Raw genomic sequence first — 57671 nt, 5'->3', positions numbered from 1 at the left:
TGAGTCAGGATAGTCTACAGCTTATACAGAACAAATTTATGGCGAATGCGGTGGACGTGTTCTTTGCCGACACAGACCTTGTCATGAGTTTTGGAGAGTTCGGATATATGCAGGATCTTGATAAGGTACTGACTGATGAACTGAAAGAAAAGTATAAAGATTCGTTTGTGTATGCAACGGTTATTGAAACGGGTGAGAAGATACCTGTCGGAATAAAGATCGGTGATAATTCCTGGGTGAAGGATACCGGCTGGTATGAAATGGATGCTGCAGTGGGATTTGGCGAGAATGCCAAGAATATGGATCTTGCACTTGAATTTCTTGAATACATAAGCAGAGAGTGATACCCATAAATAAAACGAGGAGACTATAGATACATATGAGCATAAGATATGATGAGGCAAACAGAATATTTGAACTTGATACGAGAAACACGAGTTATCGTATCGGAATCGCCGATGAAGAGGGGTTTGTCGGACATATATATTATGGACAGAAGATCCGTCCGCAGAAATGTGATCAGTTTTTGAGAACGTGTGAGGCTCCTTTTGTTCCGTCCAAGAATAACAGGGAGAGATGTTCATTTATGGACACATTTCCGACAGAGTATTCCGGAAATGGAATAGGAGACTACAGGGAGAGTTGTATTGCAGTAAAGACCGCAAATGGCAGCAGAACCGTTGATCTGAAATTTGTGGATTACGATATTGTAAATGGAAAGCCGGGGATTAGTGGCCTTCCGGCATCATTTGCGGGAGAAGAGGAGGTTCAGACTCTCGTTGTCCATATGATGGATGGGGGATGTGGCATTGATGTTGACCTGATATATTCTGTGTTTGAGGATGAGGATGTTATAACCAGAAGTGTGAGCGTGAAAAATGCAGGTGATAGGAATATCAGGCTCACAAAGGTATATTCTGCATGTATAGACATGGATGACGAGGATTTTGAGATGCTCACTCTTCATGGCTCATGGGCTAGGGAGAGACAGATCGAGAGACGCCCGATAGCTTATGGCAAGCAGAGTGTAAGCTCTCTCCGCGGTGAGTCATCCCACCAGGACCATCCGTTTATGGCATGGATGACAAAGGGTACAGATCAGACTACGGGTGATGTATATGGAATGCATTTTGTGTACTCGGGTAACTTCATCGCACAGATAGAGAAATCACAGTTTGATTCCATACGCGCAGTCATGGGCATACATTCAGAGGGTTTTGAGTGGTGGCTCACGCCTGGAGAGACGTTTACAGCGCCTGAGGTTGTGCTTACATACAGCCATGATGGACTTGGACAGATGACTAGAAATCTTCATGATTTTTACAGATGCCACATGATAAGGAGCAGATATCTTCACCAGAAGAGACCTGTCCTCATCAACAACTGGGAGGCTACATATTTTGACTTTGATACCGATAAGCTCCTTGCGATAGCAAAGAGTGCGGCAGAACATGGAATAGAGATGCTGGTCATGGATGATGGCTGGTTTGGACATAGAAATGATGATGCCACAAGTCTTGGAGACTGGTTTGTAAATGAAAACAAGATCAAGGGCGGTTTGAAACATCTTGTCGATGAGGTGAATAAGCTGGGACTGAAATTTGGAATATGGATGGAGCCTGAAATGATTTCCCCTGATTCTGAACTTTACAGAAAGCATCCCGACTGGGCGTTTGCGGTTCCGGAGAGAACGGCTACATTATCGCGAAATCAGTACGTGCTTGATCTCTCGAGAAAAGAAGTTAGAGACTACGTGTATGAATGTGTGCATAACGTGATCTCATCAGCAAATATTGAGTATGTTAAGTGGGATATGAACAGACAGCTCACGGATATCGGCAGCGTAGAATTCACCGGAGACAGGCAGGGAGAATTGGCTCACAGGTATGTGCTTGGAGTATATGAGCTGCAAGAGCGCCTTGTTAACGATTTCCCAGATCTTTTGCTTGAGAACTGCTCGGGCGGTGGTGCAAGATTCGACCCTGGCATGCTTTACTACAGTCCGCAGATATGGTGCTCCGATGACACGGATGCCATAGAGAGACTTTCTATACAGGAGGGAACGGAACTGATATATCCGCTTTCGACCATGGGCGCCCATGTGTCGGATTGCCCTAATCACACAGTTGGAAGGAGTACACCTTTTATGACCAGGGCACATGTGGCTCTGGCGGGAACATTTGGCTATGAACTCGATATCACAAAAATAAGTGAAGAAGAACGTGCGATGATCCCTGAGCAGGTGTCTATGTATCATAAATATAATGATCTTGTAAGGGAGGGTGATTATTATAGGGTTGCATCGTACAGGGAAAATGGACTGTATGATTGCTGGATGGTTGTTGCAAAGGATAAGAGTGAGGCGTTGGTGACTTACGTTCAGGTGCTTGGAAGACCTAACGTACACAGTAGAAAGATAAAACTTTTAGGGCTTGACGTGGCTGCAGATTACAGACTTGACGGAACGGAGAAAGTGTATGGGGGAGATCTCCTCATGAATGCCGGAATGCTCATTGAAACTATGCGTGGAGATTATATGAGCAGACTGTATCACTTTGTACTTGACAATAGTTTAACCTAAAAATAAAATAAAAATTAAGTTATTTAACCACGTGAAAAAATAAAGTGAGAAGGACTAGTTATGGCAAAATCAGTAAAATTGGGAGACATAGCTGCCATTGTTGGCGTGAGTACCGTGACGGTCTCAAAGGCACTTTCAGATCAGAAGGGTGTCAGCGAGGAACTCAGAGCACAGATCAAACAGTTGGCAGATGAGATGGGATACCAGTCACCATCTGAGATCAGAAAGAAGACGGCAAAGAAAAAGTATAATATTGGTGTTCTCATTCAAGAGATATACCTTGGAAAGTATCCGTCGTTCTATTGGCAGTTATATCAGGTGCTTAACAAAAAGGCGGTGGCAAGAGGCTGCTTTACTATGCTGGAGTTTGTTTCCAGAGATAGTGTATTGAACGCTGAGATGCCTATGCTCTTGGAGGATGACAAGGTTGATGGAATAGTTGTTGTAGGTTCCATGGGTAAGGAATACCTGGAAAAGCTGGAGAAGACAGCCAAGGTTCCTGTAGAATATGTGGATTACTATGACAATTCGAGACCGATAGACACGGTTATAGCAAACAGTTTCTATGGAAGCTATATGCTGACTAATTATCTGTATGATATGGGACATAGAGATATTGCATATGTTGGCACGATAGGTTCAACGAACAGTATAACTGACAGATATTTGGGCTATATAAAGTCTTTGTTGGAGCATGATATTCCGCTCAGAGAAGACTGGGTTATTCCGGACAGAGATGTGAAGACGGGTCAGTTTGACGAGGAGAACTGTTTTAAACTTCCAAAGAATATGCCTACAGCGTTTGTGTGCAACTGTGATCTTGCGGCAGCTACGCTCATAAAGATACTCAATGCTGCGGGCTACAGAGTTCCTGAGGATGTGTCCGTTGTGGGGTTTGATAATTACATGTATCCTGGAAGCTGCGATATAGGCGTGACCACATACGAGATCAATATGCAGGAGATGGCAGAGAGAACCATGCATAAGATTATAAAAAAGATATCCAACGAAAAATATACTGATGGCATATTTGTCGTGGATGGACGAATCGTGGTAAAGGATAGCGTTGCCAGAATAGAACGATAATAAAACTACATATCAATTGTAATGCAAATCGGAAATAGACACCGGTGCAGCCTGCTTGAAAGACAGCGGAGTTGTACCGGTGTCTTTTTTGAACAGATTTATAAAATGGTTTGTGTTCTCGATTCCAACCTGGGATCCGACCTCGTGGACGGACAGATCTGTTGTGAGAAGGAGCCTTTTGGCAGCATCGATCCTGCGACTGTTGAGATAACGCATAGGTGATTCACCGAAGTGAAATGAAAATTCTCTGCATATCCTGTATCTGCTGATCCTGTAAGTTGCCTCGAGGTCATCAAGCGACATCGGTTCGGCGTAGTTTGTATCCATCTGATTCTTTACCGATAAAAGATAAGAAGGCACACAATCCATCTTCTTGGATGAGTTTTCAATAAATACACATAATTCGGTCAGAATATCATTGAACCATTTGGAAATTCTGAAAATATCGGTGGCAGACAACTCCCCCTGGAGTCTGCTTATCAGTGAAAGATGACTCCAGAGTACAGAGGCTCCGGCAGAGTCCTTTTTATAATATATGGATTCGGGGAGAAACTCGTGATACAGGCGAAGCGGAGCTCCGAGGATGAATGCATCGTAGAAACGACACTTGCCGTTCGTGGCGTATGTTATTTCTGATCCTGCCTCAAAAAGCGCGGCTGTATTCTTGGAATATGATGATTTGCTGTTGCCCGATGTTACTGTAAGAGTTCCTTCATATATATAGAAGAAATGGTAACACGGAATGAAAGAGAAGGTATAACTGCATGAATAAGCAAAAGAAATATCGCCGTTGGCCAGAAGATGAATCAGGCCATCGTTAATCATTGATTCTTCATATGTAAAGAACGTGCTGTGGAATCTTGCGTTCTCAATATCTTTCTGAATATTGTAACCTGACAGTACAGTGCAGGAAATTAATTCTTTAGCTAACATGTAAACCACCTCCTATCCATAATAATACAATTATTAAACAATCATCACAAGCTAAAAGCGATATAAATTAGTGGTTAATTAGCTAAAAAAACAATAAAATACTAATTAAAGATAAAAATATATAGATAAAATGCCTATGTGATATTGAAAAAAAATAATGATAATGGTAAAATTAACGAAAAGTACAAAATACTGTGATTAAAAACAAAATTGAGTGATGACTAAAAAGTAAATTAATGTATACTTAATATAAAGTTAAAAACAAAGAAGGTTTTAAGGAGGACAAAACTATGAAATCAAAGCGTATTGCATGTATCGCAATGGCTGGTCTTATGGCAGCATCACTTGCAGGTTGTGGAGGCTCAGACAGCGATAACAAGGACACAACAGAGGCAACAAAGGCTGCCACAGAGGCAGCAGGAAGTGATTCAGCAGATGACACAACAGCTGATGCTGAGGGAATCAAGTCATATGCAGACATCCAGTTAGGAACAGACTTCACAGATCTTTCAGCGGAGATCAAGTTCTACAACAACAGAACTGATATGGACTCAGATGACTACGGCGGAAAGAACTGGAAGCAGTATCTTGAGGACTTCAACAAGGAGTACCCAAATATCAAGGTTGATGTTATCACAGATACAAACTATGCAGAAGATGCTCTTACACATCTTCAGTCAGGAAACTACGAGACAGTAATGTGTATCCCAGCAGTTGACATGGCAGACCTTTCAACATATTTCATGTCATATGGCGATTATGATACAATGAGCAGTCTTGTAAATTACTCAAACAGATGGCTGTATCAGGGTCAGGTATATGGTGTACCTCTTGCAGCTACAACACAGGGTATCGTATACAACAAGAAGGTATTTGCTGATGCAGGTGTGACAGACGTACCTAAGACACCAGAGGAGTTCATTGCGGCACTCAAGGCAATCAAGGATAAGAATCCGGATTGTATTCCACTTTACACAAACTATGCAGCAGGCTGGACAATGGGAGCATGGGATGATTATATCGCGATCACAGCAACAGGCGATGCTACATACAAGAACCAGAAGTTAGCCCATACAAAGGATCCATTCAAGAACTATGGCGACGATACACATGCTTATGCAGTATATAAGATCCTTTACGATGCAGTATCACAGGGACTTACAGAGGATGATTACTCAACAACAGATTGGGAGTCATGTAAGGGAATGATCAACAACGGCGAGATCGGATGTATGGTACTTGGTTCATGGGCATACCCACAGATGGAAGCAGGCGGACCTAACGCAGACGATATAGGATACATTCCTTTCCCTATCTCAGTAAATGGTAAGCAGTACGCTTCATCAGGTGCAGATTACTGCTTCGGTATCAACGTAAACGCTTCAGATGATGAGAAACAGGCAGCTCTTGTATTTGTTAAGTGGATGACAGAGAAGTCAGGATATGCTTACAACGAGGATTCACTTGCAATTGTTCCTGGTTCAGAGTCAAAGATCTCATTCGATGGTGTTGACTTCGTTGCAGACGAGCCAGCTCTTGAGGGCGAGGAGGATTACCTCAATCAGCTCAATTCAGAGTCAGAGCTTAACGTAAGCAATGGTGGTAACGACAAGATCCAGGCCATCATCGAGCATGCTGCAAACGGCGACATGTCATTCGACGATATCATGGCTGAGTGGAACCAGAAGTGGTCAGATGCTCAGGAGTCATTAGGAATCGAAGTTACTGAGAAGTAATAAAGATTTCAATATAAATAAGTAAGAATAAGCTACAGACCGGGGCGGGGGTTGCCCGCCCCGGTTTATTTTGAGAAAAATGTCATCAAACGAGTATTTGATGACAGGCTACCAGCAGTGTAGCTCATGATTATAAAAAGGCGGTGGAATGAGTATGGCTAACAAAAAACAATCCGGCTTTGGTAAATGGGCGTCAAGCAGGAAGGGGCAGCAGGTTATAATATGCGCAGCCTTCGCAATTATCCCATTGCTTTTGCTATTAGTATTTACATATATACCATTCGGAGAGATGGTTAAATTTAGTTTCTACAAGATGAAATATACGACGCCTGTAGAAAAGAGAGAATTCGTAGGATTAGCAAATTATATCGATGTATTCACAAGAAAAGACTGTTTCGGTGCATTAAAGCTCAGTTTGTATTACATCGTAGGAGCACTTGTACAGTTAGTGCTTGCACTTTTCCTTGCAACTCTTCTGAGTTTCAAAGTAAAAGGTGGTAACCTTTTCAAGGGATTTATTTTCTTCCCTTATCTTATCAGTGGTATCGCTGTAGGTTTCATTTTCAAATTCTTCTTCACAAGAGGATTCGTGTTTGACTCAATCCTTCAGTTGTGTGGATTTAGCTTAGACAACCTTCCATACTGGCTCAAAGACCAGAGTGTCAACAACTGGACACTGGTTTCAACCTCGGTCTGGAGATACCTTGGACAGATGATGGTTCTCTTCATTGGAGCTATCATGTCGGTAGATGCAGAACTTTATGAGGCGGCAGAGCTTGATGGTGCAAATAAATTCCAGCAGTTTAGATATATCATACTGCCAAGTATCAAGACAATCGTTACATTAAATGTAATTTTAGCGATAACAGGATCACTCAGTGCTTTCGAGCAGCCTTTCGTTATCACAACAGGTGCAAACGGAACAGGTACTTACTTCATCATTATGAACAAGATAGCACATACAAGCCAGAAGGTCGGTCTTGCTTCAGCAATGGCCGTTGTACTTCTCCTTATCATACTTATATGTGCTGCGCTTCAGAAGCTGTTCTTTGAGTACATCTTCAAGGATTCAAGCTCAGATGATGAGAGTTATAAGGCAAAGAAGCTTCGCAAGAAACAGGAGAGAGATACCAAGAAATACGTGAAGCAGATGGCTGCTTCTGCGAAGGGGGGCAAGTAACATGGCAAGAGGAAAGACAGATGTGCCAGGCATAGCACCAATAAAAGAAAAACGAACCGTTGGATATTATGTAAGAGGTTTCCTCAAGTACTTTGTACTCATATTCTTCTCACTGTGTGCGGTTGTACCTCTTATATCATGTGTTACAACAGCTTTCAAGACAACAGATGAGTATAAGGCTACTTCAGTAATGGAACTTCCTGAAAGCTTTCTGAACTTCAGCAACTTTGTAAAGGCATTCACGACTGCCAACATGGGACGTGCATTCCTCAACTCAGTAATAGTCGTGGTATGCGTACTTATCGTGTCAGTTGTAATAGGAACACAGCTTGCATATGTGCTTAACAGATTCAAGTTCCCGGGAAACGGCTTTATCAGAACACTTTTCCTTGTGGCATCATTGCTCCCTGCAGTTGCTATGCAGGTTACAGTCTACAACATCATGGGTGATCTGAGATTCATAGATCACTTATATGGTTACATTATCATGAGCTGTGGTACAGATGTTATCTCGATCTACATCTTTATACAGTTTATGGAGAACATATCAGTATCTCTTGACGAGTCAGCTATCGTGGATGGTGCATCATACTGGACCATCTACTGGAAGATCATACTTCCACTTCTCAAGCCGGCTATCGTTACTGCTTGTATACTGAAAGGCGTTGTAATCTATAACGAGTACTACGCTGCAAACCTTTACCTCATAAGCCCGGAGATCAAGACAATGGCTATCTCACTTTACAAGTTCGTAGGACCTATGGGCAGCCAGTACAACCTGATATGTGCAGGTGTTATCATATCGATCATACCGGCACTTATAGTATTCATCTGCTGTCAGAAACAGATCTACAGTGGTATTACACAGGGTGCTGTAAAGGGTTAATAATTTATTAGAAGAAGAGAGTTCATGAATATGAGAAATGAAATTCAAAAAGAATTAATAGATGCTATCATCCCATTCTGGGAGGCCCTGAGGGATGATGAGTACGGCGGATTTTATGGGTATATGGATTATGACCTCAACCTTGATAAAAAGGCTGAGAAGGGTTGTATTCTTAACAGTAGAATTACCTGGTTCTTCGCAAGTGCGTATAAGGCACTCAAGGACCCGAAGCTTCTAGATGAGGCTGCTCATGGATATGAATTTCTGAAAGAATATTGTATAGACAGGGAATATGGCGGAATATATTGGTCCATGAATTACGATGGTTCACCCAAAGATACGACAAAACACACATACAATCAGGCATTTAGTATATATGCCTTATCCGCCTATTACGAAGCTTCCGGCGATTCGGAAGCTTTGGACCTGGCCCTGCAGCTTTTCCATACAATAGAAGAGAAATGTACTGACGAAGGTGGCTATCTCGAGGCATTTACAAGAGAGTTCAAGCCAGAGTCAAATGATAAGCTTTCTGAGAATGGTGTTCTCGCAGAGAGAACAATGAACACACTGCTCCATGCACTTGAGGCTTACACAGAACTTTATAAGGTATCCAAGGATTCCAAGGTAAAGGAGCGCCTGAAATGGCTGCTCGATGTATTTGCTGATAAGGTATACAATCCGGAGCTTAAGAGACAGGAAGTGTTCTTTGATAAGGATTATAACTCTCTGATCGATCTGTACTCATACGGACATGACATTGAGACATCATGGCTCCTGGATAGGGCGACCGAGGTGCTTGGAGAGGCAGAGTACACAGAGAAGATTACAAAGATAACAGATATCCTTGCAGAGCAGATATATGAGCTTGCTTTCGATGGACATTCAGTTCTGACAGAATGTGAAAAGGGCGTGCCATACACGGTAAGAGTATGGTGGGTTCAGGCGGAATCAATAGTAGGATTTATAAATGCTTATCAAAAGTCGGGTGATAAGAAGTATTACGAGGCTGCCGAGAAAGTCTGGGAGTACATAAAGGAATATTTTATCGACAAGAGACCGGGATCAGAGTGGTTCTGGGATCTGAATGCAGATGGAACACCGAGAGTCGGACGTCCTATAGTTGAGCCATGGAAGTGCCCATACCACAACGGCAGAATGTGCCTTGAGATTATGAGCAGACTCGCTGACGGCAAGTAGATAGCGTTCAATTGCTTTCAAATTATAAGGAGAATGCCTAAATGATGAATGAGAAATATTATGTAGAGCTTGACAAACTGAACAAGCTTCTTGAGAGAAAGAATAAGAAGACAGATTTCTATAATGGAATCTATGACAGATATGAGTACCCTGTACTCACAAGAGAGATGATACCTCTCACATGGAGATATGACTTAAACCCTGAGACAAATCCATACTTCATTGAGCGTCTCGGAGTTAACGCTGTCATGAACTCAGGTGCTATCTACCTGAACGGCAAGTATTATCTTGTCGCAAGAATAGAGGGAAATGACAGAAAGTCATTCTTCGGCGTAGCTGAGAGTGACAACGGTATCGATGGATTCCGTTTCTGGGATTATCCAATCCTTCTGGATGATGTATGTCTTGAGGAAACAAATGTATATGATATGAGACTGACACAGCACGAGGATGGATGGATCTACGGTGTGTTCTGTTCAGAGAGCAAGGATACAACTGTAAATGACCTCTCAGCAGCAGTTGCAGCAGCAGGTATCGTGAGAACAAAGGATTTAAAGCACTGGGAGCGCCTTGACAACCTCAAGACTCTTCGTTCCCCACAGCAGAGAAATGTTGTACTTCACCCTGAATTTGTGGATGGCAAGTACGCATTCTATACACGTCCAATGGATGATTTCATCGAGACAGGAAGCGGCAGCGGAATAGGATTCGGTCTCTGTGATGATATAGAGCATGCGGTTATAGACGAGGAGAAGATGACAAGTCTTCGTAAGTACCACACTATAACAGAGGCAAAGAACGGTGCAGGTGCACCTCCTATAAAGACAGACAAGGGCTGGATCCACATCGCACATGGTGTGAGAAACACAGCTGCCGGTCTTAGATATGTACTCTACGCATTTGCAACAGACCTCAATGATCCTTCAAAGGTTATCGCTGAGCCATCAGGAATGCTCATCGGACCTCGTGGTGAGGAGAGAGTCGGCGATGTATCCAACGTTGTATTCACAAATGGCGCCATCGTAAACGAGAACAACGAAGTGTTCATCTACTACGCATCAAGCGATACAAGAATGCATGTTGCAACAACAACAGTTGACAGACTTATCGATTATGTATTCAACACACCATCTGATCCGGGAAGAAGTGTAGAGTGCGTAGCACAGAGATGTGAGCTTATCAAGAAGAACCTGGAGTTTCTTAAGAATACAGACAAGTAAGAAAGTATAATATATGGGCTGCCAGATGAAACAGCACGTTGGTTAGTATGCCCTTTGCCTGTGCAGATACCATATAACGTGATAATAAAATAAAAAATCCGGCTAAGATGCCGGAAGAAAGAGGTACTTATGTCAGAAGTAAAAATGTTCAGCGAGCCTGTGCCAAACGTGCCATGGCAGGACAGACCGGCAAATGACAATCATGACGCTCCAATCTGGAGATATACAGAGAATCCTATAATAGGAAGAAATCCGGCAAAGGGTGTTGCAAGAATATTCAATAGTGCAGTAGTTCCATTTGATGGAAAGTTTGTTGGAGTATTCAGAGGTGAGCAGGTGAATGGAATTCCATACATCTACCTCGGAGAGAGCGAGGATGCTATCCACTGGAATATCAGCGAGGAGAAGATCAAGTTTGTTGATGAGAACGGTGAAGAGTTCATGCCTATATACGCATATGATCCAAGACTTGTAAAGGTAGAGGATACATATTATGCAATCTGGTGCCAGGATTTCTATGGTGCAGCGATAGGCATCGCAAAGTCAAAGGATCTCAAGACATTTGTGAGAATCGAGAACCCATTCCTTCCATTTAACAGAAATGCAGTTCTCTTCCCAAGAAAGATCAACGGTAATTTCGTGATGCTGTCACGCCCAAGTGACAGTGGACACACACCATTTGGTGATATATTCGTAAGTGAGAGTCCTGATATGGTTTACTGGGGTAAGCACAGACATGTCATGGGCAAGAGCAGCGAGTGGTGGGAGTCACTCAAGATTGGCGGCGGTGCAGCCCCTATTGAGACTTCTGAAGGATGGCTGTTATTCTACCATGGAGTAGCGGGAACATGTAACGGTTATGTATACTCAATCGGTGGAGCAATCCTTGATATCGACAACCCATCGATCGTTAAGTATCGGTGTGAGAACTTCCTTCTCACACCGGAAGAGTGGTACGAGGAGCGTGGATTTGTTCCTAATGTATGCTTCCCATGTGCTACTATTCACGACAGCGAGTCTGGAAAGATCGCCATTTACTACGGTGCAGCTGACAGCTATGTTGGCCTTGCGTTCACAAAGCTTGATGAGATCGTAGATTATATCAAGTCACACAGTGTGGTAACAACTTCTGATACCGAGATCGGTAGAAGATAGTTAGTTATAGATCGCTATGAGCCCCTACTCATACGCGGCAATTGTATTATTTTTTTCTCATTTCCCAAGGCGGTGCCCGCCGCCTTCGGGGCCCCTCTAAAAAGAAATGTAATGGCAGGTGATTGCCAAAACTTTTAGACTATGACAGCCTGGCAGTAAGCCGGGCTGAATTTGGTTCTGAGAGCTTTGGCAATCATATGACAGATTTTGGATCTAATAAGCCGGGAAAAGGACTCTGATGTATAGAAAAAGGCAACAGATGCAATAAAATAACAGTGGCATACATTATCATGGAAATGACGAGTGAAGAAGTCATAGTCAATGTAAAAATATGATTCCTTCAACGTCTTATATAGAACAGGCAATTGGGGAATGGTGTAATCAGTAACAGGTGTACATATTCGACATTGTCATGGTTCGGACATTTGAGCCCGCCGGTACTTAGATGGCGCGTTAGCGGCATCTTAGTATCCGCTGCAGGGCGAAACGAGCGGGAGCGTTCCGAGCCAGACAAGTCGGATGTGTACACCGTACGGATATGCACACAATTGCCGTACGTCAAAAGGAGGAAAATGACAATGAACAAGGAAATACTTTTTTTAAATCCCGTGTTTACGCACAATATCTGGGGCGGTACAAAGCTCAGAGAAGAATACGGATATGATGTTGAGGGCGATGATATAGGCGAGTGCTGGGGAGTTGCGGCACATGAGAATGGCAACTGTACAGTGAAAAATGGCGAGTTTGCAGGTCAGACGCTTGCCGACTTATGGGACAGCCACAGAGAGCTGTTTGGCGGCATAGACGGTGTCAGATTCCCACTGCTTATAAAGATAATCGATGCAAAAGATGATCTGAGTATTCAGGTGCATCCGGACGATGCATACGCAGCAGAACATGAGAATGGTTCATTTGGCAAGATGGAGTGCTGGTATATTCTTGACTGCAAGGAAGATTCAACACTTGTAATCGGTCATAATGCAAGGACAAAGGAAGAATTATGTGATATGATCGAAGGTAAGAAATGGAAGGAGTTTATCAGAGAGATCCCTGTTAAGAAGGGGGATTTCATTCAGATAGATCCTGGTACAGTACACGCGATCAAGGGTGGAATTACACTTCTTGAGACACAGCAGAACAGTGACATCACATACAGAGTTTATGATTATGACAGACTGAGCAATGGAAAGCCTAGAGATCTTCACGTAAAGCAGAGCATAGATGTTATAACAGTTCCTGCAAAGCCGGTTGAGGACAGCGTTATAAGTGTCAAGGCAGATAAGGCAAATGAACTCTGTGAGCTTATAAGCTGTAAGTATTACACAGTATACAAGCTGGATGTTGAGGGAAAGGCAGAGCTGAATGTGGGCGACAAGCCATTCCTTATCATGTCTGTAACCTCTGGAAGTGGAACAGTGGATGGAAACACTATAAAGAAGGGTGATCACTTTATCCTGCCAAACGGATACAGCAACCCAGTGTTTGAGGGTAATATGGAGATCGTAGCATCCACAGTCAGCAAGTAAGATCCTGCCTTTGGAAGAGAATGTCAAGGGGGATAGTTATGAAGAGAAAGACGATAGGTGTTCTGGTAGGTGGAATCACGGATGATTTTACGAGGCTGCTTTGTCATGGGGTTATAGAGAGAGCAAAGACGCTTGATGTCAATATAGTTGTTATTCCGGGTAAGTTTCTTGACCGGGAATACCCAGAAACGTCAGATATATATTATGAATATCAGTATCAGACACTGTTTTCCTATGCTACAAAGGAGAATCTTGACGGCGTTATTGTTGCATCGAGTTGTATTGGCTGCTTTGCAACCAAGGAGCGTATCAGCGAATTTATGAAAAGATATCTGCAGATGCCGTGCGTGATAGTGGCTGCAGATGAGCCGGATCAGATTTGTGTCAGATATGACAATGGAGCAGGCATAAGAGAAGGACTCAATTACATGATCGAGGAACTTGGTTATACAAGAATAGGCATGATAGGCGGTCCGGACTCCAATTATGATGCAAAGGAGAGAAGGAGAACCTACATTGAGGTGCTTGAGGCTCATGGAATAGAGTTTGATCCGGGACTTTATGTGGAGGGCAATCTTACATCGGAATCAAAAGAGGTTTTCAGAGATATTCTGGACAGGAATCCGGACATGCAGGGAGTGTTCTGTGTGAATGATTCCTGTGCATCTGGTTTTTATGAAGAACTTAAGGCGAGGGGCATTCTGCCGGGAAGAGATATATCAGTCATGGGTTACGATGATATTGAGTGGGCTACACAGATATATCCGACGCTCTCGACTGTGCGTGCAGACGCGGGAAAACTTGGCTCAGAGGCTGTAAATCTTATGGTCAGGCTTATTGATGGCAAGCAGGTTGAGAGTAAGATACTTCCTACTGAGTTTATCAGAAGAGATTCATTCTGTAAAAAAGGCGGATCAAGAAAACGTAGTAAGAATGTCATTGAGGGATATCTCTCAATGAACCATATGCTCTCAGAGCAGTGGGAAGAGCGGAATAAGACTCAGTTCAAGATGAAAACATTTATCCAGAAGGTCTTGAGCTTTGACAGAGGCAACGACAGAAGTTATGGAGAGATTCTTGGCACCATGGACTGGCTGGACATAGAGAATGCATTTATATTCTTATATAAAGAGCCAATAATACATCTGATCGGTGAGCCATTTGAACTGCCTGACCAGTTATATCTCAAGACTAAGGATCTTAAAGAGAAGGTCAGCAGTGTGATCACTGTGAACCAGAAGGTGTCATCATCAAATCTCTATGATTTTGAGAGCCTCGGTGTGGAAGGAGCTGGAATATATGTACTCTTGCCGCTGTATTCCAACGAAATACTCTATGGAGTTCTTCTGTGTGATCTCACGGAAGGAGTTCTGGTGAATGGGGAGTTTCTTGGAAACCAGGTCTCAGCTGCTGTCAAGATGATCAATCTGCTCAAGACGAACGAGGAGATCATGAAGCGCCTTGAGGAGAGTATGGCGATCCTGCAAAAAAACAACATTATGCTTGACAATCTGTCAAAACAGGATCCCCTTACAGGAATCATGAACAGACGAGGTTTCTTTGACAGATCATTACAGCTGCTCAAGGAATGTGAGGAGCAGAAAAGGACGGCTACGGTATTCTACGCTGATATGAACAGTCTCAAGATCATCAATGACAGATATGGACATGATGAGGGTGATTTCTCTCTTAAAACCATAGGAGATATTCTGATCAAATCTGTAGGCGATAATGGAATCGTAGGCAGAATAGGCGGCGACGAGTATTGCTGTCTTGTACTCGGCCTTAAGGACTCTGACGCTGCAGATGCATTTGCTGAGGAAGTATACAGTTCATTTGAGAAGTTTAATGAGCACTGTGATAAGCCTTATAAAGTGAGTGTATCGCTTGGAAACTGTCAGATCGTAGAATATAACAAGAAAGGTCTTCAGAATGCCATGACCATGGCTGATGAGAAACTGTATGAGGTGAAGAAGTACAGGAAGAAGGACGTTGTTAAGGTTAAGAATTGATAATTTATATAATAAATAAAAGGTATGATCAGGTTGCGTTGAGTGCAGCTTGATCATACCTTTTTTTATAAAATCTATGCTCCCAGAAAAAATGTCTAAAATGTATAAATACAGAAAAAATATCTAATAATACTTGTGTGATGTATATTGCGCATGGAGGTGTTGTTGAGATGAAAAGAAATGATCATGGATGGAAGCTGGTTTCAGATTCCGGCTGCAGTCTGCTCGTGCCGGATGGACCGGATGGACTGGCTGGAATAGATATAGATATAGATCATGCTGAGGTTCCGTTTACAATATCTGTTGATAACACAGATTATATAGACGAACCGGGTATAGATATAGAGAAGATGCTTGAACATATTGCAAATTGCCGGTCAGGCGGAAGAACTAGCTGCCCTTCACCCCATGCGTGGCTTGAGGCGTGGGGGGATGCGGAAAATGTTATTGCATTTACGTTGTCAGCTGCATTATCGGGAAGTTACAACAGTGCCATAGCTGCAAGACATATGGCGCTTGAGAAATATCCGGACAGGAATATTGCGGTGATAAACACATGTGGTGCCGGGGGGCTCCCGGAACAGCTGACAAATATAATATATGAAGGTATTCATGAAGGTGATTCATTTGATGCCATAGTAAGTGCTGCCGACAAAGCAGTGAGGGAGACGCAGGTAATGTTTGCCTTGGGGAGTCTGGACAACCTGATAAAGGCGGGCAGATTAAATAAGCTTGTGGGTTATGCGGCTCATAGATTCAATATATCCGCAATAGGTGTGGCATCACCTGGTGGACGAATTGAACTCAGACACAAATTCAGAGGTATGAAGAAGACATATGATAAGCTGATAGATACTCTCCGGGAGACGGGATTTGCAGGGGGAGAGCTGGTCATAAGCCACTGTATGAATGAGGAGGAAGCAGAAAAGCTGGGGCATCTTATCAAGGCTGAATGGCTCGACACGGATGTGAGCGTCGTACCTGCAAGCGGGCTGTGCAGCTATTATATGGGAAAAGACGGGCTGATAATAACATATCATGAGTAGACTGCTGCACGGATAAATTATATAAAATGCTTGAAATAGACAAAATAATGGAAAATAATGGAAGGCTGCCGCACCTTCTATTATTTTTTGTGTATTAACCTATTGACATAGTAGGTAAATGGGAATATCCTATTTTTGCGAGTCAGATATTGACTTATTACGCCAAAAAATGGCGGATGAGGGTGATGACTGGAATGACCGTGTATTTGCGGCTGGAATGTGATCACACTCATATGTAAGGAGGATTTACAGATATGGTGATTTCTTCAAAGGGAGAATATGCCCTGAGGGTCATGGCAGACCTTGCCATAAACCACGACGGCAGATTCATTCCGTTAAAAGAAATAGTTCAGAAAGAGGAACTGTCCCAGAAGTATCTGGAGAGTATAATGCGCATGCTGTCCAAGGCAAATCTGATAGAGGCAGCCAGTGGACATGGTGGCGGCTACAGACTCAAAAAAGCCCCTGAGGAATATACACTGTGGGAGATACTTGAACTCACGGAAGGTGGACTTGCTCCGGTGGCATGCATGAAGAACAGCGCAATGACCTGTGACAGATCCGGACAGTGCTACACTTTGCCGATATGGCAGGGACTGGCGGAGTTGATACAGGATTATTTCCAGGGTAAGACACTGGCGGATATAGCCAGAAATGTGGAATGAGCAGAGTAATTTGATACAAGCAAAAAGATAATTAAAGCGGGACAATTGAATCGCCGGATATAGAAGTGATAAAGCAATTGCCGGGCTTGGTATAAAAGGAGGCAGACTGATGTCAGATAAAAAATTATTGGAAGTTAAGAATTTACATGTTGATGTTGAGGATAAACAGATCCTTCACGGTGTGAACCTGGAGATCGGCAAGGGTGAGACACATGTACTTATGGGACCTAATGGAACCGGAAAGTCAACCCTTGGATATGCACTTATGGGCAATCCTAGATATACAGTCAGAGAGGGCGAGATATGGTTTGATGGTAAGAACATCACAGAAGAGGCTGTCAATGAGCGTGCAAAGGCAGGAATATTCCTCTCATTCCAGAATCCTCTAGAGGTGCCTGGTGTGACACTCAGCTCATTTATAAGAAATGCCCTTGAGCAGAAGACCGGCAAGAGAATCCGTCTCTGGGATTTCAAGAAGGAGCTTGAGAGAACCATGGAGATCCTTCAGATGGATCCATCTTATGCGGAGAGAGACCTGAATGTGGGATTTTCAGGTGGTGAGAAGAAGAAGGCAGAGATACTTCAGCTTCTGATGCTCAAGCCATCACTGGCAATCCTTGACGAGACAGATTCAGGACTTGACGTTGATGCAGTCCGTACAGTATCAGCAGGTATCGAGGAATACCAGAAGAACTGCAAGGGAAGTCTGCTTATCATCACACACAGCACCAAGATCCTTGAGTCACTCACCGTTGACTACACACATGTCATGGTTGAGGGCAAGATCATAGAGACTGGTGACGCATCACTTGTGGACAAGATCAACGAGTCTGGATTTGCAGAGTATGAAAGGATATAGAAGATGAAGGAAAAGACATATGTAGAGGACATAGACAGAAATATATATGACTTCAAGTATGATGACAAAGATGCCTATAAGCTTAAAGCTGGTCTCACACCTGAGATAGTTGAGCAGCTTTCAAAGGAGAAACATGATCCGGCATGGATGCAGAATTTCAGACTTGAGTCTTTACAGATATACAACAATATGCAGGTGCCTGACTGGGGTCCATCCATCGAGGGACTGGATATTGACAATATAGTTACTTACGTAAGACCAAATACCAAGATGAAGGGCAGCTGGGATGAAGTTCCTGAGGATATCAAGGATACATTTGAGAGACTTGGAATCCCTCAGGCTGAGAGAAAATCCCTTGCGGGAGTTGGTGCACAGTACGATTCAGAACTCGTATATCACAATGTCCGCCAGGAGGTTGCGGACATGGGAGTTGTGTACACTGATATGGAGAGTGCACTCACAGGTGAGTATGCAGACATGGTGCAGAAGCATTTCATGAAGCTTGTCACCCCTCATGATCACAAATTTGCAGCACTTCACGGAGCTGTGTGGTCAGGCGGTTCATTTGTATATGTGCCACCTGGAGTAAAGGTTGAGATCCCGCTTCAGTCATACTTCAGACTTAATGCAGCGGGCGCGGGTCAGTTTGAGCACACACTCATCATAGTAGATGAGGGAGCGGACCTCCACTTTATAGAGGGCTGTTCAGCACCGAAGTACAATGTGGCGAACCTTCACGCAGGCTGTGTGGAGTTGTTTGTCGGCAAGAACGCAAAGCTCAGATATTCAACCATAGAGAACTGGTCCAAGAACATGTACAACCTGAACACCAAGAGAGCTCGAGTTGAAGAGGGTGGAACCATCGAGTGGGTATCGGGTTCATTTGGATCACATGTGTCATACCTTTACCCGATGAGCGTGCTCAAGGGCAAGGGCGCCAGGATGGAGTTCACCGGAGTTACATTTGCCGGTAAGGGACAGAACCTTGACACAGGAGCGAAGGTAGTTCATGCGGCACCTGACACAAGCTCATATATCAACACAAAGTCTATCTCCAAGGACGGGGGTATAAGCACATTCCGTTCATCAGTTGTAGTGACAAAGGAGGCTGAGAACTCCAAGGCAGCAGTTTCCTGCCAGTCACTTATGCTTGATTCGATATCACGTTCGGACACCATACCGGCCATGGATATCAGAACCAAGAAGGTAAATGTGGGACATGAGGCACAGATAGGAAGCATCAGTGACGAGGCTGTGTTCTACCTGATGTCCAGAGGAATGAGTGAAGAAGACGCGAGAGCATGTATCGTCAGTGGATTTGCAGACAATGTATCGAAGGAGCTGCCGCTTGAGTATGCTCTTGAGATGAACAACCTCATCCGTCTTGAGATGAAGGGCAGCATAGGTTAAGGAGGTGCGGTGACATGGAGAACAATAACGAGATGAAGATCAACAAGCTCCCGGCAAAGACATGGTACTGGCTTCGCATGAACGACACAGCACTTAACTGGAATCCGGACATGGCGGGATGCAGTGTGAAGATAGATGGTGGCAAGAAAGCTGATAAGCAGGCTTCTGATTTCGATGGAATAGAGACTGGTGCAGGAAGAGATGCGGACGTACTCTTCGCACAGCGGGCAGCAGGAAGTGTACTCGTTGCGGACGAGACCAATAAAGGGCAGACAGTACACGTGCTGATAAATGGAACCGGGGCAAATGGCAGCAGCGGTTATGCTTACGTGCAGGCAGATGCAGGTTCAGACATGACAGTCATAGAGACATTTGGCGAGAATGCAGAGGGTGGCAGCCTGGCATTCCGTACACGCTTTAATATAGAGAAGGATGCACACATACGTCTTGTACAGATATTCATGCAGGATGAGAACACGACCATACTCAACGACGTGGGAAGTGAGTGTGCGGAGAATGGGCAGCTAGATGTGCTTCAGATATTTATCGGCAAGGGCAATCTGTACAACGGTGTGAGAACTGAGCTCATTGGTAAGCGTGCTTCAACCAACATGGATATAGGTTATCTGGGACAGAAAAAACAGGTGATAGATATAAATCTTGTCGTGAATCATATAGGCAAGAAGACCAACTGCAACATACAGGTGGATGGAACACTTAAGGATGCTGCGGAGAAGATATTCAGAGGTTCGATAGATTTCAAGACAGGTTCATCGGATTCGAAGGGCGCTGAGACTGAGAATGTACTGCTGCTCGGCGATGATGTGGTGAACAAGACTATTCCGCTCATCCTCTGTGCAGAGGAGAATGTGGAGGGTTCACATGGAGCGACCATCGGTGAGCTTGACGAGGATACTTTATTCTACTTCGCGTCAAGGGGAATCGACATGGAGACAGCCGAGGACATGATGACCAAGGGCAAGATGGAGGTCCTCTACCGCAAGATCCAGGACGAGAACACAGAGAAGCTGGTGGAGAAGCAGCTTGCGGAGGTAATGGAATATGACAGACAGGAATTATAGAGAGGATTTTCCTCTGTTGAGAAACAATGACACAGCTTATATAGACAATGCGGCCACAGCACAGAAGCCACAGGTTGTCATAGACGCTGAGAGAGAGTTCTACGAGAAGAGCAATGCGAATCCCCTGAGAGGATTTTATCCGCTCAGCCTTGAGGCGACAGAGAAGTATGAGAGTGCCAGAAAGGTAGTCAGGGACTTCATTCACGCTGACTCTGAGAAGGAGATAATCTTCACCAGGAATACCACAGAGAGCCTTAACCTTGTGGCATACAGCTACGCGCTGAATAACCTTAAGGCTGGTGACGAGATAGCAGTCACCATCATGGAGCACCACAGCAACATGCTTCCATGGCAGATGGCAGCCAGAGTTACAGGCGCAACTCTCAGATATCTCGACTGTGAGAAGGATGGAACGCTGACTGACGAGACCATCAATGCGGGAATCAACGAGCACACAAAGCTGCTTGCTGTCGGACATGTGTCAAATGTCCTCGGATGTGTGAATCCGGTCAGAAAGATGGCTGACAGAGCACACAGCTTTGGCGCGGTTGTCGTTGTCGATGGCGCACAGAGTACACCGCATATGGCTATAGATGTGCATGAGCTTGGCGCTGATTTCTTTGCATTCTCAGGCCACAAGCTGATGGGACCTATGGGAATAGGAGTGTTATACGGAAAACAGGAACTGCTTGACGCGATGCCTCCATTCATGTCAGGTGGAGAGATGATAGATTCAGTTTCAAGGGATGGCGCTGTATATGCGGAATTGCCTCACAAGTTTGAGGCTGGTACGGTAAATGCGGCTGGAGCTGCGGGACTTGCGGCTGCTATAGGCTACATCAAAGAGATTGGATTTGACTATATAGAAAAGAGAGAGCTGGAGCTCACGACCCGTGCCATGGAGGGACTTGCAAAGCTTCCTCACGTACATGTCATCGGTTCAGATAAGCCGGAGAACCACACCGGAATAGTGGCGTTCACCATAGACAATGTACATCCGCATGATGTCAGCGAGATCATGGCTGCGGATGGAATAGATGTGAGGGCTGGACATCACTGCGCACAGCCACTGCTTGTACACCTTGGCGTGTACAACACGACAAGGGCAAGTTTTATGTTCTACAATACAGATGAAGAGGTAGATGCATTTGTGGAGAGTGTCGCAAATGTGAGAAGGAGAATGGGATATGCAGAATAATATTCAAAACAGGAATTTTTATAATGAGATCCTTACAGAGCACAATATGCGTCCTGAATTCAAATATGATCTTCCAGCAGCAAATGTAGTTCTGGAGGGTGTTAATCCAAACTGCGGTGATGACATATGGCTCAAGCTCAAGGTTGAGAACGGAGTCATCGAGGACGGATCATTTGTGGGAGACGGATGTGCCATATCACAGGCATCGGCAGATATAATGCTTGGAATGATCATAGGAAAGACCAAGGAGGAGGCCTTGAAGCTTGGACAGCTCTTTCTGAAGATGATACAGGGAGAGGCTACAGACGAGGAGATAGACCAGCTTGAGGAGGCATCAGCGCTCAAGGATATAGCGCACATGCCGGCCAGAGTAAAGTGTGCGGTCCTCGGATGGCACACCCTTGAAGAAGCACTGAAGAATATATCATAAGGGTGGATTCCTTATGATAATGCGGGCGCTGCGCGAAACGCATCGGAATGCGCCTGCTCCACATATCGTAGATATTCTTTATCTGCATCTTAACTATAGGCATGATATACTTCACTTGAATGTGTGAAAGCGGGCGCCGCTGGTAAGATCTATGTCGTTTGTGACATAAGGTGTACTGGTGGCGCTTTCTTTAAAATAATCCAAAAGGGATTGATACATATGAAAAAAATAAATATACAAAAAAGCAAAAAAAATAAGGGGTGTAAATGTAAGGACATTATAAAAAATGTGCTGTTGATGCTGGTGATGATAGCCATAGGGGTTGGATTGTGTCTGATAATAAAGACAACATTTACTACAGACATATTGATACCGGCCGTCATGGTGTTTTCGGTATTTTTGATATCGGTGTTCACTGACGGATATGTGTATGGAATACTGGCATCTGTAGTCAGCGTGATAATAGTGAATTTTGCATTTACATTTCCGTATTTCAAGATAGATTTTCTTATTCCTGAAAATATCACATCGGCGATAATTATGATAGCCATAGCGTTTATTACCTGTGGTTTTACAAGCAAGATAAAGTATCAGGAAATGCTCAAGAAAGAAAGTGAGATGGAGAAAATGAGGGCGAACCTGCTGCGTGCAGTGTCGCATGATTTTCGAACTCCGCTTACCACCATTTACGGGGCCAGCTCGGCACTTATAGAGAGTGGCAGCGAATTTACGGATGAGCAGAAGGAGAAGATGCTCAGGGGAATACAACAGGATTCCCAGTGGCTTTATCGTATGGTTGAGAATCTGCTGTCCGTAACGAGGCTGGACGGAGACATTAATCTCATAAAGACCCCGATAGCCCTGGATGAGCTGATAGATTCGGTGCTTATCAAATTTGCAAAGAGATATCCTGATCAGGAGGTAGAAGTCGATCTGCCCGATGAGCTGGTCATCATACCAATGGATGCAATTCTCATAGAGCAGGTTATCATCAATATCCTTGAGAATGCAGTACAGCATGCAGAGGGAATGAAGAATCTGGCATTGAATGTGAAATGCGATGGCGACAGGGTTGTGTTTGAGGTACAGGATGATGGCGATGGAATACCGGAGGATAGGTTGAAACACCTGTTTGATGGAAGCCTTCTGGGGGACAGCTCTGATGAGGTGTCCGCGGACTGCAGGCCGAGAAGAAATGCCGGAATAGGTCTGTCGGTATGTGCGACCATCATAAAAGCACATGGAGGAGATATAAGTGCATACAATTCCGCGGAAGGTGGTGCAGTATTCAGGTTTACACTGAAGATAGAGGAGGTTACGGATGAGCAATAACAAATACAAAGTCTTGATAATAGAAGATGAACAAAATATCAACAACCTGCTGGATACCCTGATGCAGGCAAATGGTTATCAGACGATCATAGCCACATCCTGCGGGAGTGGACTTATGATGTATGCGTCTCATAGGCCTGACATAGTTATACTTGATCTCGGACTCCCGGATAAGGATGGTATATCGTTCCTCACAGAGATAAGGAAGACGGATTTTACACCGGTCATAGTCCTGTCTGCTAGATCAGATGAGAAGGATAAAGTTGAGGCGTTAAATCTCGGGGCAAATGATTATGTGACCAAGCCATTTGGCTCGGAGGAGCTGGTTGCCAGGGTCAGATCTGCACTCCGCACAGTGCTTTACCAGGCACATGACAGTGAACTGCCGACAGGGAAATTCCAGACTGGGGATTTGCTCATAGACTATGAGGCCAGACGAGTGTTCATAGGGGATGAGGAGATCAAGCTGACTCAGACTGAGTACAACATAGTCGATCTTCTGTCCAGACATCCGGGCAAGATGCTTACATACAGTTTTATAGTCAAGGAGGTCTGGGGCTACAATGACATGGGAAGCACCAAGAGACTTCAGGTCAATATGGCGAATATAAGAAAGAAGTTCGGAGTGAAGCCGGGCAAGAAGAGTTTTATCATCAATGAGCTGGGCGTGGGATACAGAATGTGTGATGACAGCGAAAAACTCATTGATAGTATTTGATGGTAGATTAATAAAATAAAGTCCGCTATACTGATTTTATGAAGTATAGCGGATTTTTTATTAAATCAGGAGGAGTGTTATGAAAGGGTACAGAAAAATCATGAAGGCTGTGGCGGTCATTCTTGCATTTGCACTGATATTTTCAGGTATGAATGTTCCGGGAACTGCGCTGGCAGCTACAACGGCGGCTACGGCAAAAAACACGGTTGTAAAGAGCATCACTGTGAGCAATCTGCCAGCCGGCACACTTACGCTCAAGGCGGGAAAGTCATTTGCTCTTAAGACAAATGTGGCGGCGAAAGAGCTGAAATTCGTAACCAGCAACAGAAGGATAGCAACCGTGACAACTGCGGGAGTGATCAAAGCAGGAAATGTAAAAAATGGGACAGCTAAGATTACAATGTCGCTGAAGGCTGATCCTAAGGTAAAGAAGGTTATTACGGTAACTGCAGGACAGCCTGTCACGAGTGTAAAGCTTACTAAAAGCAAGCTGACGCTGGTAAAAGGAAAAAGTGCTGTGGTAAAGGCTTCTGTTGGAACAAGCAAGGCAAGCAATAAGAAGGTCGTATGGAAGAGCAGCAATATAAAGGTTGCTAAGGTTAATTCCAGAGGACGGATAACAGCAGCCGGAGGCGGTTCAGCAGTCATCACAGCAGTAGCTGCAGATGGTTCCGGCAAGAAGGCAAGTTGTAAGGTATCAGTCAAGGCGTATGTAACTTCTATAAAGTTCAAAAAGGGCAGCGGTAAGATGTATGTGGGAAAAACAGAACAGTTAAACCCAGTCATTGCACCGGCAGATGCAACAAACAAAAAGTGTACCTGGAAGTCTTCGAATGATAAGGTCGCTATGGTAAGTTCATCCGGACTCGTTGTGGCTGTTGGCGCTGGAACCACAGTGATTACAGCAACAACTACAGACGGAACAAAAAAGACAGTAAAATATAAGCTGTCAGTTCTAAATGCTGTGAAGATTGCTTCGGCGCAGGTGGATAACAGGCAGACAATAAATGTTACATTGTCATCTGCACAGAAGCTGACAGCATCAAATTTTGCTGTTAAAGTAAAGACCACATTAAATGGCGGCATATACAACAAGAGCATTCCGATTGAAAGTGTGTCTACAGGAGACAATAAAAAATACACGATCAGGTTAAACAAGGAGAACAGGCTTTCATCTTCGGACAGAATATGTGTGTACGTAAGTGGACTTACAGGAACAGGAACCGGTAAGGTGGAGACATATTATTCTGACGGAAAGTATAATAAGACATATTATGAAGCCAGAGCAATTGAGCAGAATGCGAATGTGAATACAGACGTTAATTTATCTGGCAGTGGCTACCTCAAGGTTTCTGTAAAGGACGTTCCGGCTGGAATGAGGTATACAATAGGTGGAATGCGTTCCAACTGTATTACTTTCACAGGGAAAATAACCAAGTCTGGCACATCAGTCACGACAATTACAGCAGTTGATGAGTATGGTAATACAATGACAACTATCGTAACATGGTGTGTATACAACAGCTCCGTGATATCAGCTTATTACAGCCCAAGGTATTATCGCACTCGTGGTGAAAGTGGAGCGGCTGTGCATGTAGCTGCTGATATAAATTCTGTAGCTGGTGGCTCAGGAAATTATATCTATGATATAGTTGGCAATACTTATGGTCTTGATATTTATAGTAATGGTAAATTGGAGGGTTACATCAATAAGGCTGGTACTTATAATATAAAAGTCAGGATAACGGATTCCGATAATGCCGGAGTCAGCACAACTGTAGACTGTGTGATAAATGTTGCACAGGGAATTACAGTATCGGGATATATCAGGGATGTGGCAGGAGAAGTATTGTCAAATGCATATATTATATTTACGAATAGGGACAAATCCACAGAGTATACATATTACTGTTATTCTGATGTAAAAAGAGATGGATCGTATTCTGTAGATATTGTTCCTGGGACATATGATATAGCTATATATTCGGGTTCGGACACAACATACATATATTCACAGCGGTTTACCGGAAACATTTCGGGAAGAAATTATTCGTCGGATGTAAAAAAGATATCCGTTAGATCAAAGGATAACGGATATAATATAGAGAATATCGGCACATGGTATGACGAGGATGGCAACAGCGTTGGAGCTGGTGCATACGTTTATCTGGCGCCTGGTACTTACAGACTTACAGGTCGCGGGGTTGCTTTAGCCGGAACTATAACCGCAACGATAAACAGCAAGACTTCATATGTTGTAGCAGATATTAAGACAGACTATGAGGAGATTGGTGATAGAACCTCTATAAATGCATCAGTGGGAACATACTATAGATTTGTTCCAAAGATGACGGCAGCATACTATATCTATTCAAGCTCTGGATCGAGTAATAATCCATATGGACATCTTTATGATGCAGATGGAGAAGTGCTTACAATTAATGATGATGACAAGCAGGAGCATATCAGCACAGGAAATGACCACGATTTCTATATGTCATATAACTGTGAAGCAGGAAAAGTCTACTATATTAATGTTACACGAAACAGCAGTATGGTATATATAACCACAGAGTATCCTGGAAATTAAGTGGATACCCGTACGTCTTTTTATGTGGATATGAGTAATGCTCAATAGCATGTGCGAGATTGACAAGCATAGTATATAATTTTTAATATATGATATGGTGTAATAAAAGGGAATGTTACATAAAAAAGGAGGAAATTTATGAAAAAGGGAACAGGTTTATGGCTCTCGTTGCGCTGATCCTTGTGTTTGCGCTGACATTTACAGGTGTCAGCATTCCGGCAAAAGCAGCGACCACAACAACCATCAGTAGTATTACGGTGAAAAATCTTCCAAGTAATACACTAACACTCAAGGCAGGGAAAACATTTACTCTGAGGACAAATACGACTTCAGGCAATCTCAAATTCTCAACGAGCAATAAAAAGATAGTGACAGTGTCTTCTGCGGGAAAGATTAAAGCAGTGAAAAAGGGAAGTGCAAATATCACGATCTCTCTCAAGTCAAATGCGAAGATCAAGAAGGTGGTGAAGGTCACAGTCGGACAGCCGGCCACAAGAGTCAAGGTGAACAAATCTGCGCTGACGATCAAGAAGGGCAGGTCGGCAGTGATAAAGGCGACAGTAGGACCTAACACAACCAGCAATAAGAAGGTTATCTGGAAGAGTAGCAATTCCAAGATCGCAAAGGTAAGTGCTACAGGCAGGGTCACAGCGGTAAAAGGCGGAACAGTGACTATCACAGCAGTGGCTGCTGACGGTTCAGGAAAGAAAGCAGTCTGCAAGGTAACAGTAAAGGCACCGATAACATCATTAAAATTCAGCAAAATAAGTGGAAGGCTGTATGTAGGCAAAACGATGCAGCTCAGCCCAGTTATAAAGCCGTCAGATGCAACCAATAAGAAATGTGCATGGAGTTCTTCAAATGATAAGGTAGCCATGGTAAATTCTGAAGGAAAAGTATATGCGGTTGCTGCAGGAACAGCAGTGATAACAGCAAAGGCTACAGATGGCACAGGTAAGAAGGCGACATACAAAATAACGGTCGAAAAACCAGTCACAATTGTATCGGCAATGATGAGTAACCCTCGTACAGTTAAACTTACGCTGTCATCTGAACAGAAACTGACGTCCTCAAGTTTTTCAATCAAGGCGAGTACAGTGATGAATGGTAATTATAATTACAATATTCCATTTGACAGTGTTACAACAAAAGACAATAAGAACTATACGATTGCACTGAGAAGAGGCTATACATTGTCAAGAAAGGCAAGAATCTGCATATATATAAAGGGACTTACGGGTACAGGTAATTCTAAAATTGAGACATATTATTCTGGAGACGTGAATAATAGAACGATTTATGTATCCTATAAGTGTGAGCAGAATGTTGGTATGAATAAGACTCTGGATGTAAATAGCATTGAAGGTTATAAGGGCATATGTGTGATCAATGTAGTGGGCCTCCCTGCCGGCGTGAAATACAAGGTGGATCCAGGAGATGCCAATAAGGTTTATTTCAGTGGAAAACCGACTAAGGCGGGAACGACTGTGACAACTGTTAAAGCAGTCGATGAACTGGGAAATGTGGACACTTATGAAATTTCATGGAATATATACAGCCAGACAACGATTGCAGGAAATTATGAACCAGTATTTAAAATTATGGGACGTAACAGCCATATCTGTAGGATCAACAATAGTATTGCAGCTGTGGCTGGCGGTTCCGGAAGTTATACATACAGTTTTGTCGGAGAAAGTTATAATCTCAGCATTGATTCAAAAGGAAAAATAACCGGTAAATTAGAAGAAGAAGGTACATATAATCTCAAAGTAAAAATAACAGATGCCAACAACGAAAAAATAAGTACCATAGTTGGTTGTGTGATAAAAACTATACTTGGATCAACTCTTATGGGGTATGTCAGAGATAAAAATGGCAATATACTGGATGGGGCAAGTGTTATTATCATAAACAAAGATAATTCAGTCCAATACGAACTTAACAGTGAATTTGCTACAGTAGATCGTAATGGACAATATTATATGTCAATTATTCCTGGAACATATGATGTGAAAATTAAAATTGGGGACGATGTGACTTATATCGGCAATCGTACATTTGGCGTTGGGGAGAATAAAGTGGATCTTGCGGCGGATGTAACAAAGATTGCGGTCAAATCTAACAATGAAAAGTGCACGGTTGACGATCTGGGCAGATGGACAGATGAATATGGTAGAATATGTGGCTGGAACGGATATGTGTATCTTGTTCCTGGAACATATGAGCTGACAGCGGAAGGTTCAGGTAAGCGTGGTGTGATATCAGCAAAAGTGACCAGTAAGACGACCACGTTAACTGCGGATGTGAATGAATTTGCTATTGACTTTGGCAATTTTAACGATGTATATGCAGAAGTTGGAATGTATTACAGGTATGTGCCAAAGAAAACAGGAACATATTATTTTTATTCTGTTTCATACGGTGATCCAAAGGGATACTTATATGATGAGAACAAAAATCTGCTCATGGAAGTGGACGATGCAGAGCATAGCAAGACAACAAATAAAAAAGATTTTTACATGAGCTATAACTGTGAAGCTGGAAAGTCATATTACATAAAAGTAAGCGGTAGTTCGGTTGATGTGTATGTAAGAGATTGTGATCCTAATGCAGAGGATTAACGGCTGGATATGTGCTTTATAAAGGAGTGGAGATGATATTTTTTACATCTTCACTCTTTTTTTAAACAATAAAAGCACATAATCCCTATTGACATAGTAGGAAATAAGTTGTATACTCCAACATGTTGATAGATAATTACTACATATCAGATAGGATATATGTGGATTGATGATGAAATCCATTGAACAGAGCGAGGTTCAATAGACAGGAGGTGGACACATGCAACAGGTGTTGTGCTTTGGAGATTCCAATACATGGGGATACAATCCTGAGAATGGGGAGAGATTTCCCTGGGGAATCAGATGGACCAGTATATTGCAGCAGAAGCTGGCAAATAAAGATATAAGGATCATAGAGGAAGGCCTCTGTGGAAGAACAACAGTGTTCGAGGATCCACTGAGACAGGGAAGAAAGGGCGTGTCGCTGTTCCCAACTCTGCTGGAGACACACAAACCGGAGAATATAGTAATCATGCTTGGAACAAATGACTGTAAGACGGTGTTCTCGGCATCACCGGATGTGATAGGCAAGGGAATACGGAGACTGCTCATTCAGGCGAGGCAGTATTCAGCAGACAGCAGGATACTTCTCGTATCGCCGATACACTTAGGCGAGCAGGTGTGGAAGGATGAATTTGATCCTGAGTTCTCACCGGAATCCGTTGAGGTGTCAAGGAAGCTCACAGATGTCTATAAAAAGATAGCCGACGAGTTTGGTGTAGAATTTCTGGCGGCGTCATCTGTGGCGGACAGCAGCGAGGCAGATCAGGAGCACATGAATCCGGAAGGCCATGCGGCTCTGGCGGGAGCGATAGAGGAAAAGATTTATCAGATGGCCTGTTAAAAGAATTATATAGAAAATAATGTACAGTATATAAAGATAGTAAAGAATCAAGAAAGACCATAGAGACTTGAAAAAAGTAAAAAAAGAAAGGAAACAAGAACCATGGCAAAGATAGCATCACAGTTGACAGAACTTATAGGAAACACTCCACTTCTGGAGCTCACAAATTATGAGAAGGAGCTTGGACTCAAGGCACACATCGTTGCAAAGCTTGAGTATTTCAACCCGCTTGGCTCAGTGAAGGATCGTGTGGCAGCAGCCATGATCGAGCAGGGAATAAAGGATGGCCTCATCAATCAGGAGACAGTCATCATCGAGCCTACATCAGGCAATACAGGAATCGGACTTGCATTTGTATCAGCAGCAAAGGGCCTTCACCTGATACTCACCATGCCGGACACCATGAGCGTTGAGCGTAGAAAGATCGTGTCAGCTCTCGGTGCTGAGATCGTGTTAACACCGGGCAGAGAGGGAATGAAGGGAGCCATCGCCAAGGCAAATGAGCTCAAAGAGCAGTACGGCAATGCATTCATCCCACAGCAGTTTGAGAACAAGGCAAATCCAGCTATCCACAAGAAGACAACGGCGGAGGAGATCTGGAGAGATACAGACGGAAAGGTTGATGCATTTGTATCAGCAGTAGGAACAGGCGGAACAGCCACAGGAACAGGAAGCGGACTTAAGGAGCACAACCCGAATGTCAAGCTGATAGCAGTTGAGCCTGCTGATTCACCTGTTCTCTCAGGCGGTGCACCTGGCCCACACAAGATTCAGGGAATCGGAGCAGGATTCGTACCTGGCGTTATGGATCTGAGCATCGTGGATGAGATCATCAGGATCCAGAACGATGATGCATTTGACACATCAAGAAAAATAGCAAAGACAGACGGTGTGCTGGTTGGAATATCTGCAGGTGCTGCACTCTATGCGGCAACTGAGCTTGCAAAGAGACCTGAGTACGAGGGCAAGACTATTGTGGTTCTTTTCCCGGATACAGGAGAGAGATACCTCTCAACATCACTGTTTAACCTGTAGACCGCAATAATTGCCTAAAGGTTGTGAACGGTATACAGTATTTGACATATCCAGTCGGGAGCGCTTTCGCTCGACTCAGTCTGCAGCGGTACTAAGGTGCCGCCTAAGGCGCCACCTAAGGACCGGCGACTTCGAATGTCCCTCCTTGGATGATGTCAAAACTGTATAGCAGAAGTTAATATCGTTGCAGCAATTATTGCTCATTGGATGAATTGACCTATTTATGAGAAAGAGAAAAGATATGAGACTTGGGAAAAGAGTATTGCTTCTGTCCATGGCGGCGGTGCTGGCGATAGGTGCTGCCGGCTGTGGCGGGAAGAAGGATGATGTTATCACAATTACAAATGTTTCGTATGACCCGACGAGGGAGCTGTATGAGCGATACAATGACATGTTCGAACAGTATTACAAAGAGCAGTACGGACAGGACATCAAGGTCATCCAGTCTCATGGAGGCTCCGGTTCACAGGCGAGGTCGGTGGTGGAGGGCTGTAATGCAGATGTTGTCACACTGGCACTTGAGCATGACATTGACCTCATATCGGCAAATGGTCTGATAGATCCGGGCTGGATAGATGAATTTGACAAGGATTCAGCACCCTACACATCTACTATCGTGTTCCTGGTGAGAAAGGGAAATGCTAAGGATATAAAGGACTGGGACGATCTGGTGAAGGACGATGTGGAAGTCATAACACCTGATCCGAAGAGTAGCGGCGGAGCCTGTTGGAATTTCCTTGCGGCTCTTGCCTATGCCAGAACTACATACAGCGATGAAGCTGATATATGGCAGTTTATGAAGAAGCTTTATCAGAATGTGTCGGTCATGGATTCGGGAGCCAGAGGTTCGACGACCACATTTGTGGAGAATGGCAAGGGTGATGTACTGATTGCCTGGGAGAATGAGGCGATAGCAACCCTGAGGGAATACCCGGAGGATTACGAGATAGTTAATCCGTCGGTGAGTATACTGGCTCAGCCGAGTGTGGCGGTTGTCGATGACAACGCAAAGCACAATGGAACAGAGTCGGTCAGCACAGAGTATCTGAAGTACCTGTACAGCGATGACGCTCAGAGGCTTGAGGCTGAGAGCGGCTATCGCCCGACAAATGAGAAGATACTTGCAGAGTATGCAGACGTATTTGATCTGGACATCAAGCAGTGGACCATAGATGATTTCGGAGGCTGGGACAAAGCCTATGAGGATTTCTTCGATGACGGTGCAAAGTTTGACGAGATATATGATTATTAAAATGGATTGGAAGACGAGATGGCAGCAGAGGAAAATGGCAAGAAGGATAAACTTAATAACGCAAAGAAGACCAGAGTTATCCCGGGATATCATCTGACGCTTGGAATAGTCATTGCAATGCTGTCGCTGATAGTTCTGATCCCGCTGGCATCGGTGCTGGTGTCATCGCTGAAGCTCTCACCGGGTGAATTCTGGCATCTGCTTCTGAAGAAGAATGTGCTGAATGCATTTAAGACCAGCATCGGCTGTTCGTTCATAGCGGCGATAGTCAACACGGTGTTTGGTCTGATAATAGCGTGGACACTGGTAAAGTACGATTTCCCCGGCAAGAAGATACTGGACGGATTCATAGAACTTCCATTCTGTCTGCCAACGGCGGTTGCAGGTATAACGCTGTCGAGACTGTACAGTGAGGACGGATTCCTTGGAAAGCCGCTTGCGGCTCTTGGAATAGATGTTGCATACACAAAGATCGGACTTACCATCGCCCTTGTATTTGTGGGGATACCATTTGTCATAAGGGCGGTGCAGCCGATACTTGAGAAGATGGACAACCAGTACGAGGAGGCGGCCTACATGCTGGGAGCCACACCGAGAAGAACATTCTTCAAGGTTATTCTTCCGGAGCTCAGGCCGGCACTGCTTACAGGATTTGGATTGGCATTTGCCAGAGGGATCGGAGAGTACGGCAGTGTCATCTACATATCGGGCAACAGCGCAAAGGAGCAGACGCAGGTCATATCATACGTGATCATGCAGAAGCTCAGCTACATAGACTATGCCAGCGCAACAGCCATAGCACTGGTGATGCTGGTAATATCATTTGTACTGTTGTTCGCGATCAACATAGTACAGCTGAGACAGTCCAGAAGGACTAACTTACTTTAATTTAGAAAAAGGAGGAAACACAATGAGCGAACAGGAAAAGCTGCAGCGCGGCAAGCGCAGGACAAAGATAATACTGATAACCGTGACGGTGCTTTTCATAGTGCTCATGCTGGTGGTTCCACTTATATCGGTGATAACAAGTGCGCTGAAGGAGGGCTTTAAGTTCTACCTGCAGTCCATCACGACAGAGTACGTGATAAGCGCGCTTGGAGTCACACTTATTGCCACAGTCATAGCTGTGGTGGTAAACACATTTTTCGGAATATGTGCGGCATGGCTGCTGACGAAGTTCTCCTTCAAAGGCAAGCAGGTGCTGGCGACACTGATAGACATTCCGTTTTCCATATCACCTGTCATCGTAGGTCTTGCCTACCTCATGACATTTGGAAGACTCGGATGGACGTATCCGGCGATCAGATGGATCAATGATATGCTGGGAACAAATATCAGGATAACTTTTGCAGTTCCGGGCGTTGTGCTTGCTACCATATTCGTGACATTCCCATTTGTGTCAAGGGAGCTTATCCCGGTGCTGAACGCCCAGGGCAAGGATGAGGAGGAGGCTGCGGCGCTCATGGGGGCGAAGGGCTTCACGATATTCAGAAGGATAACACTTCCCCAGATGAAATGGGGACTCATATACGGAATAATTCTCTGTACCGCCAGAGCACTCGGCGAGTTCGGTGCGGTAAATGCACTGTCCAAGACAAGGGGCGGGACATTTACACTTCCACTTGAGATCGATGCGCTGTACATGTCGGGAACGGAGGAATCCATCACAGCGGCATTTGCAGTATCATCCATACTGGTGATCATAGCGGTCATCATATTGTTTCTGAGAAATCTGCTTGAGTACAGAGCGAAGAGGAAACGCGCTTATGAACGAAGTTCATAACTCTCATGCGCGTGACGACCTGCCGCTGAGCGGAGGCGAGGGGGCGATACCCGAAAAAGGGCGATATCCGATAAGGGCGAAGTGAGATAGTCTGCATATGGGATGGCTTGCAGGAGTTTCGAGAGATAGATCAGGTGCGGAAGAATAAGAGAACAAAAAGGAGGCTGACGACATGTACGTCGAGATGAAAAATATATATAAGAAATATGGAGATTTCCTGGCGTCCAACAATGTCAGCTTTGGTGTGGAGAAGGGCAAGCTGGTGGCGCTTCTGGGACCGTCGGGAAGCGGAAAAACGACACTTCTCCGAATGATAGCCGGACTTGAAAATCCAAATTCCGGTGACATATACATAGACGGCAGGCGTGTAAATGATATACCAGCTGCGAAGAGAGGAATAGGATTTGTATTCCAGAATTATGCACTGTTCCGTTACATGACGGTATTTGACAATGTGGCATTTGGACTTGAACTCATGAAGGTTCCAAAGAAAGAGATCAAGAAGAGAGTTATGGAGCTTCTGGAGCTTACAGGGCTGTCAGGTATGGAGAAGAGATATCCGAACCAGCTCTCAGGCGGACAGAGACAGAGGGTAGCATTTGCCAGGGCGCTGGCACCGAATCCACAGGTGTTGCTGCTGGATGAGCCATTTGCCGCGATAGATGCAAAGGTCAGGACGGAGCTTAGAACCTGGCTCAAGGAGATGGTTGAAAAGCTTGGCATAACGAGCATATTTGTCACTCACGATCAGGATGAGGCTGTGGAGGTTGCGGATGAGATCATCATCACCAACCACGGACAGATAGAGCAGATGGGATCGCCGATGGAGATATACAAGACGCCGTCCACACCGTTTGTGGCACAGTTCATCGGAAGGTCAACTGTTGTGGAGGACTACGAGAAACTCAAGGGTTTTGACAGGGTGCCGGGAGCGGACAGGGCGGTCATCAGACCGGAGTTCGTCAAGATATCCAAGAGCGGCAGGCTGGATCAGTACCAGAGTGCGGCGGAGTCGGGGATAGTCAAGGATGTGCTGTTCCGCGGAAGCCATCTGGACGTCACGGTGGATGTCAATGGAGTGGAGATCGTCGCCGAGAGATCCATGGAGAAGGATGTCGTAAAGCCGGGGGAGCAGGTCCACGTTCTCATCTACAGGCTGTATGTATTTGATGAGAATCAGACATATCTGCTGGAGAACAAGGCAATGCAGGATAACGATGTATTCTACATCTAATTATAAAAGTGATTGGAGAGAAAATATGGGTATTGCAAACAGGAAAATACTTCATACGGACATTTTGATAATCGGTGGTGGTACGGCGGGCTGCTATGCAGCGCTGACCGTCAGAGAACATTCTGATTATTCCATCATCATCGCCGAGAAGGCGAACATAAAGAGAAGTGGATGTCTGGCGGCGGGGGTGAACGCCATCAACGCATACATAGTGAAGGGCAGAAAGCCTGAGGACTATGTGGATTACTGCAGGACAGATGCTGACGGAATTGTCAGAGAAGATCTTCTGCTTTCAATGTCACAGGGGCTGAACCGTGTCACAGACAAGATGGAGAAGCTGGGGCTGGTTATCCTCAAGGATGAGAATGGAGAGTATGTTGCAAGGGGCAACAGAAATATCAAGATAAATGGTGAGAACATGAAGCCGCTGCTGGCAAAGGCGGTGGAGGAGCTTGACAACTGTCAGATACTGAACAGAGTCAACATCACGGACTATATTGTGGAGGACAATCAGATCCTCGGGGCATTTGGATTCTCCATAGAGGATAATACAGCCTACGAGATTAGAGCAAAGAAAGTGCTCTGTGCTACAGGTGGTGCGGCGGGACTTTACAGACCGAACAATCCGGGATTTTCGAGACATAAGATGTGGTATCCGCCGTTCAACACCGGAGCGGGATACGCAATGGGAATAAATGCCGGAGCGGAGATGACCACATTTGAGATGAGATTTATAGCACTCAGATGTAAGGACACAATAGCACCTACGGGAACCATAGCCCAGGGTGTCGGTGCCAAGCAGGTCAATTCACTCGGCGAGATATACGAGAACAAATACGGACTCACCACATCCCAGAGAGTGTACGGAACGGTGAGGGAGAATATAGAAGGCAGAGGTCCATGCTATCTGAGAACCGAGGGCATCACCCCAGAGCAGGATGACTCACTGAAGAGGGCATACCTCAACATGGCTCCGAGCCAGACTCTCAAATGGCTTGAGTCCGGCAAGAATCCGAGTGAGCAGAATGTGGAGATAGAGGGCACAGAGCCTTATATAGTCGGCGGCCACACCGCAAGCGGTTACTGGGTGGACAACGACAGAGAGTCCACAATACGCGGGCTGTTCGCAGCCGGAGATGTGGCGGGCGGATGTCCACAGAAGTATGTGACCGGAGCGATGGTTGAGGGAGAGATAGCAGCCATTGCCATGGTAAAGCAGCTTGACGAGGGATACCTTGATCCTGAGCTTGACGAGGAGACTGCATTTGACAGAAAGATAGAAGAGTATGATCATTTCCTCGATACCGATGAGAAGATGTTCACATACGAGGCGATAGAGGAGGCCATGCAGAAGGTCATGGACAACTACGCCGGAGGAATATCCACCCATTACCAGTTCAATGAGAAACAGCTTGAGCTGGCAAAGGAGAAGATAGAACAGCTCCAGAAGCTGGTATGGCACATAAGTGCCCACGACATGCACGAGCTCATGTTTGTGTATGAGGTGAAGGAGAGGCTCACAGTTGCACTCTCTGTAATCGCACACCTGAAGGACAGGAAGGAGACGAGATGGCATAGCTTTGCTGAGAACCTGGACTACCCGGAGAAGAGTAAAGACTGGGAGATATTTGTCAACTCAAAGATGGTGGACGGCGAGCTTAAGATGATACACAGAGAGCTGGTTAATTTGTGCCAGGTTCCCGCAGGGAATATGGCATGCAGCGTCAGCCCCTCGCCGGAGGCGACTTCAAATGGGCTGATGTTCCAAGGAAAGGGGGATGCATATGAGCATAGTGATAAATAAAGAGCTTTGCAAAAACTGTGGCAAATGTGCAAATGTCTGCCCGGGTTCCCTCATAAAGAGAGATGAGGATGGACAGATATTCATGAAATACCCTAAGGATTGCTGGGGGTGCTCATCCTGTATCAAGGAGTGTGCATTTGACGCCATCTCATTATATCTCGGAGCTGACATCGGCGGAATGGGAAGCCGGATGTCGGTGGAGAACAAGGGAGATCTGCTTCTGTGGAATATCCGAAAGATGGATGGCACAACAGACCAGATAGTGATAGACAAGAAGGAAGCTAATAAATATTAAAAAGAAGAAAGGTTGGTATAGATATGGGTACATTATCACATCTTGACGAACTGGAGGCAGAGGCGATATACATCATCCGCGAAGTTGCTGCGGAGTGTGAGAAGCCGGTTATGCTTTATTCCATAGGAAAGGACAGCTCGGTAATGCTTCATCTGGCACTCAAGGCATTCTATCCTGAGAAGCCGCCATTTCCATTCTTGCATGTAAATACAACATGGAAGTTCAAGGAAATGATCGAGTTCAGAGACAAGACAGCGAAGAAATACGGACTTGACATGATCGAGTACATCAACGAGGAGGGTGTCAAGAAGGGCATCAACCCATTTGACCACGGCTCAGCATACACAGATATCATGAAGACACAGGCGCTCAAGCAGGCTCTTGACAAATACGGTTTCACAGCAGCATTTGGCGGCGGACGCAGAGATGAGGAGAAGTCCCGTGCGAAGGAGAGAATTCTCTCATTCAGAAATGCACAGCATGCCTGGGATCCAAAGAACCAGAGACCGGAGATGTGGAAGCTGTTCAACACCAAGATCCAGAAGGGCGAGGAGGTCAGAGTATTCCCACTTTCCAACTGGACAGAGGCTGATATATGGGAGTACATAGAGCGTGAGAACATAGAGATCCCATCGCTGTACTTTGCAAAGGAGAGACCTGTTGTATACCGTGACGGCAATATCATCATGGTCGATGATGACAGAATGAAACTCAGACCTGGTGAGAAGATAGAGATGAAGAGTGTTCGTTTCAGAACTCTCGGATGTTATCCACTGACAGGCGGCGTGGAGTCCACAGCGGACACACTCCCTGAGATCATCGAGGAGACGCTCAGTGCGGTATCCTCAGAGAGAACCACCAGAGTTATTGACAACGAGGCAGCAGGCAGCATGGAGCGTAGAAAGAGGGAGGGGTACTTCTAAGATGAGCGGATTACTTAAATTTATAACATGCGGAAGTGTAGATGACGGAAAGTCAACACTTATAGGACATATATTATACGATTCAAAGCTTTTATATGCAGATCAGGAGAAGGCTCTGGAGCTTGATTCCAAGGTAGGAAGCCGCGGCGGTGCCATCGACTATTCACTTCTTCTGGACGGACTGATGGCAGAGCGTGAACAGGGTATCACCATCGATGTTGCATACAGATATTTTACAACAGACAAGAGAAGTTTCATCGTGGCGGATACACCGGGTCATGAGGAGTACACAAGAAATATGGCGGTTGGAGCATCATTTGCCGACCTGGCAGTCATCCTCATCGATGCAAAGCAGGGCGTGCTGGTGCAGACCAGAAGACACGCAAGGATCTGCGCGCTGATGGGAATCAGATACTTTGTATTTGCAGTAAATAAGATGGATCTTGTCGGATACGATGAGAAGCGTTTCAACGAGATAGTTGAGCAGATAAATGAGCTGTCATCAGAGCTCAGTCTGCCAAATATCACTATCATCCCTGTGTCAGCGACAGAGGGTGACAATGTGACAAAGAAGTCGGAGAACATACCTTGGTATGAGGGTCCAGCACTCCTTACATACCTTGAGGATATAGATATCGCAGAGGATAACACAGAGGCAGGATTCTATATGCCTGTTCAGAGAGTGTGCCGTCCTGACCACACATTCAGAGGTTTCCAGGGTCAGATCGAGGATGGTGAGATCCACGTCGGAGACGAGATCAACACACTCCCAAGCAACGAGACCGCAAAGGTCAAGAGCATCCATGTGGGATTTGACACAGTGGACTCAGCACAGAAGGGACAGCCTGTAACAATACAGCTTGACCGTGAGGTTGATGTGTCAAGAGGATGTGTGCTCACAGTTGATTCAGGCGCAAAGGTTGCATCTTCGATCACCGCAACACTTCTCTGGATGGATGACGATGAGCTGTACAATGGCAAGAACTTCTTCGTGAAGCTCGGAACAAAAATGATCCCTGGTACAGTTACACATATCGATTACACCATAGATGTAAATACAGGCGAGCAGAAATCAGCGGACACCCTTTCCAAGAATGGTATCGCAGTATGCAGGATCGCATTTGCCGACAGGATCGTGGTTGACGAGTTCAAGAAGCATAAGACTCTCGGAGAACTCATACTCATTGATCGTGTAACAGACATGACAAGTGCCTGCGGTGTTGTCGAGGAGGTTCACACTGAGGAGACCGGACTTTACGAGGGACGCATAGACAGAAATGTGCGTGCAGCGATCAAGGGACAGAAGGCTGTCATAGTTCCATTTGCAGCAGGCAATGTCACAAGAGATTTCGTTGAGTCGGTAGAGAAGAAGCTCAGCATCGACGGACGTCATACATACCTGTACGCTCCAGATATCCGCGAGGATGTAAATGCTGTATTAAAGCATCTTCATCATGCCGGAATCATCGTACTTCTCTTCGCAAGCGAGCAGCAGATCGCAGGAATCAAGGTAGAAGGCGCCGAGATCTACAGTGGCGACTGGAATGCTGACGGCGAGCTTGACGCAGACGAGATAGCAGATGAGATCCGCAAGGAGTCTGTATACGACGCGGCCCAGGTTCACGATGGAAACTACATCTAAAAAAGATCACGTAGTAATATAATAATAAAGCGAAGGACGGAGGTGTTTTATGCCTTCGTCCTTCGCTTTTGTATAGAAAGTAGTAATATGAAATATTTATTTGTCAGAACCTTTAAGTCTGGCTATTTCTGCCCTTAATTCGGCAAGCTCGTTGTCCTTGTCGGCGAGCTTCTTGTCTTTGTCGGCAATCTCCTTATCCATCTCAGCCATACGTTTTTCCATCCTGGCTTTCTCTTCCTGAAAAACATCCACAAATGTAATAATCGACTGTTCCACCATATCCGTAACCTCCTCGGTCTCTTCAAACTGGGAATATAGGCGAGTATAAAGCATCTGAGTAAATCTGTATAGTTGTGCTCCATCCTCAGCTGTTATATTCCCAAGCTCCACGTTCTTGTCTATGCTACCCATTATATCTGTTTTGATGAGGCTTTTCAATGAGGCTATATTCTCTGGTGTACGTGCTTTCTTATTCCTCAGCTTTTCGCGGAGTTTCAGAATGTAGAATGGAATCAGGATGATCATTTTCCTGTCGTTTATTTCCTTTACGGAGCAGGACGTGAGTTTTGTAACAGGGACGTTATAGGTTATGTTCTGGGTATGCCCGAATCCCACCTGCAACGAATATGTATCAGGTACTGATTTTGGTACATTGCTCAGATATATCACACAGGGTTCAGGAAAATGAATTCGATATACCTGACAGCCCTCTTCGTCCTGCAGTATCTTCTTAGTCTGATCTGCATATCCCGCTCCATATGAAAATACACGGAATACAATAGAATCATCCTTTTTCATCTGCGCTTCCATATGATATGCATCGGAATTGTTGATTACGAGTATGGTGTCGGCCAGAGTTGTGGTCATAGAATTCTGATTATCGTGAACATTTTCAGTCCAGTGATAAGATACTGTTGAGTTTTCCGGATCGTAAAACATGTTGAACAGGCCGTTAATCATGTTGATCACAGCTTTCGAGGACAGCGTGAGAATCTTCTTGAAGATGCTGTCATAAAGTTTTCTTGTTGTTGGCAAGAGTGTTCCTCCTTAGTATTTTATCCGGCCGGTAGGCACACTTTAGACCATTCAAATCGCTGTGTCAATAGGTTTTGGCAAATGCGTTTATAAAGCGCAGAGTGACGCTGTGAGTGGAAAAATAAGGGGGAAATGGAAGGTGATTTTACTATTTGTATAGTAGACGAGGGAATATGTTTTGCTCTTGTTTTGTTTGCTTCACATCCTCCATTGTGCCCCAACATACTCTGTGTTAAAATTGTTCATGGGACTAGGCACCAATGGTACGAGGTGCTGCGACTGGGAGACCGCCATGAAGCGGGCTGATGAATATATGTACAGGCAGAAGAGCGAACATAAGCATTGCTGTGTGTGATTTATCAGAACATATATGCTATTAGTTGGTGAGGAAAGAAATGAGTTCTACATTAAAACAAAATAAATATGAAATTGATATGTGCAACGGGACGATCATGGATAAGCTGATCTCATTTTCGCTCCCGCTTATGCTCTCGGGTATTCTGCAGCTGATGTTCAATGCGGTGGATATCATTGTTGTAGGGAAGTTCAGTGGTAACGAGTCGCTGGCGGCGGTCGGTTCAACCACAGCACTTATCAATGTATTCACCAATTTGTTCATAGGGATATCCCTTGGGGCAAATGTGCTTGCGGCAAGGCTTTATGCCGCAGGAAAAGATAAAGAAATGTCAGAGACAGTACATACCGCGATCGCGCTGGCGCTGGTCAGCGGTATTATTATGGCCTTTGTCGGGTGGATTTGCGCAAAACCGGCGCTTGAGCTTATGGATACTCCGGGGGATGTCATCGGACTTTCTTCTTTATATATGAGGATATATTTCCTGGGAATGCCATTTTTCATGCTGTACAATTACGGCGCTGCCATACTCAGGGCGGTGGGAGATACCAAAAGACCACTCCTTTTTCTGGTTATATCCGGAATTGCAAATACAGGCCTTAACCTGTGTTTTGTGATCATTTTCAAGCTTGGAGTTGCGGGGGTCGCAATCGGAACAGTCATCTCACAGCTGATATCCTGCGTACTCGTCCTCCGCTGCCTGTGCAGGTCAGAAACGAGCTATCAGCTTAGATTTTCAAAGCTTACCATCAAGGGTGCATATGTAAAGCAGATCTTTTCGGTCGGAGTTCCGGCTGGAATCCAGAGCACGGTCATCAACTTCTCAAATGTACTGCTGCAGTCGTCAGTCAACTCGTTTGGCTCGGTTGCCATGGCGGGCTACACGTCGGCAAATAATATATTTGGCTTTCTGTATGTGACGGTGAATGCTGTAACGCAGGCGTGCATGAGTTTTACGAGCCAGAACTACGGTGTCGGCAAATGGAAACGTATGGAGAGAGTTCTGATCGACTGCCTGATATTGTCATTTGCGGCAATGATGGTTCTGGGCAATGGAGCGTATTTCTTTGGACCGCAGCTGCTGCATATATATACGAGCAGCGACGCGGTTATAAAGTGCGGAATGGAGATTCTGCTGTATACGACAGTCACATATTTCCTGTGCGGATTTATGGACTTGTTCCCGGGGGCGCTTCGTGGGATGGGACATTCCGGAGTTCCGATGCTCCTCTCGATCATAGGAACGGTGGGAACCCGAATCGTGTGGATATACTGGATTTTCCCGAGACACAGATCCCTGGCGGTTCTGTTCATCTCATATCCGGCGTCCTGGATCATAACCCTTGCTATGCAGATAGTATGTTATTTCTATGTGAGGAAGATGCTGTATAAGAAAATTGCAAATAAGAAATGAGTGAAAACGTATGGGGAAGCTGCCAGAGAAATGGCATGTGCCGTGTATACCGTACGGAATTATAAAATAAGCAATGCGCCCCTCGCCGCTAACGCGGCCCTGAGGATGGCATGCGCCGTGGAAGACGGACGAAATTATAAAATAAGCCATGCTCCCCTCGCTGCTAATGCGGCTCGTGGAATGGCATGCGCCATATACAAGACAAAAAAATATCTCCTGATCGTGAGCAAGCTCCCGATCAGGAGATATTTTTTCACCTTGTGCATAGCTTATTTTATAATTCCTATTGACATAGTAGGGTATAAGAGCTATAATCCTATCATGTTCGTAGGAATTATAGGATTTATTATTTAGTGAGGCATAGAAAATCATGAGATTTAATACAGCATTATTACACAGCGCAAAGCTTGGTGATGAGAATACAGGCGCCACACTTACACCGATCTATCAATCCAGTGCATTCTATCAGCCTTCGGCGGAGCAGCATGAGAAGCTCTTCCACAACAAGGCGACGGGGTATTCTTACACAAGGATCAACAACCCGACGATAGCTGCATTTGAGGAGCGGATGACGAATCTTGAAAAGGGAGTGGGTTCGGTAGCGTGTTCTTCTGGAATGGCGGCACTCACAAATGCACTCTTAAATATAGTAGGAGCTGGCGGAGAGATAGTGTCCAGCACAGGACTCTACGGGGGAACGATAGATCTGTTCCACGATCTGGAGGCATTTGGGATCAAGACGACATTTGTGGAGATATCGGATAAGGATGCGGTCGAGGCAGCGATAAATGAGAACACCAGAGTGATATTTGCTGAGACCATCGGCAATCCGAAGCTTGATGTGGTGGATATAAAGGCGCTTTCGGAGCTGGCACATTCACACAGGCTTCCGCTCCTAATAGACAATACAGTGGCAACTGCATATCTGGTCACACCGCTTACACTTGGAGCGGACATAGTCATCAATTCCACATCCAAGTACATCAATGGCAACAGCGATGCCATAAGCGGAGTTATCACTGACAGCGGCAATTTCAAATGGGACGCAGAGCGTTATCCGCTTCTGCAGCAGTACAAGATGTTCGGAAAGTTCGCCTACATAGCAAAGCTCAGAAACGGACTTTTTAGAAATACAGGAGCCTGCATAGCTCCGCAGACGGCATTTTACAATATGCTGGGCATGGAGACATTGGGGCTTCGAATGGAGCGATGCTCACACAATGCACTTGCCCTTGCTCAGTTTCTGGAAAGTCAGGAGGGTGTAAAGGTCAACTATCCGGGACTTGAATCCAGTCCTTGGTATGATATCGCAAATGAACAGCTCCACGGTGGTTATGGTGCCATAATCACCATCAGAGTCGGCAGCAAGGAGAAGGCATTTGCGGTGATGAACAAGCTCACAATACCGCAGATAGTGTCGAACATAGGAGACACAAAGACGCTCATCGTGCATCCTGAATCAACACTGAATGCGCACAGCACAGAGCAGGAGAAGCTTGACGCCAACGTATATGATGATATGATTCGTATTAGTGTCGGAATCGAGGATGTGGAGGATCTCATAGAAGATTTCCAGAAAGCCCTTGCCGACTAATACACAAATGATTTGGAGGAACTACATATGGCAGTAGATTACGCAGCTCTGAAAAAGGGCGGATTCATGAGACAGAAACAGAAGAATAACTTTTCTCTGAGACTTCAGGTGGTGGGAGGAAATCTTACCGCAGAGAATCTCAAGAAGATAGCAGAGGTTGCCGAGAAATACGGAGATGGACATGTACATCTCACATCGAGACAGAGCGTCGAGATCCCATTTGTTAAGCTTGACGATGTGGAAGAGGTAAAGGAAGAACTGGCAAAGGGAGGCTGTAAGCCGGGTGTGTGTGGCCCAAGAGTAAGAACAGTCACAGCGTGCCAGGGAAATCAGATCTGTCCGAGCGGCAATATAGACACTTATGATATAGCAAAGAAGCTTGATGCGAGATATTACGCAAGGGAGCTTCCCCACAAGTTCAAGTTCGGTGTCACAGGATGCCAGAACAACTGTCTGAAGGCAGAGGAGAACGATGTGGGAATCAAGGGCGCAATGGTAGTAGAGTGGGATGAGCCATCATGCATCATGTGTGGCGTGTGCGTCAAGGCGTGCCGTGAGGGCGCGATCACCATGGAGGACGGCAAGATCATCCTCGACACAGACAAATGTAACTATTGCGGTCGATGCGCAAAGGCATGTCCTACAGATGCATGGAAGGGCGAGACAGGATACCTTGTCTCATTCGGAGGATTATTTGGTAACACGATCCACCGCGGCGAGGAGTTACTTCCGGTTGTTACATCTGAGGAGCAGCTTTTCCGTATCACAGATGCAGCAATACAGTTCTTTGCAGACAATGCAAAGCCAAGCGAGCGTTTCCAGTTCACCCTGGAGCGCGTGGGCTTAGACAAATTCAAAGAAGTATTAAAGGAGGCTTACAATGGCTGATTATGAAATCAATGACAGAGTAGATATAACTGATGTGGTGTGCCCGATGACATTTGTCAAGGCGAAGGTAGCCATGGAGGAGCTTGAGATAGGACAGGTGCTTGCGGTTACCATGAACGACGGCGAGCCTGTACAGAACGTACCAAGAAGCTTCAAGGAGGAAGGACAGCAGATCCTGAAGCTCATCGACAACGAGAATGGCACTTATGATCTTATAGTTAAAAAATTGGAGGATTGATCAGGAAAGGAGAAAATGAATGGCAGTAAGAGTCAGTGCAGAGGATTTCGATGCGAAGGTTCTTCAGTCGGAGCTCCCGGCCATCGTGGAATTCTATTCGGACAGCTGCATACCATGCAAGCAGCTCTCACCTATCCTTGGTGGCATCGAGGATGACTACGAGGACAAGGTAAATGTATACAAGGTAAATGTAAACTTCGACGCAGAGCTTGCTGAGAAGTACGCAGTCATGGCGTCACCAACTATACTCTTCTTCAAGGGAGGCGAGGAGGTTTCCCGCATCCGTGGCCTTGTGAAGAGAAATGCGCTGGAGGAGGAAGTTGGCAAATTATTGTAGAAATTCGTTGGTAAAGTGACACAATGGAGTATTTGACTGTAGTCAATTACTTCCGGTGTACAGAAGAATGAAACTATATAATTAAAATTATAAAGTATATAATCACATTTTATGTCAGTCCGGCAACGCCGGACAGGCAAATGAATCGTCAGGAGGAAAGAAAAATGACAGTCACAATAGCAGGAAAGAAGAAAGAGATAGCAGAGAAGACAACAATAGCTCAGATTATCGTGTCAGAGAACGTTGAGAATCCGGACTATGTCACAGTAACAGTCAATGATGAGTTTGTTGACTCAGATGCATTTGCAACAACAGAGCTCAAGGACGGCGATACAGTAGAGTTCCTCTACTTCATGGGAGGTGGCAGCTTCTAATGGCATTCACAAACGAACAGATGGAACGTTACTCACGTCACATCATCCTTCAGGAAGTTGGCGTGAAGGGACAGAAGAAATTGTTAAATGGCAAGGTGCTGATCATAGGCGCAGGTGGACTTGGAGCACCAGCCGCTATGTACCTGGCAGCAGCCGGAGTTGGTACGATCGGTATCGTTGATGCCGATGAGGTAGATCTGTCAAATCTTCAGAGGCAGATCATTCACGGAACAGCAGATGTGGGCAAGGCAAAGGTCAAATCCGCAAAGGAGACCATGAACGCCATGAACCCTGATGTAAATGTGATCACATACAGAGAGTTCGTGACATCAGAGAACATCATGGATCTCATCAAGGACTATGATTTCATCATCGATGGAACAGACAACTTCCCTGCAAAATTCCTTATCAACGATGCCTGTGTTATGGCTAAGAAGCCATTTTCACATGCAGGAATCATCAGATTCAAGGGTCAGCTTATGACATATGTTCCAGATGAGGGACCATGTTACAGATGTGTATTCAAGGATCCACCTCCAAAGGATGCGGTTCCTACATGTAAGCAGGCCGGAGTCATCGGAGCAATGGGCGGTGTTATCGGAAGTCTTCAGGCTATGGAGGCAATTAAGTATCTCATTGGAGTTGGCGATCTTCTGACAGGAAGACTCCTTACATTTGACGCACTTAAGATGGAATTCCACACAGTAAAGCTCCCTCACAAGAAGGGCTGTGGATGTGCTGTATGTGGACCAAATCCAACCATCACCAAGCTCATCGACTACGAGCAGGTAGAGTGTGATGGTAAGTAGAAGATCAAGGCAGGTATCTGTGCTTGAGGAATGCCTGTACGGTTGTTATTATGTCGCCCCTGATGACATATACCATATCAGGGGAATACGCGGTCGCCGGTACTTAGGTGGTGCTTTAAGCAGCACCTTAGTACCGCTGCAGACCAAGTTAAGCGAGAGCGACCCCGGATATGGTATTGTCAGTCGGGGGCGGGCATACAACAAACAATGCATCCTCAAGCACAGATCCTGTTACAGTTGATAATAAGGAGGATATGAAGTAAGATGTTGTACATGACAAAGTCTGATTACGAGAAGATACTTGCACACTGCAAGGAAGGCCTTCCAAATGAGTCCTGTGGTCTGATCGGCGGTGTCAGAGAGGGAGACAAGAAGTACATCAGGAAGGTGTATCTCCTGACAAATATTGACGCCAGCAACGAGCATTTTTCCATGGACCCGAGAGAGCAGCTTGCGGCAGTTAAGGATATGCGTGCAAATGGATACGAGCTTCTTGGCAACTTCCATTCCCATCCAGAGTCTCCATCCAGACCTTCGGAGGAGGATAAGAGGCTTGCATATGATTCCAAGGTGAATTATCTGATCCTCTCCCTCATGGAGATAGACAATCCGGTACTCAAAGCCTTCAACATAGATGAGGAAAAGAATGTGACGATAGAGGAGCTTGTTATAGAATCATGATAGATAGCAGGCATTTGAAAGAACAGGGCGGGCTTTGATACCCGCCCTTGTTCTTTACGTGGGCTTGTCATAAATTTTCATTTGGAGTTACTGAAGATATGTTTTGCATAAGTATAAATCATAAGAATACACCGGCCGATGTCAGGGAGAGCTTTGCATTTTCGACAAAAGGACAGAGACAGTTCACCGAGCGGCTAAAGGCTGCGGTGGGTGGATGTGTCGTGTTGTCGACCTGCAACAGGATGGAAATATACTTTACGGATAAATGTGAGCCATGTGGGTCTGCTATAACAGGGAAAATGAGCAGCGGTGAAGCTTCCGGTGGGCGAGGTGGCCTGCTTGAACAGGTAGAAATGCTTCTGGCTAATGATAGGGATGTCCCTGTCAGCCTCATAAGAAGATATAGCATGAATTATGAGGGATTCCAGTGTATGTTACATCTGTGCAGAGTGGCGTGTGGTATGGATTCCATGGTGCTCGGCGAGGTGGAGATCATACATCAGGTGAAGAGCGCATATCTTGTGGCAAAGAAGCTTGGAGCCTGTGACGGCGAGCTGAATATAGCATTTCAGGGAGCACTTGCGGCGGCAAAGGCGGTGGCGACGGAGAGTGACACTACGAGACTTCCGGTATCCGTCGGAACCTTGTCAGCACGGGAGGCAGTGAATTTTACAAGAAATGGCGGCATTGAAAACACGTGCAGAGATGTTCGAAGTGATGTGGTAAGCAGCAGTCAAGTTGAGAGTGTGGATGCTGAAAAGGCAAATACCGGGCATATCCTAGTCGTAGGAGCCACAGGCAAGATAGGCAGCATAGTTGTCAAGGATATTGCAGATCTTGCGCCAGATATAGAGATAACAGGCACAAGCAGAAGTCACCATAGTGCAGATAGCATATTTGACAGACATCAGCAGATCAGGATAGAGGACTACAGCAGAAGATATGAGCTGGCAGCCTGGGCGGATGTCATCATCAGTGCGACAGCAAGCCCGCATTATACATTTGTCAGGGATGAGCTGGCGGAGGCTGTGAAAATGCAGCCGAAGCGGAGATTGCTCCTTGATTTGGCAATGCCAAAGGACATTGATCCTGCGGTCTCAGATGTGGACGGATGTGTGCTGCGTGACATAGACTATATCAGAACACTCTCCAGAGAGAACAATGAAAGCAGGGCAAAAACAATCACAGAGATGGAGCCGTGGCTCATATCACAGGTTGACGAGATTATGAAGAACATAGCATTTTCGAGGTTCAACAGGGAGCACAGGGACGTGATGGCGAAGCTTAAGACTATAGATGGTGCAAAGATGGTATATAAACTCAAAGGACAGCTTGAGTATGAGGCATTTGAGAAAATGCTGGACAGTATTGTGACTGCCGGATGTGAGAACTGAATATTGCTTGTTTGCCTGAGGTTATGCAGTATCATCGGCTGATGATGGTTATGTCAGATAATTGGAACAACTTTTTGTGCTTTTTAATAGAGACTAAATAATAGAAATTAGAGGTAGTGATGTCGTATTTTCCATTTATGATAGAATTGAATAATGAGAGATGCCTGATCGCAGGAGGCGGAACTGTTGCATACAGAAAGGTGTGCAGCATGCTGGAATTTGGCGCGGTGGTCACGGTGGTGTCACCGGAGTTCTGCCCGGAGCTTTTAGAACTGGCGGAGCAGGTGAATACGCCAGACAAATACTGTGCAGCGACAAGCGATGATCGTGGTTCTGTAGAGAATTTTGCAGATTATTCTGGATGCCTAACACTTGTAAAAAGGTGCGTGCAGCCGCAGGATATTGACGGTGCATTTGTCGTCATAATGGCGACGGACGATGAGAAGGTCAACCACGAAATGGCGGAGCTTTGCAGGCAGCAGCGAATACTTGTAAATGTGGTTGATGTGAAGGCAGATTGCGGATTTTATTTTCCAGCGATCATAAAGGATAAAGAGGTTGTTATAAGCGTTTCCACCGGTGGACAGAGTCCAGTGCTTGCGGGCACGATCAAGAGAAATATAGAGAGCCATTTAGGTAGGAGTTATGGCGATATAGCAGAGCGTATGGGTGAGCTCCGCGAGCAGATCAAAGCACAGATAGACGGCGAGGAAGAGCGAAAGAAAGCGTTTCAGCAAATGGTTAGGAGTCTGTTAGATGAGAGTTGAGAATGGACATGGTAAAAATAAACCGAATATTCGTAAATTTGCGGAGAATGACATGGCAGATGGATTCAATAGTGACGATTTGGATTGCGAAAGCGGAGGACAGAAAAAAACAGTAAAAGTTGGAACCCGCGGCAGCAAGCTTGCTCTTGCTCAGACTGAATTGGTGATAAAGGCACTCAATGAGAGATTTTCCCAGGTTGATTTTCAGATGATTACAATGAGTACCCGGGGGGATCGGGACACCAGCAGAGCGCTTCTGGAATTCGGAGGCAAAGCGGTATTTGTCGAGGAGTTCGAGGAAGCTATACTTAAAGGTGACATAGACATAGCGGTACACAGTGCCAAGGATATGCCGATGGAGATCATGGAAGGTCTTACGATAGCGGGCACACTTCCGAGGGCATGTCCGCAGGACGTTTTTATATATAAGAGTGGCAGGTCATTTGGCAGAAATGACAGTTTCGTGGTGGGAACCAGCAGCCTGAGAAGACAGTACCAGATAAGAGACATGTATCCAAATGCGGTGTGCAAGAACCTGAGAGGAAATGTCGGCACCCGCATACAGAAGCTTGAGGATGGCGAGTATGATGCTATCATTCTTGCGGCGGCAGGTCTTGAGCGACTGGGAGTTATTGAAGACAAAGGCAATGACAGCACAGAATGCTTTGAAGTGCACAAGGACGAACTTACATTCAGATACATCAGCACAGAGTCCATGCTTCCGGCAGCATGTCAGGGAATCATAGCCATAGAGACACGAACCTCTGGCGAGGTATACGATATGGTCAGAGCGATAAATGACACAGAGGCATACGCACAGCTCACATGCGAGCGCGCAGTTCTGAATCGCCTGAACGCCGGTTGTCACGAACCGATAGGCGTGTACTCAGAACTTCATGGCGACCACATGAAGCTAAGCCTGATGAAAGCAGATGCGGCTTCATCGGACAAAGAGAAAGATGAAGAAATCCAGATACACAGAAAGACGGTAGAAGGAAACACCGCAGAATGGGAACAGCTGGTAGAGAATTTAATAAAGTAGAGTAAGTTGTTTTGCAACAGTATATTTAAAAGATAAATAAAAACATAAAATGTAGATTGTTTTGAAGTAGTATGTATTGAAGATAAAAGAAAAGTAAAGAAGTAAATTTTTTCGATGCGTAAGCCGTGTGAGTTGGATGGGTGTCTCTACGGCGGGTAGCACATAAGCGATGGAAGCTTGTCGCTCCTTGCCGAACGGGAGCCTCAAACGCCCTTATCGGAGGCGGGAGTGAGTGCAAATAGGAGCAAGACAAGGTGACTGAGCTGTGCGTAGCCGAGAGACACCCATCCAACTCACACGGCGAATGGAGAGCAAAAAAATGGTATATTTGATAGGCGCAGGCCCCGGCGATCCGGGACTAATCACGGTGAAGGGCCTGGAATTCATAAAACAATGCGATACAATCATATATGACAGGCTTGGCACCTACCAGCTTCTGGAGATGGTGAAGCCGGACTGCCGCAGGATATACGTCGGCAAACAGGCGGGCAGCCACTACAAGAAGCAGCCTGAGATAAACGAGATACTTGTTGAGGAAGGCCGCAAAGGCAACATGGTGGTGCGCCTCAAAGGCGGCGATCCATTTGTATTTGGAAGAGGCGGCGAGGAAGTGACCGCACTTTTAGAAGCGGGGATCCCATTTCAGGTGATACCGGGAATAACGTCCGCCGTGGCGGTTCCGGAGGTGTGCGGCATACCGGTGACCCACCGCGGAACGAGCAGAAGCTTTCACGTGATAACAGGACACAAGCGGGCAGACATACACAGATCTGATGAAGGTGGTTTAGATGACTACGACTACATCAGAAATCAGGAAGGGACAAGCGTGTTCCTGATGGGGCTGAACAGACTGCCACAGATCATGGAGAGACTTGTTCAGACTGGGGCGGAGGAACATACTCCGGTCACGGTCATTTCCAAGGGAACCATGCCTGGACAGAGGATAGTCCGCGGCGATATACAGACAATTGCGGACAAGGTGAACGAGGCAAAGCTTGAATCTCCTGCGATCATAGTTGTGGGTGAAAATGCAGCGTTGGATTTTACAGCACCAAACAGAGGACCGCTTCAGAATGTCCACGTTGGACTTATTGGAACGCCAAAGCTTCGCGAGAAGATGAGAGTTGCAATAGATGCACTTGGCGGTCAGTCCTACAGCATAGTGGATATGAGTGTGGAGCAGACAGAGGAGAAGAACAGGCTGCGAGTGGCTCTGGAACATATAGAAGATTACAGCTGGCTGGCATTTACCAGTCAGAACACCATAACCTTGTTTTTCAAATGGCTCAGAGAATGGAATATAGATGTCAGAAAACTGGCCCATCTGAAACTTGCGGTGGTCGGCGCCGGAACAAGGGACGCACTTAAGGTTGAGGGATATATAGCGGATTATGTGCCGGACGAGTACACCACAAGTGCTCTTGCTATGGGACTTGCAAATGTGATGAATGACGGAGAGAAACTTCTCCTTCCGAGAGCCGTTCAGGGCAGCGAGACAATGCTTGACATACTTGATCAGGGCGGTGTGGTATATGAGGAGATCCCAGTTTATGATGTGGTTGGACGCAGGATGGAGAGCATACAGTATCTGAAGGATCTGGATGTGATCACATTTGTCAGCGCGTCAGGTGTCAGAGGATTTCTAGATGTTCTTGATGCAGAGAAAAAAAACTGCGGTGTGGCTCATTTGTTGAATGATATAGATTCATGTGGGGATCATACGGACAATACAGACGGCAGTTTTAAAATACATGATATAATGAAGAATATCCGCATAGCGGCACTTGGAAATGTGACCGAGAAGGCTTTGGAGAAGGCTGGTTATCATGCGGATATAGTTCCAGAGGTTGGTGATATCGAGCACCTTATATCAGCCATCGGTGATTATTATTTTAGAGAAAAGAGGCAGTAACATGATAAGACTCAGAAGACTTCGCGGAAGCGAGGCCATCAGAAATATGGTTAGAGAGAACAGGGTTAACAAGGAGGATCTTGTATATCCGATGTTTGTGGCGGAGGGCACAGGGATCAAGAATCCGGTAGACTCCATGCCGGGAATATACCAGTATTCACTCGACACATTTGAGGAGGAGCTTCGCAGAGTGGCGGACGCCGGAATCAGCGCGGTTCTCCTGTTCGGCATACCGGCTCACAAGGATGAGGTGGGTAGCAGCGCGTACGACGATCAGGGAATCATGCAGAAAGCAGTCAGGAGGATAAAAGAGCTGTATCCGGATATGATAGTCATAGCGGACATTTGTCTGTGCGAGTACACATCACACGGTCACTGCGGAATTATCCATGACGGCAAGATACTCAACGATGAGACTCTTCCATATCTGGGCAAGATGGCTGTATCACTTGCAAAGGCTGGCGCAGACATGGTGGCTCCGTCGGATATGATGGATGGACACACCGCATACATCAGAAAGGCACTTGACGACAACGGGCTGACGGATGTACTGATCATGGGTTACAGTGCGAAATTTGCATCTGGTTACTATGCACCATTTCGCGATGCGGCACATTCTGCACCACAGTTTGGAGACAGAAGGACATACCAGATGGATCCCGCAAATGGCAGGGAGGCTCTGAGAGAGTGCGAGGCGGATATCGCCGAGGGAGCAGACATAATCATGGTCAAGCCGGCACTTGCTTATCTGGATGTAGTCAAGGATGTGAGAAACCACACGGACTATCCGATAGCGGTGTACAATGTCAGCGGCGAGTACTCCATGGTCAAGGCAGCTGCGGCAAATGGCTGGATAGACGAGAAGAGGATCGTTATGGAAAACATGACAGCCATGAAACGTGCCGGAGCAGGGATCATCATAACCTATCACGCCATAGACGTGGCACACTGGCTTGAGTCGGAATCAATATGACGGAGTCATATTTCGGAATGATTCCGACGATCTGCCCCACTCGACGGAGGAGAGAGAGGCGTTTCCAAAGATGAGGAGAATGCGACATCAACACTTAAAAGAAGATAGAGCTGAGTAGGACAATAGTTGCTATGTATAACGAGACGTTTTTATCTATTTGGAATATAAAATAGAAAAAGATACAATATTGTATCTAAACGGTTAAAATAACATAGCTTTACGAAAAACAAAAGGAAACAAAGAAAAAAGTCACACAGGACGATAAATTATAGAAAGAAGAATGGCAATGACAAATTCACAGGATCTATTTGAAAAATCACAGAAGGTAATTCCGGGCGGCGTCAATTCACCGGTCAGGGCATTTGGCTCGGTGGGACGGACACCTGTATTTATGAAGAAAGCAAAAGGTTCACATATATTTGACGAGGATGGCAATTCCTACGTGGATTATGTTTGTTCCTGGGGCCCGGGAATTCTGGGGCATGCCGATGACAGAGTCATAGATGCGGTGAAGGCGGCTTGTGATGACGGACTTACATTCGGCGCACCGACAAGGAAAGAGCTCGAGATCGCAGAGCTGATAAATGAGCTCATGCCGTCAATGGAGCTGACACGAATGGTCAACTCGGGAACAGAGGCGGTGATGAGTGCCCTCAGAGTGGCGAGGGGATTTACAGGCAGAGACAAGATTGTAAAGTTCCGCGGCTGCTATCACGGACACAGTGATGGACTTCTGGTCAAGGCAGGCTCGGCGGCACTCACACAGTCAGTTCCGGACAGCCTGGGAGTTCCAAAGTCGTATACACAGCATACACTCATAGCAGAGTATAACAACGAGGACAGCGTAAAGAAGTTATTTGAGGCGGAGGGCAAAGACATTGCCGCAATCGTGGTCGAGCCGGTTGCCGCAAATATGGGAGTTGTCCCACCGCATGATGGATTCCTTCAGTTCCTCAGGGACATAACAAATGAGTACGGCGCACTTCTTATATTTGATGAGGTCATCACAGGTTTCAGACTCAGCCTTGGCGGTGCCCAGGAATACTTCGGGGTAAAGCCTGATCTCACAACACTTGGCAAGATAGTCGGAGGCGGAATGCCGGTGGGAGCATACGGCGGACGCCGCGATGTCATGAGCATGGTGACACCACTTGGCGGAGTATACCAGGCGGGAACTCTGTCGGGCAATCCGATAGCCATGACAGCCGGACTCACAACGCTCCGCATACTCCAGAAGGAAAAGGATACAATATATCCGGCGATAGAAAAGAGCACAAGGCAGATAGCCGACACAGTCAGAAGCACATTTGGCGGCACAGTTCATGTCAACCAGATAGGCTCACTGATGAGCGTATTCTTCACAGATCAGGAAGTAGTGGATATGGACACGTCAATATCCAGCGACACCGCAAGGTATGCAAAGTATTTCTCATACATGCTGGACAACGGAATCTACCTTGCACCATCACAGTTCGAGGCAATGTTCGTGTCCTACGCACACAGCAAGGAAGACGTATCCAAAACCTGTGAATTAATAAAGGCATATAAAGAGAATTAAAGGGACTTAAATAAGCCAGACGACGTCTCATTAGAAGTATCTTTAAATTTTTATATTGCAAGAATAATAAGACAAGTATTAAAAAGTAGTTTTGAAAAACACAATAAAAGTAACGGTTTTCAAAGTGTAAGTCTTTATGTGTTCGTGATGCTCCCAGGCGGGTAGCACATAGACGACGGAAGCTTGTCGCTCCTTGCTGAGCGGGAGCCCCCCTGCCCTTATAGGGGGCGGGAGCGAATGTAGTCAGGAGCTAAGACAAGGTGACAGAGTCGTGCGTAGCCGGGAGCACCACGAACACATAAAGACGGCCCTTTGAAAAACAAGGAGGAAATATGAGAGATTTGGTTATTGTGGGCAGCGGCCCTGCGGGTCTGTCCGCCGCAGTCTACGCCAAGAGGGCGATGATGGACGTGGTGGTACTGGAGAAGGAAGCATTCTCCGGCGGGCAGATCGTGAATACAGAGCAGGTGGACAATTACCTCGGACTGCCGGGCATAAGCGGCTTTGACATGGGTATGAAGTTCAAAGAACACGCAGATACATTGGGCGTGGAGTTTGATGACAGAGAGGTGACAGCCATCGAGGATCACGGCGATCACAAAAAGGTCAGCCTGGAGGATGGCAGCAGCATAGAGACAAAGGCGATTCTGATAGCCACAGGCGCAAAGCACAGAAAACTTGGCGTTCCTGGAGAAGAAGAATTCACAGGTGCGGGAGTTTCATACTGTGCCACATGTGACGGAGCGTTCTTTAGGAACAAAGAAGTTGCAGTTGTGGGCGGTGGCAATATAGCTCTTGAGGATGCCCTGTATCTGTCAAAGATGTGCAGTAAGGTGCATCTGATCCACAGAAGAGATGAGTTCAGAGGCGAGAAAATACTTGGAGCGCGTGTGCTTGAAACAGAGAATATAGAATTTCATTCATTTGCACAGGTGACAGAGATAGGCGGAACGCCGGGCAAGCTGAATCTCAAGGTTGCTGTGAATACACCAAAAACAGTGGGCGGACAGGCCAATCGCGATTTTACGCTTCCGGTAGCCGGTGTATTCATTGCCATAGGAACAAGCCCTATCACAGACTTCCTCGGTGACGTTGTGGAGCTTGATGACGCTGGTTATGTTGCAGCGGGCGAGACCGGACAGACCAGCACACCGGGAATATTTGCCGCGGGAGATGTGAGGACCAAGGCAGTGCGCCAGGTGGCGACAGCAGTTGGAGATGGTGCAGCAGTTATCCATTATGTTGAGGAATACCTGAATGGGTTAAAAAATAAGGACAACTGAAACAGCTGATCGGCATATATGATTAACGATATAGAAACATACTCAAAAAAATAAATAGAATAATTGGGAAGCAATTGGCATGGAGATAAAGCATGGAATGTAAATGCATACCTGTTTTCTCCCTGCCAAAAAAAATAAAACTAATTCATAGTAATTCTATAGGCAAAATATAACAATGAACAGGAGGCAGAAAAATGTTAATATCATCAAAGGGACAATATGCACTGAGACTCATGGTAGATATATCTATAAATAGCGGCAGCACGGTTACTGTCAAAGCTGTAGCCAGAAGATGTGGATTGTCTGACAAATATCTTGAGCAGGTTACATCTTCTCTGCTAAAGGCAGGATATTTAAGAAGCGTGAGAGGACCGAGGGGTGGTTACCGTCTGAACATGCCGGCGGAGGAGATCACGGTTGGGATGGTGCTAAGGGCGATAGAGGGCAGGATATCACCGATAGATAACAGGGTTGATGAGGATGGCGACACCAACATGGTCATGAACGATGTCATTGGAGAGGTGTGGGATGACCTTGAATCTGCCATCAACAATGTCCTTGACAACAAAACCATCGCCGATCTCACTCGGGAGTACAGTGACCGGATCGGATACATGTACTCAATATAAATCAGGGACGGAGGGGACAGGTACCTCCGTCCCCGGAGGGGCAATAAGATTTCAGTTGAAAAAAAACTTATTTTGTATATAGTTGTAGTGGGATATATATCATATTAGGA

General features: G+C 45.5%; 51 protein-coding genes (1 of these 51 cut by a window edge). 49 read left to right on the top strand and 2 right to left on the bottom strand.

Features of this window, described 5'->3' with window-relative positions:
* The 3 genes in view from ABUA31_RS06185 to ABUA31_RS06175 are tightly spaced (at most 60 nt apart) and all read left to right on the top strand, a layout consistent with a single transcriptional unit that may run on beyond the window.
* Positions 1–344, top strand: the end of a protein-coding gene (locus tag ABUA31_RS06185; protein ID WP_349818950.1) for a hypothetical protein. Its footprint begins 466 nt before the window's first position; the window shows 344 of its 810 coding nt (coding positions 467–810); its start codon lies beyond the left edge, outside the window; it ends in the stop codon at positions 342–344.
* Between the two features lie 35 nt (positions 345–379).
* On the top strand, positions 380–2581 hold the full coding sequence (locus tag ABUA31_RS06180; protein WP_349818949.1) for an alpha-galactosidase: 2202 nt from the start codon (positions 380–382) through the stop codon (positions 2579–2581).
* A 60-nt stretch (positions 2582–2641) separates the two neighbouring features.
* On the top strand, positions 2642–3667 hold the full coding sequence (locus ABUA31_RS06175; protein WP_022216158.1) for a LacI family DNA-binding transcriptional regulator: 1026 nt from the start codon (positions 2642–2644) through the stop codon (positions 3665–3667).
* Between the two features lie 12 nt (positions 3668–3679).
* Here ABUA31_RS06175 and ABUA31_RS06170 read toward each other — a convergent pair whose 3' ends face one another.
* Complete coding sequence (locus ABUA31_RS06170) at positions 3680–4600, bottom strand: helix-turn-helix domain-containing protein (protein ID WP_055145376.1); 921 nt, start codon at positions 4598–4600, stop codon at positions 3680–3682.
* Positions 4601–4890: 290 nt separating this feature from the next.
* Between ABUA31_RS06170 and ABUA31_RS06165 the strand changes: the two genes are divergently transcribed.
* The 29 genes from ABUA31_RS06165 (at position 4891) to ABUA31_RS06025 (ending at position 40278) form a co-directional block, all read left to right on the top strand.
* Positions 4891–6336: an ABC transporter substrate-binding protein gene (locus ABUA31_RS06165; protein ID WP_022216160.1), complete on the top strand. Its 1446-nt coding sequence runs from the start codon at positions 4891–4893 to the stop codon at positions 6334–6336.
* A 148-nt stretch (positions 6337–6484) separates the two neighbouring features.
* Positions 6485–7516 (top strand): carbohydrate ABC transporter permease, encoded by a 1032-nt coding sequence (locus ABUA31_RS06160; protein WP_055145382.1) that lies wholly within the window; start codon positions 6485–6487, stop codon positions 7514–7516.
* 1 nt (position 7517) lies between these two features.
* On the top strand, positions 7518–8402 hold the full coding sequence (locus ABUA31_RS06155; RefSeq protein WP_349818948.1) for a carbohydrate ABC transporter permease: 885 nt from the start codon (positions 7518–7520) through the stop codon (positions 8400–8402).
* A gap of 24 nt (positions 8403–8426) precedes the next feature.
* A complete protein-coding gene (locus tag ABUA31_RS06150; protein ID WP_015534704.1) occupies positions 8427–9602 on the top strand; it encodes an AGE family epimerase/isomerase in 1176 nt (391 codons plus the stop codon).
* Between the two features lie 41 nt (positions 9603–9643).
* A complete protein-coding gene (locus ABUA31_RS06145) occupies positions 9644–10822 on the top strand; it encodes a glycoside hydrolase family 130 protein (protein WP_349818947.1) in 1179 nt (392 codons plus the stop codon).
* A gap of 129 nt (positions 10823–10951) precedes the next feature.
* Positions 10952–11977 carry a glycoside hydrolase family 130 protein gene (locus ABUA31_RS06140; protein WP_022216164.1) on the top strand — a complete coding sequence of 342 codons (1026 nt, stop codon included), beginning with the start codon at positions 10952–10954 and terminating at the stop codon, positions 11975–11977.
* 578 nt (positions 11978–12555) lie between these two features.
* The gene (locus tag ABUA31_RS06135) at positions 12556–13503 is read left to right on the top strand and encodes a type I phosphomannose isomerase catalytic subunit (protein ID WP_349818946.1); all 948 of its coding nucleotides are present in this window, start codon (positions 12556–12558) and stop codon (positions 13501–13503) included.
* A gap of 38 nt (positions 13504–13541) precedes the next feature.
* On the top strand, positions 13542–15515 hold the full coding sequence (locus tag ABUA31_RS06130; protein ID WP_227134981.1) for a GGDEF domain-containing protein: 1974 nt from the start codon (positions 13542–13544) through the stop codon (positions 15513–15515).
* A 170-nt stretch (positions 15516–15685) separates the two neighbouring features.
* Positions 15686–16561 carry a DegV family protein gene (locus ABUA31_RS06125; protein WP_349818945.1) on the top strand — a complete coding sequence of 292 codons (876 nt, stop codon included), beginning with the start codon at positions 15686–15688 and terminating at the stop codon, positions 16559–16561.
* Between the two features lie 254 nt (positions 16562–16815).
* Complete coding sequence (locus ABUA31_RS06120) at positions 16816–17226, top strand: RrF2 family transcriptional regulator (RefSeq protein WP_015534709.1); 411 nt, start codon at positions 16816–16818, stop codon at positions 17224–17226.
* 109 nt (positions 17227–17335) lie between these two features.
* The gene (sufC, locus tag ABUA31_RS06115; RefSeq protein ID WP_004851768.1) at positions 17336–18085 is read left to right on the top strand and encodes a Fe-S cluster assembly ATPase SufC; all 750 of its coding nucleotides are present in this window, start codon (positions 17336–17338) and stop codon (positions 18083–18085) included.
* Between the two features lie 3 nt (positions 18086–18088).
* Positions 18089–19495 carry a Fe-S cluster assembly protein SufB gene (gene sufB, locus ABUA31_RS06110; RefSeq protein ID WP_004851766.1) on the top strand — a complete coding sequence of 469 codons (1407 nt, stop codon included), beginning with the start codon at positions 18089–18091 and terminating at the stop codon, positions 19493–19495.
* Between the two features lie 14 nt (positions 19496–19509).
* Positions 19510–20577: a SufB/SufD family protein gene (locus ABUA31_RS06105; protein ID WP_349818944.1), complete on the top strand. Its 1068-nt coding sequence runs from the start codon at positions 19510–19512 to the stop codon at positions 20575–20577.
* The gene (locus ABUA31_RS06100) at positions 20558–21775 is read left to right on the top strand and encodes an aminotransferase class V-fold PLP-dependent enzyme (RefSeq protein WP_022216169.1); all 1218 of its coding nucleotides are present in this window, start codon (positions 20558–20560) and stop codon (positions 21773–21775) included. The genes ABUA31_RS06105 and ABUA31_RS06100 overlap by 20 nt, the downstream gene beginning before the upstream one ends.
* Positions 21765–22205, top strand: coding sequence for a Fe-S cluster assembly sulfur transfer protein SufU (gene sufU / locus ABUA31_RS06095; RefSeq protein ID WP_004851759.1), 441 nt, complete (start codon positions 21765–21767; stop codon positions 22203–22205). The genes ABUA31_RS06100 and sufU overlap by 11 nt, the downstream gene beginning before the upstream one ends.
* 219 nt (positions 22206–22424) lie before the next feature.
* On the top strand, positions 22425–23537 hold the full coding sequence (locus tag ABUA31_RS06090) for a sensor histidine kinase (RefSeq protein WP_022216170.1): 1113 nt from the start codon (positions 22425–22427) through the stop codon (positions 23535–23537).
* A complete protein-coding gene (locus tag ABUA31_RS06085) occupies positions 23527–24255 on the top strand; it encodes a response regulator transcription factor (RefSeq protein ID WP_055145411.1) in 729 nt (242 codons plus the stop codon). Before ABUA31_RS06090 ends, ABUA31_RS06085 begins: the two co-directional genes overlap by 11 nt.
* A 79-nt stretch (positions 24256–24334) precedes the next feature.
* Positions 24335–26845, top strand: a complete 2511-nt coding sequence (locus ABUA31_RS06080) for an Ig-like domain-containing protein (RefSeq protein ID WP_349818943.1) — start codon at positions 24335–24337, stop codon at positions 26843–26845.
* 158 nt (positions 26846–27003) lie between these two features.
* On the top strand, positions 27004–29466 hold the full coding sequence (locus ABUA31_RS06075) for an Ig-like domain-containing protein (RefSeq protein WP_349819988.1): 2463 nt from the start codon (positions 27004–27006) through the stop codon (positions 29464–29466).
* Positions 29467–29686: 220 nt separating this feature from the next.
* A complete protein-coding gene (locus tag ABUA31_RS06070) occupies positions 29687–30310 on the top strand; it encodes a GDSL-type esterase/lipase family protein (protein WP_022216174.1) in 624 nt (207 codons plus the stop codon).
* Between the two features lie 102 nt (positions 30311–30412).
* The gene (cysK, locus tag ABUA31_RS06065; protein WP_015534717.1) at positions 30413–31345 is read left to right on the top strand and encodes a cysteine synthase A; all 933 of its coding nucleotides are present in this window, start codon (positions 30413–30415) and stop codon (positions 31343–31345) included.
* Positions 31346–31586: 241 nt separating this feature from the next.
* Positions 31587–32597 carry a sulfate ABC transporter substrate-binding protein gene (locus tag ABUA31_RS06060; RefSeq protein WP_349818893.1) on the top strand — a complete coding sequence of 337 codons (1011 nt, stop codon included), beginning with the start codon at positions 31587–31589 and terminating at the stop codon, positions 32595–32597.
* 18 nt (positions 32598–32615) lie between these two features.
* Positions 32616–33485: a sulfate ABC transporter permease subunit CysT gene (gene cysT / locus ABUA31_RS06055; RefSeq protein ID WP_227135105.1), complete on the top strand. Its 870-nt coding sequence runs from the start codon at positions 32616–32618 to the stop codon at positions 33483–33485.
* A 22-nt stretch (positions 33486–33507) separates the two neighbouring features.
* Positions 33508–34380 (top strand): sulfate ABC transporter permease, encoded by an 873-nt coding sequence (locus ABUA31_RS06050; RefSeq protein WP_004851742.1) that lies wholly within the window; start codon positions 33508–33510, stop codon positions 34378–34380.
* 172 nt (positions 34381–34552) lie between these two features.
* Complete coding sequence (locus ABUA31_RS06045) at positions 34553–35614, top strand: ABC transporter ATP-binding protein (RefSeq protein WP_004851740.1); 1062 nt, start codon at positions 34553–34555, stop codon at positions 35612–35614.
* 25 nt (positions 35615–35639) lie between these two features.
* On the top strand, positions 35640–37418 hold the full coding sequence (locus ABUA31_RS06040) for an adenylyl-sulfate reductase subunit alpha (RefSeq protein WP_349818891.1): 1779 nt from the start codon (positions 35640–35642) through the stop codon (positions 37416–37418).
* On the top strand, positions 37399–37713 hold the full coding sequence (locus tag ABUA31_RS06035) for a 4Fe-4S dicluster domain-containing protein (protein ID WP_118650012.1): 315 nt from the start codon (positions 37399–37401) through the stop codon (positions 37711–37713). The genes ABUA31_RS06040 and ABUA31_RS06035 overlap by 20 nt, the downstream gene beginning before the upstream one ends.
* 23 nt (positions 37714–37736) lie before the next feature.
* Positions 37737–38636, top strand: coding sequence for a sulfate adenylyltransferase subunit CysD (gene cysD, locus ABUA31_RS06030; RefSeq protein WP_015534724.1), 900 nt, complete (start codon positions 37737–37739; stop codon positions 38634–38636).
* Position 38637: 1 nt separating this feature from the next.
* On the top strand, positions 38638–40278 hold the full coding sequence (locus tag ABUA31_RS06025; protein ID WP_349818890.1) for a sulfate adenylyltransferase subunit 1: 1641 nt from the start codon (positions 38638–38640) through the stop codon (positions 40276–40278).
* A 96-nt stretch (positions 40279–40374) separates the two neighbouring features.
* On the opposite strand, the gene ABUA31_RS06020 is transcribed toward ABUA31_RS06025, so the two are convergent.
* Positions 40375–41313 (bottom strand): RpnC/YadD family protein, encoded by a 939-nt coding sequence (locus tag ABUA31_RS06020; protein WP_117875195.1) that lies wholly within the window; start codon positions 41311–41313, stop codon positions 40375–40377.
* Between the two features lie 395 nt (positions 41314–41708).
* On the opposite strand from ABUA31_RS06020, the gene ABUA31_RS06015 reads away from it, so the two are divergent.
* From ABUA31_RS06015 to ABUA31_RS05935, 17 genes are all read left to right on the top strand, one after another.
* Complete coding sequence (locus ABUA31_RS06015) at positions 41709–43082, top strand: MATE family efflux transporter (protein ID WP_055145444.1); 1374 nt, start codon at positions 41709–41711, stop codon at positions 43080–43082.
* A gap of 117 nt (positions 43083–43199) precedes the next feature.
* A complete protein-coding gene (locus tag ABUA31_RS06010; RefSeq protein WP_349818889.1) occupies positions 43200–43436 on the top strand; it encodes a hypothetical protein in 237 nt (78 codons plus the stop codon).
* 16 nt (positions 43437–43452) lie between these two features.
* Positions 43453–44676 (top strand): O-acetylhomoserine aminocarboxypropyltransferase/cysteine synthase family protein, encoded by a 1224-nt coding sequence (locus ABUA31_RS06005; protein ID WP_349818888.1) that lies wholly within the window; start codon positions 43453–43455, stop codon positions 44674–44676.
* A 27-nt stretch (positions 44677–44703) separates the two neighbouring features.
* Positions 44704–45564, top strand: a complete 861-nt coding sequence (locus ABUA31_RS06000; RefSeq protein WP_055280280.1) for a ferredoxin-like domain-containing protein — start codon at positions 44704–44706, stop codon at positions 45562–45564.
* Positions 45557–45802, top strand: a complete 246-nt coding sequence (locus tag ABUA31_RS05995) for a sulfurtransferase TusA family protein (protein WP_015534730.1) — start codon at positions 45557–45559, stop codon at positions 45800–45802. The genes ABUA31_RS06000 and ABUA31_RS05995 overlap by 8 nt, the downstream gene beginning before the upstream one ends.
* Before the next feature lie 19 nt (positions 45803–45821).
* Positions 45822–46139, top strand: coding sequence for a thioredoxin family protein (locus tag ABUA31_RS05990; protein WP_022217143.1), 318 nt, complete (start codon positions 45822–45824; stop codon positions 46137–46139).
* Positions 46140–46303: 164 nt separating this feature from the next.
* Entirely contained in the window at positions 46304–46513 is a 210-nt protein-coding gene (thiS, locus tag ABUA31_RS05985) for a sulfur carrier protein ThiS (protein ID WP_015534732.1), read from the top strand.
* On the top strand, positions 46513–47322 hold the full coding sequence (gene thiF, locus ABUA31_RS05980) for a thiazole biosynthesis adenylyltransferase ThiF (RefSeq protein WP_004851717.1): 810 nt from the start codon (positions 46513–46515) through the stop codon (positions 47320–47322). The genes thiS and thiF overlap by 1 nt, the downstream gene beginning before the upstream one ends.
* 264 nt (positions 47323–47586) lie before the next feature.
* Positions 47587–48003 carry a M67 family metallopeptidase gene (locus tag ABUA31_RS05975; protein ID WP_004851714.1) on the top strand — a complete coding sequence of 139 codons (417 nt, stop codon included), beginning with the start codon at positions 47587–47589 and terminating at the stop codon, positions 48001–48003.
* Between the two features lie 98 nt (positions 48004–48101).
* Entirely contained in the window at positions 48102–49397 is a 1296-nt protein-coding gene (locus ABUA31_RS05970) for a glutamyl-tRNA reductase (protein ID WP_349818887.1), read from the top strand.
* A gap of 119 nt (positions 49398–49516) precedes the next feature.
* Positions 49517–50164 carry a precorrin-2 dehydrogenase/sirohydrochlorin ferrochelatase family protein gene (locus tag ABUA31_RS05965; RefSeq protein WP_238050660.1) on the top strand — a complete coding sequence of 216 codons (648 nt, stop codon included), beginning with the start codon at positions 49517–49519 and terminating at the stop codon, positions 50162–50164.
* The gene (hemC, locus tag ABUA31_RS05960) at positions 50154–51206 is read left to right on the top strand and encodes a hydroxymethylbilane synthase (protein WP_349818886.1); all 1053 of its coding nucleotides are present in this window, start codon (positions 50154–50156) and stop codon (positions 51204–51206) included. The genes ABUA31_RS05965 and hemC overlap by 11 nt, the downstream gene beginning before the upstream one ends.
* Before the next feature lie 319 nt (positions 51207–51525).
* Positions 51526–53118 (top strand): uroporphyrinogen-III C-methyltransferase, encoded by a 1593-nt coding sequence (gene cobA / locus ABUA31_RS05955; RefSeq protein WP_055280284.1) that lies wholly within the window; start codon positions 51526–51528, stop codon positions 53116–53118.
* 1 nt (position 53119) lies between these two features.
* Positions 53120–54091: a porphobilinogen synthase gene (hemB, locus tag ABUA31_RS05950; protein WP_044998093.1), complete on the top strand. Its 972-nt coding sequence runs from the start codon at positions 53120–53122 to the stop codon at positions 54089–54091.
* Positions 54092–54371: 280 nt separating this feature from the next.
* On the top strand, positions 54372–55649 hold the full coding sequence (gene hemL, locus ABUA31_RS05945; RefSeq protein ID WP_349818885.1) for a glutamate-1-semialdehyde 2,1-aminomutase: 1278 nt from the start codon (positions 54372–54374) through the stop codon (positions 55647–55649).
* Between the two features lie 332 nt (positions 55650–55981).
* Positions 55982–56932, top strand: coding sequence for an NAD(P)/FAD-dependent oxidoreductase (locus tag ABUA31_RS05940; protein ID WP_349818884.1), 951 nt, complete (start codon positions 55982–55984; stop codon positions 56930–56932).
* A gap of 194 nt (positions 56933–57126) precedes the next feature.
* The gene (locus ABUA31_RS05935; protein ID WP_015534740.1) at positions 57127–57561 is read left to right on the top strand and encodes an RrF2 family transcriptional regulator; all 435 of its coding nucleotides are present in this window, start codon (positions 57127–57129) and stop codon (positions 57559–57561) included.
* Positions 57562–57671 lie beyond the last annotated feature (110 nt).

It is taken from the genome of Coprococcus sp. RTP31081st1_H1_RTP31081_211007, assembly GCF_040227275.1.
GTDB lineage: Bacteria > Bacillota > Clostridia > Lachnospirales > Lachnospiraceae > Coprococcus > Coprococcus aceti.
The sequence above is the reverse complement of the archived record's forward strand: the minus strand, read 5'-3'. Positions and strand labels throughout refer to the sequence as shown.

Coding starts and splice junctions, on each gene's coding strand:
- ABUA31_RS06180 (WP_349818949.1), top strand. CDS start 380: ATGAGCATAAGATATGATGAGGCAAACAGAATATTTGAACTTGATACG.
- ABUA31_RS06175 (WP_022216158.1), top strand. CDS start 2,642: ATGGCAAAATCAGTAAAATTGGGAGACATAGCTGCCATTGTTGGCGTG.
- ABUA31_RS06170 (WP_055145376.1), bottom strand. CDS start 4,600: ATGTTAGCTAAAGAATTAATTTCCTGCACTGTACTGTCAGGTTACAAT.
- ABUA31_RS06165 (WP_022216160.1), top strand. CDS start 4,891: ATGAAATCAAAGCGTATTGCATGTATCGCAATGGCTGGTCTTATGGCA.
- ABUA31_RS06160 (WP_055145382.1), top strand. CDS start 6,485: ATGAGTATGGCTAACAAAAAACAATCCGGCTTTGGTAAATGGGCGTCA.
- ABUA31_RS06155 (WP_349818948.1), top strand. CDS start 7,518: ATGGCAAGAGGAAAGACAGATGTGCCAGGCATAGCACCAATAAAAGAA.
- ABUA31_RS06150 (WP_015534704.1), top strand. CDS start 8,427: ATGAATATGAGAAATGAAATTCAAAAAGAATTAATAGATGCTATCATC.
- ABUA31_RS06145 (WP_349818947.1), top strand. CDS start 9,644: ATGATGAATGAGAAATATTATGTAGAGCTTGACAAACTGAACAAGCTT.
- ABUA31_RS06140 (WP_022216164.1), top strand. CDS start 10,952: ATGTCAGAAGTAAAAATGTTCAGCGAGCCTGTGCCAAACGTGCCATGG.
- ABUA31_RS06135 (WP_349818946.1), top strand. CDS start 12,556: ATGAACAAGGAAATACTTTTTTTAAATCCCGTGTTTACGCACAATATC.
- ABUA31_RS06130 (WP_227134981.1), top strand. CDS start 13,542: ATGAAGAGAAAGACGATAGGTGTTCTGGTAGGTGGAATCACGGATGAT.
- ABUA31_RS06125 (WP_349818945.1), top strand. CDS start 15,686: ATGAAAAGAAATGATCATGGATGGAAGCTGGTTTCAGATTCCGGCTGC.
- ABUA31_RS06120 (WP_015534709.1), top strand. CDS start 16,816: ATGGTGATTTCTTCAAAGGGAGAATATGCCCTGAGGGTCATGGCAGAC.
- sufC (WP_004851768.1), top strand. CDS start 17,336: ATGTCAGATAAAAAATTATTGGAAGTTAAGAATTTACATGTTGATGTT.
- sufB (WP_004851766.1), top strand. CDS start 18,089: ATGAAGGAAAAGACATATGTAGAGGACATAGACAGAAATATATATGAC.
- ABUA31_RS06105 (WP_349818944.1), top strand. CDS start 19,510: ATGGAGAACAATAACGAGATGAAGATCAACAAGCTCCCGGCAAAGACA.
- ABUA31_RS06100 (WP_022216169.1), top strand. CDS start 20,558: ATGACAGACAGGAATTATAGAGAGGATTTTCCTCTGTTGAGAAACAAT.
- sufU (WP_004851759.1), top strand. CDS start 21,765: ATGCAGAATAATATTCAAAACAGGAATTTTTATAATGAGATCCTTACA.
- ABUA31_RS06090 (WP_022216170.1), top strand. CDS start 22,425: ATGAAAAAAATAAATATACAAAAAAGCAAAAAAAATAAGGGGTGTAAA.
- ABUA31_RS06085 (WP_055145411.1), top strand. CDS start 23,527: ATGAGCAATAACAAATACAAAGTCTTGATAATAGAAGATGAACAAAAT.
- ABUA31_RS06080 (WP_349818943.1), top strand. CDS start 24,335: ATGAAAGGGTACAGAAAAATCATGAAGGCTGTGGCGGTCATTCTTGCA.
- ABUA31_RS06075 (WP_349819988.1), top strand. CDS start 27,004: ATGGCTCTCGTTGCGCTGATCCTTGTGTTTGCGCTGACATTTACAGGT.
- ABUA31_RS06070 (WP_022216174.1), top strand. CDS start 29,687: ATGCAACAGGTGTTGTGCTTTGGAGATTCCAATACATGGGGATACAAT.
- cysK (WP_015534717.1), top strand. CDS start 30,413: ATGGCAAAGATAGCATCACAGTTGACAGAACTTATAGGAAACACTCCA.
- ABUA31_RS06060 (WP_349818893.1), top strand. CDS start 31,587: ATGAGACTTGGGAAAAGAGTATTGCTTCTGTCCATGGCGGCGGTGCTG.
- cysT (WP_227135105.1), top strand. CDS start 32,616: ATGGCAGCAGAGGAAAATGGCAAGAAGGATAAACTTAATAACGCAAAG.
- ABUA31_RS06050 (WP_004851742.1), top strand. CDS start 33,508: ATGAGCGAACAGGAAAAGCTGCAGCGCGGCAAGCGCAGGACAAAGATA.
- ABUA31_RS06045 (WP_004851740.1), top strand. CDS start 34,553: ATGTACGTCGAGATGAAAAATATATATAAGAAATATGGAGATTTCCTG.
- ABUA31_RS06040 (WP_349818891.1), top strand. CDS start 35,640: ATGGGTATTGCAAACAGGAAAATACTTCATACGGACATTTTGATAATC.
- ABUA31_RS06035 (WP_118650012.1), top strand. CDS start 37,399: ATGAGCATAGTGATAAATAAAGAGCTTTGCAAAAACTGTGGCAAATGT.
- cysD (WP_015534724.1), top strand. CDS start 37,737: ATGGGTACATTATCACATCTTGACGAACTGGAGGCAGAGGCGATATAC.
- ABUA31_RS06025 (WP_349818890.1), top strand. CDS start 38,638: ATGAGCGGATTACTTAAATTTATAACATGCGGAAGTGTAGATGACGGA.
- ABUA31_RS06015 (WP_055145444.1), top strand. CDS start 41,709: ATGAGTTCTACATTAAAACAAAATAAATATGAAATTGATATGTGCAAC.
- ABUA31_RS06005 (WP_349818888.1), top strand. CDS start 43,453: ATGAGATTTAATACAGCATTATTACACAGCGCAAAGCTTGGTGATGAG.
- ABUA31_RS06000 (WP_055280280.1), top strand. CDS start 44,704: ATGGCAGTAGATTACGCAGCTCTGAAAAAGGGCGGATTCATGAGACAG.
- ABUA31_RS05995 (WP_015534730.1), top strand. CDS start 45,557: ATGGCTGATTATGAAATCAATGACAGAGTAGATATAACTGATGTGGTG.
- ABUA31_RS05990 (WP_022217143.1), top strand. CDS start 45,822: ATGGCAGTAAGAGTCAGTGCAGAGGATTTCGATGCGAAGGTTCTTCAG.
- thiS (WP_015534732.1), top strand. CDS start 46,304: ATGACAGTCACAATAGCAGGAAAGAAGAAAGAGATAGCAGAGAAGACA.
- thiF (WP_004851717.1), top strand. CDS start 46,513: ATGGCATTCACAAACGAACAGATGGAACGTTACTCACGTCACATCATC.
- ABUA31_RS05975 (WP_004851714.1), top strand. CDS start 47,587: ATGTTGTACATGACAAAGTCTGATTACGAGAAGATACTTGCACACTGC.
- ABUA31_RS05970 (WP_349818887.1), top strand. CDS start 48,102: ATGTTTTGCATAAGTATAAATCATAAGAATACACCGGCCGATGTCAGG.
- ABUA31_RS05965 (WP_238050660.1), top strand. CDS start 49,517: ATGTCGTATTTTCCATTTATGATAGAATTGAATAATGAGAGATGCCTG.
- hemC (WP_349818886.1), top strand. CDS start 50,154: ATGAGAGTTGAGAATGGACATGGTAAAAATAAACCGAATATTCGTAAA.
- cobA (WP_055280284.1), top strand. CDS start 51,526: ATGGTATATTTGATAGGCGCAGGCCCCGGCGATCCGGGACTAATCACG.
- hemB (WP_044998093.1), top strand. CDS start 53,120: ATGATAAGACTCAGAAGACTTCGCGGAAGCGAGGCCATCAGAAATATG.
- hemL (WP_349818885.1), top strand. CDS start 54,372: ATGGCAATGACAAATTCACAGGATCTATTTGAAAAATCACAGAAGGTA.
- ABUA31_RS05940 (WP_349818884.1), top strand. CDS start 55,982: ATGAGAGATTTGGTTATTGTGGGCAGCGGCCCTGCGGGTCTGTCCGCC.
- ABUA31_RS05935 (WP_015534740.1), top strand. CDS start 57,127: ATGTTAATATCATCAAAGGGACAATATGCACTGAGACTCATGGTAGAT.